Annotated in this window: 36 protein-coding genes and 1 pseudogene; 13 read left to right on the top strand and 24 right to left on the bottom strand. The window is 68.6% G+C overall.

From position 1 onward, the window contains the following. Window positions 1–6 precede the first annotated feature (6 nt). From NGR01S_RS17225 to NGR01S_RS17245, 5 genes are all read right to left on the bottom strand, one after another. Window positions 7–3,564, bottom strand: coding sequence for a translation initiation factor IF-2 N-terminal domain-containing protein (locus tag NGR01S_RS17225; protein WP_063038025.1), 3,558 nt, complete (start codon window positions 3,562–3,564; stop codon window positions 7–9). Between the two features lie 405 nt (window positions 3,565–3,969). Then, window positions 3,970–4,386, bottom strand: coding sequence for a nucleoside-diphosphate kinase (gene ndk / locus NGR01S_RS17230; RefSeq protein ID WP_063038027.1), 417 nt, complete (start codon window positions 4,384–4,386; stop codon window positions 3,970–3,972). Window positions 4,387–4,504: 118 nt separating this feature from the next. Then, window positions 4,505–4,924, bottom strand: coding sequence for a DUF4233 domain-containing protein (locus NGR01S_RS17235; protein ID WP_063038029.1), 420 nt, complete (start codon window positions 4,922–4,924; stop codon window positions 4,505–4,507). A gap of 37 nt (window positions 4,925–4,961) precedes the next feature. Then, entirely contained in the window at window positions 4,962–6,422 is a 1,461-nt protein-coding gene (gene folC / locus NGR01S_RS17240; RefSeq protein WP_084481258.1) for a bifunctional tetrahydrofolate synthase/dihydrofolate synthase, read from the bottom strand. Beyond that, window positions 6,419–9,097: a valine--tRNA ligase gene (locus tag NGR01S_RS17245; RefSeq protein ID WP_063038031.1), complete on the bottom strand. Its 2,679-nt coding sequence runs from the start codon at window positions 9,095–9,097 to the stop codon at window positions 6,419–6,421. Before NGR01S_RS17245 ends, folC begins: the two co-directional genes overlap by 4 nt. 720 nt (window positions 9,098–9,817) lie before the next feature. On the opposite strand from NGR01S_RS17245, the gene NGR01S_RS17250 reads away from it, so the two are divergent. Then, window positions 9,818–10,504, top strand: coding sequence for an ATP-binding protein (locus NGR01S_RS17250; protein WP_245664643.1), 687 nt, complete (start codon window positions 9,818–9,820; stop codon window positions 10,502–10,504). Window positions 10,505–10,513: 9 nt separating this feature from the next. Here NGR01S_RS17250 and NGR01S_RS17255 read toward each other — a convergent pair whose 3' ends face one another. Both NGR01S_RS17255 and NGR01S_RS17260 read right to left on the bottom strand, forming a co-directional pair. Further along, window positions 10,514–11,437: a diacylglycerol kinase family protein gene (locus NGR01S_RS17255; RefSeq protein WP_063038033.1), complete on the bottom strand. Its 924-nt coding sequence runs from the start codon at window positions 11,435–11,437 to the stop codon at window positions 10,514–10,516. Then, window positions 11,434–13,011 (bottom strand): FAD-binding oxidoreductase, encoded by a 1,578-nt coding sequence (locus NGR01S_RS17260; RefSeq protein ID WP_063038066.1) that lies wholly within the window; start codon window positions 13,009–13,011, stop codon window positions 11,434–11,436. Before NGR01S_RS17260 ends, NGR01S_RS17255 begins: the two co-directional genes overlap by 4 nt. Window positions 13,012–13,086: 75 nt before the next feature. On the opposite strand from NGR01S_RS17260, the gene NGR01S_RS17265 reads away from it, so the two are divergent. After that, window positions 13,087–13,704, top strand: a complete 618-nt coding sequence (locus tag NGR01S_RS17265; RefSeq protein WP_063038035.1) for a TetR/AcrR family transcriptional regulator — start codon at window positions 13,087–13,089, stop codon at window positions 13,702–13,704. Between the two features lie 100 nt (window positions 13,705–13,804). After that, window positions 13,805–15,355, top strand: a complete 1,551-nt coding sequence (locus NGR01S_RS17270) for a glycerol-3-phosphate dehydrogenase/oxidase (RefSeq protein WP_063038037.1) — start codon at window positions 13,805–13,807, stop codon at window positions 15,353–15,355. A 2-nt stretch (window positions 15,356–15,357) separates the two neighbouring features. On the opposite strand, the gene NGR01S_RS17275 is transcribed toward NGR01S_RS17270, so the two are convergent. Continuing rightward, complete coding sequence (locus NGR01S_RS17275; RefSeq protein WP_063038039.1) at window positions 15,358–15,879, bottom strand: GNAT family N-acetyltransferase; 522 nt, start codon at window positions 15,877–15,879, stop codon at window positions 15,358–15,360. 310 nt (window positions 15,880–16,189) lie between these two features. Here NGR01S_RS17275 and NGR01S_RS17280 point away from each other — a divergent pair, with 310 nt between their 5' ends. The 3 genes from NGR01S_RS17280 to fdhD all read left to right on the top strand — a co-directional run bounded on the left by NGR01S_RS17280 (window position 16,190) and on the right by fdhD (window position 20,828). Continuing rightward, the gene (locus NGR01S_RS17280) at window positions 16,190–17,302 is read left to right on the top strand and encodes an FHA domain-containing protein (RefSeq protein WP_063038040.1); all 1,113 of its coding nucleotides are present in this window, start codon (window positions 16,190–16,192) and stop codon (window positions 17,300–17,302) included. 401 nt (window positions 17,303–17,703) lie between these two features. After that, window positions 17,704–20,004: an FdhF/YdeP family oxidoreductase gene (locus tag NGR01S_RS17285; protein WP_063038070.1), complete on the top strand. Its 2,301-nt coding sequence runs from the start codon at window positions 17,704–17,706 to the stop codon at window positions 20,002–20,004. Beyond that, a complete protein-coding gene (gene fdhD / locus NGR01S_RS17290; protein WP_063038041.1) occupies window positions 20,001–20,828 on the top strand; it encodes a formate dehydrogenase accessory sulfurtransferase FdhD in 828 nt (275 codons plus the stop codon). Before NGR01S_RS17285 ends, fdhD begins: the two co-directional genes overlap by 4 nt. A gap of 126 nt (window positions 20,829–20,954) precedes the next feature. Here fdhD and NGR01S_RS17295 read toward each other — a convergent pair whose 3' ends face one another. Further along, entirely contained in the window at window positions 20,955–22,127 is a 1,173-nt protein-coding gene (locus NGR01S_RS17295) for an FAD-dependent monooxygenase (RefSeq protein ID WP_063038072.1), read from the bottom strand. Window positions 22,128–22,234: 107 nt separating this feature from the next. Here NGR01S_RS17295 and NGR01S_RS17300 point away from each other — a divergent pair, with 107 nt between their 5' ends. Beyond that, the gene (locus NGR01S_RS17300; RefSeq protein WP_063038042.1) at window positions 22,235–22,963 is read left to right on the top strand and encodes a TetR/AcrR family transcriptional regulator; all 729 of its coding nucleotides are present in this window, start codon (window positions 22,235–22,237) and stop codon (window positions 22,961–22,963) included. 33 nt (window positions 22,964–22,996) lie between these two features. Here NGR01S_RS17300 and NGR01S_RS17305 read toward each other — a convergent pair whose 3' ends face one another. Together NGR01S_RS17305 and mihF are read right to left on the bottom strand one after the other, a co-directional pair. Then, on the bottom strand, window positions 22,997–23,434 hold the full coding sequence (locus tag NGR01S_RS17305) for a DUF6841 family protein (RefSeq protein ID WP_063038074.1): 438 nt from the start codon (window positions 23,432–23,434) through the stop codon (window positions 22,997–22,999). Between the two features lie 179 nt (window positions 23,435–23,613). Continuing rightward, window positions 23,614–23,928, bottom strand: coding sequence for an integration host factor, actinobacterial type (mihF, locus tag NGR01S_RS17310; protein ID WP_030523251.1), 315 nt, complete (start codon window positions 23,926–23,928; stop codon window positions 23,614–23,616). A gap of 453 nt (window positions 23,929–24,381) precedes the next feature. Here mihF and NGR01S_RS17315 point away from each other — a divergent pair, with 453 nt between their 5' ends. Beyond that, entirely contained in the window at window positions 24,382–24,759 is a 378-nt protein-coding gene (locus tag NGR01S_RS17315) for a nuclear transport factor 2 family protein (RefSeq protein WP_063038076.1), read from the top strand. 186 nt (window positions 24,760–24,945) lie between these two features. Further along, window positions 24,946–25,515, top strand: a complete 570-nt coding sequence (locus NGR01S_RS17320; protein ID WP_063038043.1) for a carboxymuconolactone decarboxylase family protein — start codon at window positions 24,946–24,948, stop codon at window positions 25,513–25,515. A 15-nt stretch (window positions 25,516–25,530) separates the two neighbouring features. Here the strand turns inward: NGR01S_RS17320 and NGR01S_RS17325 are convergent, their stop codons facing one another. The 6 genes from NGR01S_RS17325 to NGR01S_RS17350 all read right to left on the bottom strand — a co-directional run bounded on the left by NGR01S_RS17325 (window position 25,531) and on the right by NGR01S_RS17350 (window position 32,720). Continuing rightward, entirely contained in the window at window positions 25,531–25,995 is a 465-nt protein-coding gene (locus tag NGR01S_RS17325) for a hypothetical protein (protein ID WP_157107303.1), read from the bottom strand. A 99-nt stretch (window positions 25,996–26,094) separates the two neighbouring features. Then, window positions 26,095–27,375, bottom strand: a complete 1,281-nt coding sequence (gene clpX / locus NGR01S_RS17330) for an ATP-dependent Clp protease ATP-binding subunit ClpX (RefSeq protein WP_063038078.1) — start codon at window positions 27,373–27,375, stop codon at window positions 26,095–26,097. A gap of 360 nt (window positions 27,376–27,735) precedes the next feature. Beyond that, the gene (locus NGR01S_RS17335) at window positions 27,736–28,401 is read right to left on the bottom strand and encodes an ATP-dependent Clp protease proteolytic subunit (protein WP_063038045.1); all 666 of its coding nucleotides are present in this window, start codon (window positions 28,399–28,401) and stop codon (window positions 27,736–27,738) included. Between the two features lie 88 nt (window positions 28,402–28,489). Next, window positions 28,490–29,080, bottom strand: a complete 591-nt coding sequence (locus NGR01S_RS17340; protein ID WP_063038080.1) for an ATP-dependent Clp protease proteolytic subunit — start codon at window positions 29,078–29,080, stop codon at window positions 28,490–28,492. A gap of 973 nt (window positions 29,081–30,053) precedes the next feature. Next, the gene (tig, locus tag NGR01S_RS17345) at window positions 30,054–31,427 is read right to left on the bottom strand and encodes a trigger factor (protein WP_063038082.1); all 1,374 of its coding nucleotides are present in this window, start codon (window positions 31,425–31,427) and stop codon (window positions 30,054–30,056) included. Between the two features lie 717 nt (window positions 31,428–32,144). Next, the gene (locus NGR01S_RS17350) at window positions 32,145–32,720 is read right to left on the bottom strand and encodes an FKBP-type peptidyl-prolyl cis-trans isomerase (protein WP_063038084.1); all 576 of its coding nucleotides are present in this window, start codon (window positions 32,718–32,720) and stop codon (window positions 32,145–32,147) included. 422 nt (window positions 32,721–33,142) lie between these two features. Between NGR01S_RS17350 and NGR01S_RS17355 the strand changes: the two genes are divergently transcribed. Both NGR01S_RS17355 and NGR01S_RS32845 read left to right on the top strand, forming a co-directional pair. Continuing rightward, window positions 33,143–35,614 (top strand): phosphoketolase family protein, encoded by a 2,472-nt coding sequence (locus NGR01S_RS17355; RefSeq protein WP_084481260.1) that lies wholly within the window; start codon window positions 33,143–33,145, stop codon window positions 35,612–35,614. 653 nt (window positions 35,615–36,267) lie between these two features. Then, a complete protein-coding gene (locus NGR01S_RS32845) occupies window positions 36,268–36,582 on the top strand; it encodes a hypothetical protein (protein ID WP_063038046.1) in 315 nt (104 codons plus the stop codon). Window positions 36,583–36,598: 16 nt separating this feature from the next. On the opposite strand, the gene NGR01S_RS17365 is transcribed toward NGR01S_RS32845, so the two are convergent. The 4 genes from NGR01S_RS17365 to NGR01S_RS30990 all read right to left on the bottom strand — a co-directional run bounded on the left by NGR01S_RS17365 (window position 36,599) and on the right by NGR01S_RS30990 (window position 41,146). Continuing rightward, entirely contained in the window at window positions 36,599–39,142 is a 2,544-nt protein-coding gene (locus NGR01S_RS17365; protein ID WP_063038049.1) for an ATP-binding protein, read from the bottom strand. Window positions 39,143–39,221: 79 nt separating this feature from the next. Then, window positions 39,222–39,794, bottom strand: a complete 573-nt coding sequence (locus NGR01S_RS17370; protein ID WP_245664644.1) for a dihydrofolate reductase family protein — start codon at window positions 39,792–39,794, stop codon at window positions 39,222–39,224. A 211-nt stretch (window positions 39,795–40,005) separates the two neighbouring features. After that, window positions 40,006–40,761: a MerR family transcriptional regulator gene (locus tag NGR01S_RS17375; RefSeq protein WP_063038051.1), complete on the bottom strand. Its 756-nt coding sequence runs from the start codon at window positions 40,759–40,761 to the stop codon at window positions 40,006–40,008. An 88-nt stretch (window positions 40,762–40,849) separates the two neighbouring features. Then, window positions 40,850–41,146: a WhiB family transcriptional regulator gene (locus tag NGR01S_RS30990; protein WP_039823295.1), complete on the bottom strand. Its 297-nt coding sequence runs from the start codon at window positions 41,144–41,146 to the stop codon at window positions 40,850–40,852. Window positions 41,147–41,293: 147 nt separating this feature from the next. On the opposite strand from NGR01S_RS30990, the gene NGR01S_RS31565 reads away from it, so the two are divergent. Continuing rightward, a complete protein-coding gene (locus NGR01S_RS31565) occupies window positions 41,294–41,677 on the top strand; it encodes a DUF1707 SHOCT-like domain-containing protein (protein WP_063038053.1) in 384 nt (127 codons plus the stop codon). Window positions 41,678–41,681: 4 nt separating this feature from the next. On the opposite strand, the gene NGR01S_RS17390 is transcribed toward NGR01S_RS31565, so the two are convergent. Together NGR01S_RS17390 and NGR01S_RS17395 are read right to left on the bottom strand one after the other, a co-directional pair. Further along, complete coding sequence (locus NGR01S_RS17390) at window positions 41,682–44,327, bottom strand: serine/threonine-protein kinase (protein ID WP_063038055.1); 2,646 nt, start codon at window positions 44,325–44,327, stop codon at window positions 41,682–41,684. Window positions 44,328–44,468: 141 nt separating this feature from the next. After that, window positions 44,469–45,992 (bottom strand): amino acid permease, encoded by a 1,524-nt coding sequence (locus tag NGR01S_RS17395; RefSeq protein WP_084481269.1) that lies wholly within the window; start codon window positions 45,990–45,992, stop codon window positions 44,469–44,471. A 201-nt stretch (window positions 45,993–46,193) separates the two neighbouring features. Between NGR01S_RS17395 and NGR01S_RS17400 the strand changes: the two genes are divergently transcribed. Further along, window positions 46,194–47,333 carry an SPFH domain-containing protein gene (locus NGR01S_RS17400; RefSeq protein ID WP_063038057.1) on the top strand — a complete coding sequence of 380 codons (1,140 nt, stop codon included), beginning with the start codon at window positions 46,194–46,196 and terminating at the stop codon, window positions 47,331–47,333. A 193-nt stretch (window positions 47,334–47,526) separates the two neighbouring features. Here the strand turns inward: NGR01S_RS17400 and NGR01S_RS17405 are convergent. Continuing rightward, window positions 47,527–48,753, bottom strand: a pseudogene (locus tag NGR01S_RS17405) (NAD-glutamate dehydrogenase); the annotation flags it as partial.

Here is a 48,753-nt window from a genome sequence, read left to right on the forward strand (position 1 = left end):
GATGATTCAGTGCTGTTCGTCGACCGGTGGCCCGGACGGACGACCCGCGGCCCGGCGGCGCGTCCGGCGCACCGGGACCTCGACCTCCGGCGGATCGGCCGTGAAATCGGTCACCGGCGCGTCGGGCTGCTCGGTGGCCGACAGGACGAAGACCGCGCCCGCGCTGTCGGCGGCCGGTGCGGCGGTCGACCGGGCGACCCGGCGCCGACGGCTGCGGGTTTCGGTCCCACCGTCTCCGGTGTGATCTGCCGCGGCGGCCGGCCCGGGAGCCGCCACCGTCTCCGTCGCCGGAGCGGCGGCCGGCTCCGCCGGATGAGCGGTACCGTTCGCCGAAGCGGCCGTACCGTTGCGGCCCGCGCCGGGGGTGGACGACGCGGCGGGAACCTCCGCGGTGTCGGCGCCGACCGGGATTTCCTCCGGATCCGGGGCGGCAGCTTCGCTGTCCTCGACCGCGCCCGGTTCGGTAGCGACCGCTTCCACCGGAGTGGCTTCGGACGCGACCGGCTCGGTGGCCGTTGCTCCGACGGCAGCCGGTTCGGAGACATCAGGCTCGGCGGCCCCGGAGTCGGTGGGCGTACCGCTACTGTTCGCTTCCGCGGCCGGAGTCTCCGTCGGGGTACCGGCGGCACCGGCCGACCGGCGGACCCGGGTACGACGGCGCCGCGGTTCGGCCGCACCGGCCTTACCGGCCCCGACCGCTGCCGGTGCCGTAGCGGAACCGCCCGGTTCGCTCATGGCGGCGGGCTCCGCGGCCTGTTCTGCCCCGGGAGCGGGCTCGGCCTGCTCTGTCTCCGGATGGTGGGTGGCCATGGCCAGTGCCACGGGGTGCGCCCGCTTGGCCGCGGCGTCCTCTTCCGACACCTCGGGGATGGACGGCTGCGGCGCCGTGGGCGCCGCGGCGCCCTTGTCCCGGTTGCGACGGCGTCGCGATCCGGACTCCCGGCCCCGGCCGGCGCCGCTCTCGTCGGAGCCCGACGGATCCACCGGGTAGCTGTGCACCAGGATCCCGCGACCGTGGCAGTGCTCGCAGGTGGTGGAGAACGCCTCCACCAATCCGGTACCGAGCTTCTTACGGGTCATCTGGACCAGGCCCAGCGAGGTCACCTCGGAGACCTGATGCCGGGTCCGGTCCCGGCCCAGCGCCTCGGTGAGCCGGCGCAGCACCAGGTCACGGTTGGACTCGAGGACCATATCGATGAAGTCGACCACGATCATGCCGCCGATATCGCGCAGCCGCATCTGCCGCACGATCTCCTCGGCCGCCTCGAGATTGTTCCGGGTGACCGTCTCCTCGAGGTTGCCGCCACCGGAGCCGGTGAACTTGCCGGTGTTGACGTCGACCACCGTCATCGCCTCGGTGCGGTCGATCACCAGGGTGCCGCCCGAGGGCAGCCACACCTTGCGGTCGAGAGCCTTGGCCAGCTGCTCGTCGATGCGATACGTCTCGAAGACGTCCACGCCGTTGTTCTCGTGCCGGGAAACCCGTGGGAGCAGATCGGGTGCGACGGTGCCGATGTAGTTCTCGACGGTGTTCCAGGAGCGTTCGCCCTCGATCACCAGTCGCGAGAAGTCCTCGTTGAACAGATCGCGCACAACCTTGACGAGGAGATCCGGCTCCTCGTAGAGGGTCTTCGGCGCACCCGACTCGTTCTCGGCGGCCGCGGTGATCTTGCGCCAGGCCTTTTGCAGACGTTCCACATCACGGGTGAGTTCGGCCTCGCTGACCCCCTCCGAGGCAGTCCGGATGATGACGCCCGCGTCGGCCGGGACGATCTCGCGCAGGATCTCCTTGAGCCGTTTGCGCTCGGTATCGGGCAGTTTACGGCTGATACCGGTGGAGGTACCACCGGGCACATACACCAGGAAGCGACCGGCCAGGCTGATCTGGGTGGTCAGCCGGGCGCCCTTGTGACCGACCGGGTCCTTGCTGACCTGGACCAGCACCTGGTCGCCGGGTTTGAGCGCCTGCTCGATCTTGCGTTCCTTACCGCCGAGCCCGGCGGCCTCCCAGTTGACCTCGCCCGCGTAGAGCACGCCGTTGCGGCCCCGGCCGATATCGACGAACGCGGCCTCCATACTGGGCAGCACGTTCTGCACCTTGCCCAGGTAGACATTGCCCACCATGGACGCCGATCCGGTGCTGGTGACGAAATGCTCGACCAGGATATTGTCCTCGAGCACGGCTACCTGGGTGGCGGATGGATGGCCGGGGAACTCCTTTTCCCGCACAACCATCACCCGGTCCACGGCCTCGCGCCGGGCCAGGAACTCCGATTCGGTGAGGATCGGCGGACGGCGGCGACCGGCCTCGCGGCCGTCGCGCCGACGCTGCCGTTTGGCCTCGAGTCGGGTGGAGCCGGTGATGCCCTGCACTTCGTCGACGGTGGCGCGGGTCCGGGTCTTGTTACGCGGCTCCCGCTCGTGCACGACCGTATTGGGCGGATCGTCGTCGGCCGGTTCGCTGTCGCCGGATTCGCCGGCGACCTTGCGCCGCCGGCGGCGCCGGCGACGGCGGCTGGACCCGCTCTCCGAGTCCTCGCCCGCATCGCCGGACTCGTCGATCCCGGACTCGTCGGTCTCGCCGGCTTCGTCGGTCTTGTCGTCGGTGTCGGTAGCCTGTTCGGCGTCGGCGTCCGCATCCCCCTCGGAGTCGGTGTCCTCGGAATCGGTGGCCTGCTCGCCCCGGCCGCGCCCACGCCCACGCCGGCCGCGACGACGCCGCCGCGGCTGATCGTCGGAGTCGCCCTGCTCGGATTGGTCCTCGGATTCGGCTCCGCTCTCGGCATCCGAATCGGACTCGGCGCCGGAATCGGGCTCGGGTTCCGGTTCGGGCTTGCGGCGGCGACGCAGCTGTTCGGTCGCCGCGGCGTCCGGGGAGAGGAACAGCGGGGCCGCGACGACCGCGGATTCGAACACGATCGGCTCGGTCGAGGCGGGCTCGTCGGGCACCGGGCTCGCGAACAGATTCACCGCCGCCGTGAAGGCGGGTGGCGGAGTCGCCGGTGCGGCCGGGGCGCCACTCGCGGCGGCGGTATCCGCGGTTCGGGAGATCTCGGCCGACGCCGCCACCACGGTCGCGTCGACGGACGAGCCGGCCTCGGCGACGGGCGCGGCGTCCGCCGGTTCGGCTTCGACCGCTGGTTCCGGGGCCTGCTCGGCACCGGCCGACACCGGTTCCGCGCCGATGCCAGGGATTTGCCCGGACCCGGCGCCCGGCTGCGTGGCGGCCGGTTGCGGCTCCTGGGCGGCAGTGTCGTCGGTTGCCGGCGGCGCCGCGGCGTCCCCCGCGCCGACCGGGCCCGCCGAGGCACCGGCGGGCTCGAACAGCGCGGGCTCGGCCGGAGCGAGTGCGGGCGGAGCGGTCAGTGATTCGCGCACCGACTCCGCGACGGCCCGATCCACGCTCGATTGCGGGCTACGGGCCTCGGTCCCGAGTTCGCTGAGTTTGGCCAGGATGCGTTTACTGGTCACGCCCAGTCGTTTGGCCAGGGCATGTACTCGGATTCGCTCCGGCAAGTGATCGTCGTCCTGTGATGTTGTGTCCAGCGGCTCTTGATCGGCCACGAAGTCTCCTCGGGCCCCCGGGCGCGTTCCTCTACGAGTGACGCGGCCGTCGCGGGGACGCTTTCCGTCCGCCTCGCGCGGTTGGCGCGAGGTCCATGGTCTCGCCCCGCGTGCCCGGTTATCTCCACTATCGAACGTCGGTCGGGCTAACTGGCCACGCGGCGCCTGGCATATGGCTGAACTCCGCGGTCCGAGCGCTCGTCCAGCGCGCCGGGCAGACGCAGCCCACAAATCCGGCTGTACGTCCGCGGCAGCGATGGCGGCATCGTTCCGCAGTGTGTCATCCGGTCGTGCCCGCTGTGGAGCGCAACCGAGTACCAGTATCCCATACCGTGCGCCAGGTGTTCGCCGTGGCGCCGGGCGGGGCACTCGCACGGGGCCGGTCGGCCCGGCACCGGACCGTGATCAGAGGGGGAATTCGGGGAACCAGAGCGCGATTTCGCGCTTGGCCGACTCGGGCGAGTCCGATCCGTGGACCAGGTTGTACTGGGTCTCGAGGCCCAGGTCACCGCGGATACTGCCGGGCGCGGCCTTCTCTACCGGATCGGTGCCGCCGGCCAGCTGCCGGAAGGCGGCGATGGCACGCGGGCCCTCCAGGACGGCAGCGACGACCGGACCCGAGGTGATGAACTCGATCAGCGAACGGTAGAACGGCTTCTCCGCGTGCTCGGCGTAGTGAGCGGCGGCCACTTCCTCGGTGACCTGCTTGAGCTCCAGGGCCGCGATGGTGAGACCCTTGCGCTCGATCCGGCTCAGTACTTCACCGACGTAGCCGCGGGCCACACCGTCCGGTTTGATCAGAATCAATGTCTGCTCTGTCACGCGGTCAGCCTAATGGGCGCCGCCGGGCGGGGCCCAACCAGTCCTCCCCAGGGCCTACGCGCGAGTAGCGACGGCCTCGACCAGGCCGGCGGCGGCCGGCCCGGTCCGACGCCGTCGGTCAGGAACCGCCGGAGGTGCGCTGGCTCGGCAGCGTCCCCGCGTCCATTCGCCGTTTCACATCCGAGCGCAGCAGCAGGATGAAAGCCCAGACCGCGAGGAATATCACGCCGATGACCGCGATCGACAGATGGAATACCCCGCCGATCAGCACCAGCACCTGCAGCCCCAGATTGAACGGGACCGCCCAGGAACGGCGCTGTAGACCCGCGCCCGCGATCATCACCAGGGCCAGTACCACCAGATAGGTACCCGACACCCAGGTGACACCACCGGCGATATCGGCGACCACCGGCAGCGCCAGCAGCACCGTGATCGCCTCGAGTACGAGGGCACCCGCCATGACTCCCCGCAGGCCCTTCCAGGGATCGGGCGGAGCCGGGGTCGTCGCCTCGGGCTTCGGCGCTTCGGGCTCACTCATGCTGTTCCTCGTTGTCGGCGATGGCCGGTCCCCCGCATTACGCCGGGGCCTTCCCGAACAGGGCACGTGCGGCACCGGCGGTCACCACCGAGCCGGTGACCACTACCCCCGCGCCGGAGACCATCTCACCCGAGGCCCCGACCTCCTCCGCCAGCGCGACAGCGGTTTCCAGCGCGTCCGGCAGCGAATCCGCGGTGACCACACGTTCGTCACCGAACCGCTGGACCGCCAGATCGGCGAGCTGATCGACCGGCAATGCCCGGGGGGACCCGTTGGTGGTCACCACGATCTCGTCGAAGACCGGTTCCAGCGCGGTGAGGATACCGGCGACGTCCTTGTCGGCCAGCACCGCGACCACTCCGACGAGTTTGCGGAAATCGAACTCGGCGGTCAGCGTCGCGGCGAGCGCGGTCGCACCGGCCGGATTGTGCGCGGCATCGATGAACAGAGTGGGCGCGTTGCGCATCCGTTCCAGGCGGCCGGGGCTGGTGACCTCAGCGAAACCGGCGCGGACCGCCTCGATGTCCAGCTGCCGCTGCGCGCCCGCACCGAAGAACGCCTCCACCGCGGCCAGCGCGAGCGCCGCGTTGTGGGCTTGGTGCTCGCCGTGCAGGGGCAGGAAGATCTCGTCGTAGACCCCGCCGAGCCCCTGTAGTTCGAGCTGCTGCCCGCCCACGGCGATCCGCCGGCTCAGCACTTGGAACTCCGAACCGGCCCGCGCCACCGCCGCGTCGGTTTCCACGGCCCGGCGCAGCAGTACCTCCAGCGCCTCGGGGTCCTGTTCGGCGATGATCGCGACCGTATCGGTGGGGACCAGCGACTCGGGGGCGCGTTTGATGATCCCGGCCTTCTCCCCGGCGATGGAGGTCAGATCCGGGCCCAGGTACTCGGTGTGGTCGAGACCGATGGGGGTGATGACCGCGACCTGCGCGTCGATCACATTGGTGGCGTCCCAGCTGCCGCCCATACCGGTCTCCACGACCGCGACGTCCACCGGCGCCTCGGCGAACGCCGCGTAGGCCATGGCGGTGAGCACCTCGAATTTGCTCATCGCCGGGCCACCCGCGGTCGCCGACTGGGCGTCGATCATCTCGATATAGGGCTGCATCTCGCGGTACAGCTCGACATAGCGGGCCGGGGAGATCGGCCGGTTGTCGATACTGATCCGCTCGGTGGCCAGCTGCAGATGCGGGCTGGTGAGCCGGCCGGTCCGGCGGTGCAGGGCGGTGAGCAGGGAGTCGATCATCCGGGTCACCGACGTCTTACCGTTGGTGCCCGCGACATGGATCGCCGGGAACCCGCGCTGCGGTGAACCCAGCACATCCATCAGTGCGGCGATCCGGGTGAGCGAGGGTTCTATCTTGGTTTCCGGCCAGCGCTGGTCGAGTTCCGCCTCGACCAGGGCCATCTCCGCCAGATCCACCGGAGACGGTCCGGTGCCGAGCCGGGAGCCTCCGTCGCGGGGCTCCGGCTCGGGATCGTCGCCGGGGGCGTTCATTTGCCGCTCAGCTCGGCCAGGCGGGCCCCGATCCGCTCCACTTCGCCCGCGGCGACCTCGCGGCGGGCCCGGATCTTGTCCACTACCGCATCCGGGGCCTTGGCCAGGAACGCCTCGTTACCGAGTTTGGCCTCGGTCCCCGCCAGTTCCTTCTGCGCGACCGCCAGATCCTTCTCCAGGCGACGCCGCTCGGCCGCGAGGTCCACGGTGCCCGAGGTATCGACCTCGACGGTGACCGTGGTACCGCTGAGCCGCACCTCCACCGCGGCGGTCACCGCGAAATCCGCGCCGGGCTCGGTGAGCCGGCCCAGCGTGCTCACCTCGGGATGGAGATGCGCCAGCCCTGCCGCATCCAGACCCAGCACCCGTGCCGCGACCTTCTGTTTGTCGTTGAGCCCTTGATCACTACGGAACCGGCGGATCTCGGTGACCAGCCGCTGCACATCGGCGATACGCTGCGCGGCGCCGGTATCGGTGGGCGTCCCGGTGCGCTCCGGCCAGGCCGCCACGACCACCGACTCCGCGCCGGTCAGCGCCTGCCACAGCGATTCGGTGACGAACGGGATCACCGGGTGCAGCAGCCGCAGCACCGTATCCAGCACCGACCCGAGTACCACCCGGGTGGATTCGGCCCGCTCCTCGCTCTCGGCGAACTGGACCTTGGACAGTTCCAGATACCAGTCGCAGAGTTCGTCCCACGCGAAGTGGTAGAGCGCCTCGCAGGCCTTACCGAACTCGTAGGCGTCGAATGCGGCATCGACCTCGGCGAGCACCTCGTCGAGCCGGTCCACGATCCAGCGGTCGGCGTCGGTCAACGTCTCCCGCGCCGGCAGCGGCCCCGGGCGGGCGCCGTTCATGAGCGCGAACTTGGTCGCGTTGAACAGCTTGGTGACGAAACTGCGCGAGGCCAGGGCATGCGGTTCGCCGACCGAGAGATCGCCACCGGGCTGGGCGCCGCGCGCCAGCGTGAAACGCAGCGCGTCCGCGCCGTAGTTGTCGATCCAGTCCAGCGGATCGATCCCGTTACCCCGGGACTTCGACATCTTCCGGCCGAACTGGTCGCGGATCAGACCGTGCAGGAACACATCCTTGAAGGGCACCTGGTAGGCCCCGCCCTTACCGGTGGACAGTGCGGCGTCGTCGGCGACGAAGGTACCGAACATCATCATCCGGGCCACCCAGAAGAACAGGATGTCGTATCCGGTGACCAGCACACTGGTCGGATAGAACTTCGCCAGCTCCGGGGTCGCGGCCGGCCAGCCCATAGTGGAGAACGGCCACAGGCCGGAGGAGAACCAGGTGTCCAGGACGTCGGGATCCTGCACCCACCCCTCGGGGGCCTGCTCGTCGGGGCCGACGCACAGGACTTCGCCCTCGGGCCCGTACCAGATGGGGATGCGATGGCCCCACCACAGCTGGCGCGAGATACACCAGTCGTGCATATCGTCGACCCAGTCGAACCAGCGCGGTTCCTGGCTTGCCGGGTGGATCACGGTATCGCCGTTACGGACCGCGTCACCCGCCGCCTTGGCCAGCGATTCGACCTTCACCCACCACTGCATGGACAGCCGCGGTTCGATCGCTTCGCCGCTGCGCTCGGAATGGCCGACACTGTGCAGGTAGGGGCGCTTCTCGGCAACGATCCGGCCCTCGGAGGCCAATCGCTCACGGATCTTCACCCGGGCCTCGAACCGGTCCATCCCATCGAATTCGGTACCCGTATCGGCGATCCGGCCGCGTTCGTCCATGATCGTGGGCATCGGCAAGTTGTGCCGCAGTCCCATCTCGAAGTCGTTCGGATCGTGGGCGGGGGTGATCTTCACCGCGCCGGAACCGAATTCGGGATCCACGTAGTCGTCGGCGATGATCGGGATCCGCCGTCCGGTGATCGGATGCTCGAGGGTGGTGCCGATCAGCTCCCGGTACCGGGGATCCTCCGGGTGCACCGCGACCGCGGTATCGCCGAGCATGGTCTCCACCCGGGTGGTGGCGACCACGACATGTGGTTCGGCATCGTCGAGCGAGCCGTACCGCAGCGACACCAGTTCGCCCTCGACGTCCTCGTATTTGACCTCGATATCGGAGATGGCGGTACGCAGTTCCGGCGACCAGTTCACCAGCCGCTCGGCGCGATAGATCAGACCCGCGTCGTAGAGGCGTTTGAAAATCGTCTGGACCGCGCGCGACAGGCCCTCGTCCATGGTGAACCGGTCCCGCGACCAGTCCACACTGTCGCCGAGCGCCCGCATCTGCCACTGGATCGCGCCACCGGATTCACGCTTCCAGTCCCAGACCTTCTGCACGAACAGTTCGCGGCCGAAATCCTCTTTGGTCTTCCCGTCCACGGCAAGCTGCTTCTCCACCACCGTCTGGGTGGCGATCCCGGCGTGATCCATCCCGGGCAGCCACAGCACCTCGTAACCCTGCATCCGCTTACGGCGTGCCAGAGTGTCCATGAGCGTGTGGTCGAGCGCGTGCCCCATGTGCAGCGTGCCCGTCACATTGGGCGGCGGCAGCACGATCGAGTACGCGGGCGCGGAACTGTGCGGGTCGGCCCGGAAGTAACCGGCGGCTACCCAGCGCTCGTACAGGTCGGCCTCTACCTCGCCGGGATTCCAGCTCTTGGGGAGGGCATCGGCGCGATTACGCGTGTTGTCAGGGGCTGCGCTGGTCACGCCGCGATTCTAGTGTCTAGGGCGTCGCCGCCGGTGCCGCGGGGTCGGAGCCCGATCGCTCGGGACCGACACGGAGTGGGCGCCGATGCCCACCCCGGTCGGCCCGGGCGGGCCGACCGTACGGCCGATCTTCGATGACGGCCCACTACGGACGGCCGGCCACGCACGGTCGGCCGCTGCGCTCGCTCGCTTCGCCGGTCCGGAGCCGGGCCGGGCTATCGACGACGAATGCCTGCTATCCGGAAGGAGCGCGAGTGCGCGGAGACTTACCCCGACCTGCCGGGACGGGCACACGTATGGCCGGTCGCGGACCTTCGATCGCTGCGCACGAGGGTTGGGCCGACCGGGGACGAACGATCTGCCGGCTGGTCGGTGTCGCGAATACGAACTCGGGAGTCCCGCTACGTGAGACGTATGGAAGAGCGCGACCGCAAGTAAAGGGACGATGGGGGTGCGCCGGACCTCGGGAAAGGTGACGAGACAAACCGAGGCGGAGCCTTCGGTGGATGAGGGACACCGAAGACTCCGCCTACAGCAGTAAGACTACCGCCGATCCTGGACTGTGCTGCCAATCCATAAACAATTCTCAGCTTGAGCACCGGAATTCTCAGACGGGCGCCCGGCTCGCCGCGGTGGGCCCGCCCGGCCGAAACCTGTGACCTTGAACGGACAAAGGCGACATTCTTGCCGAAACCGGTTCGACTGAGGACTCTGGACGGGGTGAACCCCCCGCTCGACTCGTTACCGTTGAACCCCGCGGAATCCATCTTCCCCGAACCGGATTCGGAGATCGTCCGGCCCCGGGCCGTCGACGACCTACGGGGCCGGCCGACGCGGGAGTTGCGGTACCCGGCGAGCGCGGCCGTGCTGTTCGCCGGAATTCCCGGCGCGGGAAAGAGCACCGCGCTGCGCCGGCTGTTCGGCTCCGACCCCGACGCCGAGCAGGCATTACCCGGTTCCGATCGGTCGGTGGTGCTCGATTCCATCCACGCCCGCAATGCGTGGCGGCGGCGACTGGCCTGGCTGCCCTACCCACTGTGGCGGCCGGTGGTGCACGTAGTGCATTTCGGCCGCATCTGGGTCGCACTGCGCGATCACACCGGCCCGGTGGTGATCCACGATTGCGGCACCATCGGTTTCACGCGCCGGCTGCTGACGCGCTGGGCCGTCCGGCACGGCCGCGAACTGCACATGGTGCTACTGGATGTGCCGGCGACGGTCGCCCGGGCCGGGCAGTACGCGCGCGGCCGACGGGTCGGGTGGCTGTCGTTCCACTGGCACGTATGGCGCTGGAGACGGATGCTCGGGCGGCTGGAAGCCGGAGCCGGACCCCGGCCCGCACCCGCCTCGGTCGTGGTGCTCGACCGGGTCGGCGTGGACCGGCTGCGGGTCCGGTTCGCCGCCTGACCACCGCGGTCAGGGGGTCAGCACGGTGAGCGCCCGGGGTTCGACGCGCACGGTGAGCGGCAGCCGGCCCGCGGGTTCGCCGTCGGCCGTGACCGGGGCGCCGGGAGCCTCCAGGCTCAGGAATTCGGCCCGGTACTGGCTCACCGCGGGATGTTCGATCCGACGACCCGCCGAGAGCGCGGGCAGGATCCGCAGCATCTCCGGATGGGAGACCTTGCCGACCACGGTCACATCGAGCAGACCGTCGTCACACAGGGCGTCGGGGCAGATGAGCATGCCGCCTCCGTAGGTGGTGGTGTTACCCACCGCGACCAGCAACGCCTCGGTGGTGATCGGTGCTGCGGCCGGGCCGCCCAGTTCGATCCGGTACGGCACCGCGATCCCGTGCGCGATCTCCGCGACCGCGGCGAAGGTGTAGCGGGATCGGCCGCGCGGGTAGCGCATCCGGTTGGCGCGCAGAGTGACCCGGGCGTCGAAGCCGGTGCACGCGACGGTGGCGAACCACATCGGATCGTGCCCGGCGGGTTCCAGGCGGCCCAGGTCGATGGTGCGCACCTGCCCGCACCGGACGAGCTCCGCGGCGCGGGCGGGCTCGTCGGCGATACCGAGTTCGCGCGCCAGGTCGTTGCCCGTGCCCGCCGGGACCAGGGCCAGTGGCACACCCGAACGGGCCAGCGGATCCAGAATGGTGTTCACCAGACCGTCGCCACCGACGCACACGACGGCGTCGGGCGCATCGCCGGTCACCACATCGCGCACCTGTTCACGGGTCCGCGCGGCGGAGGGCGCGTGGATCTCCACGACCGCCACACCGTCCGCCTTCAGCCGCTCGACGACGGTGCGGGCGGCCTGATGGGCCCGGCCCTGTCCGGAGGCGGGGTTGGTCACCACGGCGACCGTACGCACCTCCGGCGGCTCCCCTGCCCGTGTCATGGCAGCAGTTTGCCAGGGTTGAGGATGCCGGCCGGGTCGATTTCGCGTTTCACCGCGCGCAGCACCCGCACGCCCAGATCGCCGATCTCCTCGAGCAGCCAGGCACGGTGGTCCGCGCCCACCGCGTGGTGATGGGTGATGGTGGCGCCTGCCGCGATGATGGCGTCCCCGGCAGCCGCCTTCGCGGCCCGCCACTGCGCGATCGGATCGTCGAGCGATTTGGCCACAACCGTGAAATACAGCGACGCGCCCGTCGGATAGGTATGCGAGATATGGCACATCACCAGGGCCGGCGCACCGTGGGCGGTCAGCGAATCGGTGAGCGCACTCGTCACCTTCGACTTCAGTTCGGCCAGCGCACTCCAGGTAGTCGCGGTCTCCAGGGTTTCGCACAGCACCCCGATATCCAGGAGCGCATCACGCAGGTAAGGGGCCGCGAAACGGCCGTGTTGCCACTCCCGGGCCGGTTCCGGCCCGAGTTCGGTACCACCCGCGGCGCGCAGGATCGCGGCGGCTTCGGCGCCACGGGCCGCGGTATGGGCGGCGGTGCCCTCGAATGTGGTCACCGCGAGACAACCGGAAACCGATGCCCCGGCGACATTTCCGGCCCGGGCCAGGTTCAGCCCGGTTTCGGCTTCGTCGGACAACCGCAGCACCGTCGGCGCCGCGCCCGCCTGCACGACCGCGCGCAATGCGGCGGCTCCGGTCGCGAAATCCGGGAACGACCAGGCCATATGGTTAGTGATCTCCGGAACCGTATGGACTCCGACCGTGACCTCGGTAAGGACGCCGAGAGCGCCCTCCGAACCGACGAACAGCTCACGTAGATCGGGTCCGGCGGCCGAGGCGGGCGCCCGGCCCAGCAGCACACTTCCCGTGGGCGTCGCCACCCGGACCCGCTGGACCATATCGTCGAACCGGCCGTATCCCGCGGACGCCTGACCCGACGACCGGGTCGCGGCGAATCCGCCGATACTGGCGAATTCGAAACTCTGCGGGAAATGTCCGAGCGAGAGCCCGTGCTCGGCGAGCAACTGTTCGGCACGCGGGCCGGTGACCCCGGCGCCGAAGGTGGCCGTCCCGGAGACCGGGTCGCAGTCCAGCAGCGTATCCAGCCGGCGCAGGTCGAGTGCGATCACCGTGTCGAAGGATCCGCGGACCGGGTCGAGCCCGCCGACCACACTCGTGCCGCCCCCGAAGGGCACCACGGCGATGCCCTGCTCCGAGCAGTAGGCGAGGATTGCCGCCACTTCGTCGTGACCGGCCGGGAAGACCACCGCGTCCGGTGCGTCCTGCGGGGCCGGGTCGCGTCGTCGCAGCAGGTCGGGGGTGCTCTTGCCGCCGGCGTGCCGCAGCCGGGTGACCGGTTCGGTGGAGATATGGTCCGCGCCGACGAGGTCTGCCAGACCGGCCCGCCGGTCCGGTGACAGGACCGACGGCCGGAGCGGCACATCGCCCTCATCACGACGCGTCGCCGGCTCCCCGGAGACTCCGAACACCTGCGTCAGCAGGCCGCGGATCTGCTCGGGCAGCGGTGTGTGCCCGGCGGGGACACCCCAGGCGTCCCACACCATATCCGGTCGCCGCGCGCTCGACGCCGAGTTCACCGGACGTTCGCCTTCCTCACCTGTCATGCGTTACAGTTTGACATGGAGTGTCAAGAAGTAATCCGAATTGGAGGCGAGGTCGAGTCCGTGTCATCCGGCGCAGCGGCGGTCGAGCAGGCGATCCTGGACGCGGCCCGGGAATGCGTCGCCGAGTTCGGTGTCCGGCGCACCACGCTCACCGAGGTCGCCCGCCGGGCGGGCGTGAGTCGGCCGACGGTCTACCGCCGGTGGTCGGACAGCCGCGATCTGGTCGCCGAACTACTCGTACGCGAACTGCGCGAGATCATCGCCGCGGCCGTGCCCACCGCCGGCCCGGCCCGGGACCGGCTGGTCACCGGCGTGGTGACCGGCGCGGCGGAGGTCCGGTCGAACCCACTGTTCGGCAAGATCTTCCGCACCGATACCGACCTGATGCTCACCTACGTCTTCGGCCGCCTGGGCCGCAACCAGCGGCAACTGCTGGACCTGTTCGGCACCGGCATTCGGGACGGCCAGGCGGACGGGTCGGTCCGGGCCGGTGACTCCGGCCGGTTGGCGGCCATGGTCCTGCTGATCACCCAGTCCGCGGTGCAGTCGGCGGCCACGGTCGCCCATCTGCTCGACGGATCCGCGCTCGACACCGAACTCCGGCACGCCCTCGATACCTATCTCGCCCCGTGATCCCACCTGCCAGGAAGGAGTAGCGCCCGGCGCATCCGGAAGACGTGATCTCCCCCCGCCTTCCGTTCCGCCGCTCCGGCGGACGCCGTGCCGAGAACAGATGGCCGAGAACCCTTCCCCCACCGCGGGGCCCGCGTTGAACGGGCGCCGCCGGCGCCGTGAGCTCACGACCCTCGGCGACCACCCGGATATCGACCTGCTGGTGATCGGGGGTGGCGTCACCGGCGCCGGCGTCGCGCTCGACGCCGCCGCCCGCGGACTGCGCACCGTCCTGGTGGAACGCCACGATCTCGCCCACGGCACCAGCCGGTGGAGTTCGAAACTGGTGCACGGCGGACTGCGCTACCTGGCGAGCGGGAAGATCGGCATCGCGCACGAGAGCGCGGTGGAGCGGGGCATCCTGCTGGGCCGCACCGCACCCCACCTGGTCCGGCCGCTCCCCCAGCTGGTCCCGCTGCTGCCCGGGATCGGGTTGTCCACCCGGAGCCTGATCCGGGCGGGTTTCCTGGCCGGCGACGCGCTGCGAATGGGCGCGGGCACGCCGGCGGCACTGCTACCGCGGTCGCGGCGGGTGACCCGCGCCGAGGCACTGCGACTGGCCCCGACAGTGCGGCAGCACGGACTGCGCGGCGGCCTGCAGGCCTGGGACGGGCAACTGGTGGACGACGCGCGACTCGTGGTCGCGCTGGCCCGCACCGCGGCCGCGCACGGCGCGACTGTGCTGACCCGGGTCGCCGCCGAACATGTCGACGGCACCGGGGCCGTCCTGCGCGACACGCTGACCGGCGAAAGCTTGGAGGTCCGGGCCGCGGCCGTGGTCAACGCGGCCGGTGTGTGGGCGGACCAGGTCGATCCGAGTATCGAATTGCGACCCAGCCGCGGCACCCATCTGGTGTTCGACGCCGCCGCCTTCGGCGGACTCACCGCGGCGCTGACCGTGCCGGTGCCCGGCGCCGTCGGCCGGTTCATCTTCGCCCTGCCTGCCCCGCACGGCCGGGTCTACCTGGGATTGACCGATGAGGACGCACCCGGGCCCGTACCCGACGAACCGCGACCCACCGGCGCCGAGATCGACTTCCTGCTCGACACGGTCAACACGGTGCTGCGTATCCCGCTGACCCATGTCGATATCCGCGGCAGTTACGCCGGCCTGCGACCACTGCTGCGTACGGCCGGTGACAATACGGCCGATATCTCCCGGGAGCACGCGGTTCTCACCGCGCCGAGCGGACTGGTCACGGTGGTCGGCGGCAAACTCACCACCTACCGCAAGATGGCGCAGGATGCCGTCGACGCCGCTGTGGCCCGAGCGCGCCTGAGGGCCGGCCCGTGCCGGACGAAGGAGCTGCCGCTGGCCGGCGCGGTCACCGGGGTGGCACGGGACCGGTTGGCCGCACCCCAGCTGCTGATCGAACGCTACGGCGCCGACGCCCCGATCATCGTCGCGCTGACCGCTGCCGACCCGGATCTGGCAGTCCCGGTCGCACCGGGTGCGGATGTGCTCGCGGCGGAGTTCCGGTGGTCGCTGGAACAGGAGGGAGCCCTCGACGCCGGTGATCTCCTGGACCGCCGCACCCGGATCGGGCTGGTCCCGGCCGACCGGGCCGCCGCCCTGGCCGCCGCCGAGGCCGCCGTGGCCGCCGCGGCGTGAACTCAGGCATACTCCCAGGTCTCGACCGCGGCCCACATACACGACCGAGGCCAGCGGTCGAGACCGTGCGCGATCTCGGCGGCCCGCACAGCGTGCAGTTGCGGAGTCTCCGCGGCCGGATCGAGATAGCGGAAACCCAGCCTTCGGTAATACGGCCCGTTCCACGGCACCTCGGTGAAGGTGGTGAGTGTGATCGCGGGTAACCGATGGCCGGCGGCCCAGCGCACCGCGCGGTCGATCAGACACCGGCCGATTCCCGCCCCACGGTATTCGGGCAGTACCGACACCTGGTCGATATGGGCGTTCCCGTCGACGATGCTCGCGATGAGGTAGCCCACCGGGCCCCGGTCCGCGGCCTCCCAGATCCAGGCGCGTTCGTCCAGGACGAATTCACCCAGTACCTCGGCCGGCAGCGGTTCGTCACCGGCGATCGCGTCCATTCCCAGCGCCGCGAAGGGCTGCCCCGCCCGCACCTCGATCTCCTGCAGCGCCGGGATATCCGCGACGCTCGCCGCGCGGATCACGCCGCACCCACCCGCAGGACATCCGGCGAGCCGAAGGAGCAGGGGCGAGCCGGGGCCGCTCGCCCCGGCCCCGCGATGTAGCGAGGCGGGGGAAGCACCGGTAGCGCCGGGGGCGCGATCGACGGCTCGACCGCGACCACCGTTACGCGTTCGTCCGGGGCGCTGAGCGGCATAACGATCCCTACTCTCTGTTCCGTGCGGCGAGGTGGTCTTCCCGCTCACCCCGGCGATCCGCCGTCACCATCTCATAAGCCGGGTAACGGGTTCGCATCTATGCTGGATCCGATGGTGCGCCAGGAAGGAGCCGCGGGTGCGCGTTGATACGTCCACTATCGGTATCGCACCGGGCGAGGGCCTGGTCGCGCGGTTCGGTGACGTCGTGATCTATCTGGTGGGCGCCAATGCGTCCACCGAGCGGATACTCGGCGCGGTCGAAGCCGTGGCGGACGCCGAGCATCCCGGGGCGGCCATCGCCCAGCGGCTCGCCGCGGTCGTCTTCGGTACCGGTTCGGAGCCACCCCCGTTCGGGCTCGTCGCGCCCACCGCCGACGGCACCCTGGTCCTGCTGCGCGGGCCGGTATCGGCCATGATCTCCGGCGCCGAGGGCTCGCGGCGGCTCGTCGGCGCCCGCGCCTTCACCTGGGTGGACGAGATTGTCCGCGACCCGGTGCGCACACTGACCGTGGGCCCCGGGGCCGACGGCCGGATCACGCCGTATCCGCGCACCGATCTACGCGCCGGAATCGTGCCCGGCGGGGGTTTCGTCATCAAGGCCGCGGTACGCCGCAGCACCAAGAACCAGAACCGCGCCGCCACCCCGGCGAAGAAAACGGCGGGCTCCTACGAACCCGTCGCGACGGCACCGGCCGGGCTCGCCGCGAGCGAGCCGGAACCCGAATCGCCTTCCGGTCCCCGCACCGGTCTCGCCGAAGCCCCCGCCGCGGAACCACTGCCCGGGACCCGCGCGTGGTCGGCCGCGCCGGCGTCCATGCGCGTGGATCCCGAACCGATCCGCCTGCGCAAGGAACCGGCCCGGCCCCATCCGCGCACCCGCGCCGCACTCGGCCCCGAACAATCCCCTCCGGCCCCGGCGACCCTGGTGGCCGAGGACGGTACCGCCTACCCGCTGGACCGCGCCTACGTCATCGGCCGCGGCCCGTCGGTCGACGAATCGGTACGCCGCAAAACCGCCGCCCCGCTCGTTCTGCAGCGCGATCGCCACATCTCCCGGGTCCACGCCTATCTCTCGGTCGACTCGGGCAAGGTCTTCCTCCGCGACGCAGGCACCGCCGCCGGAACCTTCGTCTCCACTCCCGGTGAACCGCGCTGGACCCGGATCAGCCAGTCCCCGACCGAACTCCCACCCGGCGGCCGGATCCGCATCAGCGAACAGGTCCTCACCTACCACGGCGGCGCCACCTGATCCCGACGCCCGCCGCCCCTCCAGGCCCGGACACGCAAGCCGAACATCCGAAGTACGGCGGAATCGCGCAGACCGTACGTGCACCCCGGGTGGGCTCCCAGCGCTGTCGATCCTCCGTGGTCGCCGGTCCGCGTACGGCCGACCGCACGCCCGCAACCACGCCCGATCCGGGGGCCCCGACAGCAGCACTGCGGTCGCTCACCGGCCGATCGCCCGTCCCCCCGGTCCCCGGCCGAGCGGGTGACCCGCGACACTGCGATACCCGCCCCTTGGCGAACCGCCGACCACCCACCCGGAAACCCCACCGGGCCGACCTGGGGAGGCCCACAGCACTGTAAGTGCTCAACTGCCGGCTCCCTCTGGATGGCCAACCGCACATCGCACACCTCACAATGGTCGGTATGCACCGCGAAGCCCCCACCGACGATATCGACGAGTCCGAGCTGACCGTCACGCCACCGAAGGAGCAGGCGGCCGGCGTCCGGGCGGTGGCCGTGGCGCTGCAGCGGGCGGTATCCGATATGGGTGTCGTACGCACCGCGCGGACCCTGGCCCGGGTCAATCAGGTGCACGGATTCGACTGTCCGGGCTGCGCCTGGCCGGAGCCGAGTGGTCACCGGCGGCCCGCCGAGTTCTGTGAGAACGGTGCGAAGGCCGTCGCCGAGGAGGCGACGCTGGAAACGGTCGGCCCGGAATTCTTCGCCCGGTATTCGATCGACGAACTCGCGCAACGGTCCGGCTACTGGCTGGGGCGGCAGGGCCGGCTCACCCATCCGATGGTGCTGCGACCCGGTGATACCCACTACTCCCCCATCTCCTGGGCGGAGGCCTACCGGCTCATCGCCGAGCAGCTCCGCGGGCTGGACTCACCGGACGAGGCCGTGTTCTACACCTCCGGTCGTACCGCCAACGAGACGGCGTTCCTGTACCAGCTGCTGGTGCGCAGTTTCGGGACCAACAATCTGCCGGACTGCAGCAATATGTGTCACGAGTCCTCGGGCACCGCGCTGACCGGTTCCATCGGTATCGGCAAGGGTTCGGTGACCATCGACGATTTCGCGGCCGCCGACCTGATCCTGGTAGCCGGCCAGAATCCGGGCACCAACCATCCGCGGATGCTCAGTGCCCTCGCCGACGCGAAGAAGGCCGGCGCGCGCGTCATCGCGATCAACCCGCTGCCGGAGACCGGCCTGATCGGTTTCCGCGACCCGCAGACCGTACGGGGTCTGACCACCGGCGTGGATATCGCCGACGATCTCCTGCAGATCCGCCTGGGCGGCGATATGGCGCTGTTCCAGGGTCTGGCGAAACTGCTGTTCGAGGCCGAGGACCGGGCTCCCGGCACCGTGCTGGACCGGGCCTTCGTCGACGCGCACACCGCGGGTTTCGCCGACTACGAGCGGCATATCCGCGCTGTCGACCTGGATACCGTACTCACCGCGACCGGGCTCTCCCGCGACGACCTCGAACGCACCGCCGCGCTCCTGGCCGGTTCGACGAGCACGATCGTGTGCTGGGCGATGGGACTCACCCAGCACACGCACGCGGTGGCCACGATCGAGGAGGCGACCAATCTGCTACTGGCCCGCGGCATGATCGGTAGGCCGGGGGCCGGTCTGTGCCCGGTGCGCGGGCATTCCAATGTGCAGGGCGACCGCACCATGGGTATCTGGGAGCAGGCTCCCGAATCCTTCCTGGCCGCCCTGGACCGGGAATTCGGCATCACCAGCCCGCGGGCGCACGGTTACGACACCGTCGCCGCCATCCGGGCCCTTCGCGACGGTCATGCCCGCGTCTTCTTCGGTATGGGCGGCAACTTCGTCTCCGCCACCCCCGATACCGCGGTCACCGAAGCGGCGCTGCGCCGCTGCGCGCTGACCGTACAGGTATCCACCAAACTGAACCGCAGCCATATCGTGCACGGGAAGACCGCGGTGATCCTGCCGACCCTGGGCCGCACCGACCTGGATACCCAGCACGGGGTGCGGCAGCAGGTCTCGGTGGAGGATTCGATGTCGATGGTGCATCTGTCCACCGGCAGACTGAAACCGGTCGGGCCGGAACTGCGTAGCGAGGTCGCCATCGTCTGCGAACTCGCCCGAGAACTGCTCGGTCCGGACCACCCGGTGCCCTGGGACCGGTTCCGCGGTGACTACGACCTCATCCGCGACGCCATTGCCCGGGTGGTGCCCGGGTGCGCCGATTACAACACCCGAGTCCGGCAGCGCAACGGTTTCGTCCTGCCGCATCCCCCGCGCGATTCCCGCGAATTCCGGACCGCCACCGGGAAGGCCAATTTCGCGGTGAACGAACTGCGCTGGGTGCCGGTTCCGCCGGGGCGGCTGATCCTGCAGACCCTGCGCAGCCACGACCAGTACAACACCACCATCTACGGTCTCGACGACCGCTATCGCGGGGTCCATCACGGGCGCCGGGTGGTGCTGGTGAACGCCGCGGATATCGCCGACCTGGGTTTGCGCGACGGCGATCTCGTCGATCTGGTCTCGGAGTGGAGCGACGGCGTCGATCGGCGGGTCGAGGGTTTCCGGCTGGTCGCCTACTCCACCCCACGCGGCAATGCCGCCGCCTACTATCCCGAGACGAACCCGCTGGTACCGCTCGATCATGTGGCCGCCCGCTCCAACACACCGGTGTCGAAGGCCGTCACCGTCCGGCTCGAACCCCATACCCACCGGCGATGAGCAGAGTCACCGCCCGCCGCCGCATGCGGCGTATCACCCCGTCCGGGGAGATCGTCCGTCCCGACACGTTGGCCGTGGAAGAACCCCTGGAGATCCGGGTGCGCGGCGAATCGATCACGGTCACCATGCGTACGCCCGGCCACGATATCGACCTGGTGCACGGCTTCCTGTTCGGTGAGGCCCTGATCGCCACGGCCGCCGATATCCACAGCGCCCGCTACTGCGCCGGTACCGACGACGAGGGACGCAACACCTACAACGTGCTGGATGTGGTCCCGCACACCCCGATCGTGCTCCCGGACCGGCCGTTCCTCACCACCGGCGCCTGCGGGCTCTGCGGGCGCACCGCGCTCGACGAGGTCCGGATGCGCAGCCGGTATCCGCTACCGGCGCCGCGACCGCTGCTGGACGCCGGAGTGCTGGCGGCCCTGCCGGATCGGCTGCGCGCCCACCAGTCGGTTTTCGATGCCACCGGTGGGCTGCACGGGGCGGGCCTGTTCACCGCCGACGGTACGGCCCTGGCCGTGCGCGAGGACATCGGCCGCCACAATGCCGTGGACAAGGTGATCGGCTGGGCGCTGCGCGAAAACCGTATCCCGGCATCGGACCTCGTGCTCGTGGTGAGTGGGCGCGCGTCGTTCGAACTGGCTCAGAAAGCTGTCCTGGCCGGTATCCCGGTCCTCGCCGCCGTCTCGGCGCCCAGTTCGCTCGCGGTCGATTTGGCCGACGAGTCCGGTCTCAGCCTGGCGGGATTCGTACGCGGCGACACCATGAACATCTACACCCATCCGGAGCGGATCCGCGGTGTCGGCGCCACCGGATGACCCGGGCCGGGGGCCTCGGCACCGTCCCGGCCGGTAGGGACCGACTTCAGCGCAAGCTAGTCGTCCCGGCATCGGAAGACGTTCACGGCCCTCGCTGTCGAGCGCGCGGACCGCCGGCCGTTCTCGCTACCGCGCGCCCACACCGGCGTAGTCGGCAAGCTCGATATCGTCCTTGGCGTCGCCGGCGAACTTGTCCATCAGGCCGAACCAGCGTGACCCCAGGAACCAGTTCCGGAACCGCAGGCCCGCGGCCGTTTTCGGCGCCAGGAACGGACCCGGGCTACTGCTGCCGCCGAGTTTCGCGTATCGGCGCATGATCCGGTCGTACCGGGCGAAGGCCACGGTGTGTTCACCCGCGGCGGCGGCCAGCTCACCGGCCAGCACATAGGCTCCCACCACTGCCAGACCGGTTCCGAAGCCGGCCAGGGTGTTGCCGTAGGCGCTGTCGCCGACCAGGGCCACCCGGCCCGATACATAGCTGGGCATCCGTACCCGGGCCAGCGCGTCGAGATAGAAATCGTCATGGCCGGGCAGTTCGGCGAGCATGTCGGCGACCGGTGCGTTCATCCCGGCGAAGTGTTCGACGAGGATGCGCCTTTTCTCCGCGTCATCGGCGAATACCTTTGCGGCGGAGGCGAACATATACATCTGCTGCGCTTTCGGCCCACCGCGGACCGCGAGCAGGCCCGGGGCGCTGTACGCGTGGGACACCCGGCGCCGCGGTCCTTCGCCGGGTTCGGCGGCGAGTGGTTCCCCGGCGATGGCGTAGTAGTAACCGCGGTGCCCGACGAATCTCTCCTCCGGCCCGAACGCCAGCCGGCGGACCCGCGAATGAATACCATCCGCGCCGAACACCAGGTCGAAGTGACGCGCCGGACCGCGCTCGAACTCGACCTCGACACCGCTGCCGGTCTCGCGCAGCGCGCTGATCGAGTCACCGAATACGTAAGCGCAGCGCTGGGCGGTCGCGGCATAGAGGATCCGGGCCAGGTCACCCCGCAGTATCTCGACGTCGCCACCGCTGAAGTCACCGGACATCCGTGCCCGCTCCCGGCCGTCGGCGTCGACGAAGACCATATCGGTGGCGCCGGTACTGTGCCGGCGGATCTCGTCGTGGATGCCCATCCGCTCGAGCACCGTGCGCTGCACCGACCCCTTGAAGTCGACGGCCTGCCCACCCGGGCGCAGGGCCGGGGCCCGTTCGACCACGGTCACGTCGAACCCGTAGCGGTCGAGCCAGTAGGCGAGCGCGGGGCCGGCGATGCTCGCCCCGGAGACGAGAACGGTGCGGTTCTGCATGACGAACTCCATCCATAATCTGCGCCCACCAGAAACTGTTTCCAATGGACGCTATTAAGCGTATGGTAGACACAGTTCCACGTCAATCCACGTCCGGAAGGAACCCGATGGCGACGCCGACCGCGCTCGAGCTGCTCTGGGGAACCGACCGGCGCCCGACCCGCGGTCCCAAGCCGACACTCACCCGGGCCGCGATCGTCACCGCGGCGGTCGAGCTGGCCGACGCGGAAGGCCTGGCCGCCCTCTCCATGCAGCGACTGGCCGATCGCCTCGGCTACACGAAAATGTCGCTGTACCGCCATCTGCCGGGCAAAGCGGAACTCACCGCGTTGATGGTGGAGGAGGCCCTGACCGGCCTGCCGGCCCTGGACACCTCGGGCACTCCGCGGTGGCGAACCGGTCTACGGTCCTGGGCACTGCTGACCTTCGAGCGGTATCGCCGCCACCCCTGGGTGATGGAACTACTCGCCGGAGCGCGGCCGATGGGCCCCAACGAACTGGGCTGGACCGAGGCCGCCCTGGAGGCGATGGCGGATATCGCGCTGACCGGCCCGGAGCGACTGGACACGCTCGTCGTACTGAACGGGCACGTACGCAGCCTGGCCCAGCAGGTCGTGGGCCCCGGCGCCACCGAGGAGGAATTCACCGGCGCGATGGCCGCGGCCCTGGAACTGGCGGGCGACCGATTCCCGTGCCTGATCGCGGCCGTCTCGGAACCCCCACCCGCCGAACCGGCGGAATCACAACGCGACGCCGCCCTCGAATTCGGCACGGAGCGCATTCTCGACGGGATAGCAACCCTGCTCGCCGAACGTGACCCGTCCGGCGACCGGTAGCGCCACACCTCGCACCCGGCAGGAGCGCGCCACTCACATACCCGGCAACCGGACTCCCCTGTCCGTCGCGACCCGGGCCAATTTCTCGGCCTCGTCGATGGCGACCGCCACATACGTGCGCAACCCGTCGTCGTCACGCCGCAGCAGGTACTCGTAATCACTGTCGGTGAGCAATGCGTCGTCGCTGTCGTAGAAATGCCAGCGCACCCGCGCCCGCAGGAGTGAACCGGTCAACTCCGCGTAATCGACCACGGTGTGGGCGACGCGCGCCAGCCCCAGCGTCTGATAGATGGGATGAGCCTGCGCCAGCCCCTGGGCCATCTCTTCCCGAGAATGCAGCGCACCGACGAAATCGTCACTGACAATGGTGCCCGGAATCCCCCACAGGGCGGCCGTACGCTCGGCGTCGTAGGCGCTCAGCGTCGATTGATATTCGTCGAGGAACGATTCGAGTTCTTCGCGGGTGGCCATATCGCCACGGTATCCGTATTTTTCCGATATTCCCCCGACCGAGGCCGCGAACCGCCCGAGAATCGGCGCACCGGATATGGCGGCAGGCGAGGACACCCGCCGGGCCACGCCGGTCGTGTCACCGACCGGCTCGGCCACGGCCGGAGTTCGGAGCGTCCGATATCGAACGCTCCACCTCCTCAGTTGGCCAACGCCTCCAGCAGCGCCGCCCGCTGACGGGCACCCAGGCCGCCGATCCGGCGATCTTCCGGGATATCCGCCTGGTCCATCAGCTTGGCGGCCTTCACCGGGCCGACACCGGGCAGCGCCTTGATCACGGCGACCACCTTCGTCTTCTTGACCAGTTCATCACTATCGGCCTTGCGCAGCAGGTCGGCGACAGAGACTTTGCCGTCTTTCACCTGACCGATCAGTTCGGAGCGCGCCTTGCGCACCGCCGCCGCTTTGGCCAGAGCCTCCGTGCGTTGTTCCGCGGTCATCGTTGGCAGTGCCATATCTCCTCCGCTTTCACTCATCGCTCGAACATCTGGTTTGACCGGGTCGATTCAACATCACAATACCGACACCGACCGATCGACACACCGTCCGGACCTGCAGTCATAGCAATGTTTTCTGATTCGATCACCCGGTAGGGGCCCGGAAACCGGAGGACCGGTCCATGGGATCCACCCCGAAGAAACACCTGGAACACGTAACACTTGAACCCGCTGCGGCGAAATTCACAGCAGACGCACACCTGCACGGCGGCGGTTCAACGGCGAACCGAGGGGTCAGCGGAGATACCCGCCCGCCCTGCACGGTCACCACGTCTACCAGGCATTTTTCCGTCACATCGCAGTGGCGGACATATATGCGAATATCCTTTTGCCACGCGATCCGGCGACCGCACGCACTCGGCACTGCTACGCTGCCAAACCTAGAACACGTTTCATTTTCTAGGAGTGGTGATGGCACGGCAGATCCGCGACGTGGTCGAGCAGTACGTGAAACTGGTCGGCTCGGGACCGACCTCGGATATCGTCGATCTCTATGCTCCCGACGCGGTGATCGAGGACCCGATCGGCACCGAACCCAAACAGGGGCATCAGGCCATCCGCGAGTTCTACGACGTGCTCGCGAACCTGGAGCGGGAGACCGCCCTCGCGCCGGACACCGTCCGGATCACCGGAAACCACGCAGCCTTCGTATTCACTCTGGTGACCAGAGCGGGCGGGCAGCGCATGACGCTCAGCCCCATCGACACCATGGACTTCGACGACGAAGGGCGGATCATCCGGATGCGCGCCTACTGGGGCGCCGACGATATGTCCGTCGAACCCGAATGAGCCGCGCGGTGGCGACCCCACCGCACCGAGCCGCCTACCACCGGCCTGGCCTCCCGCGCGTACCCGGCATACCCTGAGCACAGGGCACGGGTGCGCTCGGTCACAGTAGGCGCTCCGCGGCGTTACGCCACGGGCCGCTGTCTCGTCCGAGTTGCAGGGAAACGAACCCACCTCAGAGGAGACCCGATGAGCACGACACGCATTCCGACCGTGGCCCCCGAAAACGCCGGGTTACTCACCAGGGCGCTGTACTGGTTCACCAAACGTCAGTTCGGCGAAGTCCCCGAACCTTTAGCCGTAGGCGCCCACCACACCGGACTACTGGTGGCCGGTGGCGTACACGAGATGCTCGCCCAGAAGGCGTCGAAGAAACTACCGGCCAATATCCGTGAAATCGCGGTCTACCGCACGGCCTGGACGATCGGCTGCTCCTGGTGCATCGATTTCGGAACCATGCTGCAGCGCCTGGACGGCCTCGATATCGAGCGGCTCCAGCACATCGCGGACTACGAAACGTCTCCGCACTACACCGACGACGAACGCGCGGCCATCGCCTACGCCGATGCCATGACCGCCACCCCGATGACCGTCACCGACGAGCAGGTCGCGGACCTGGAGAAACGCTTCGGCCGGGCGGAGGTCGTCGAACTGACCTATCAGATCGCCCTGGAGAACTCGCGAGCCCGCAACAATCACGCCCTCGGCATCACCGCGCAGGGGTTCGGCACCGATTCCTGCCGCGTGCCGTGGGCGTGAACCCGGCGCCGCGGGTCAGCTGACCCAGCAGGCGTAGCCGATGTGCTCGCCCCGGCCGACGAAGACCCGGACGTACGGTGCCGGGTCGCTCCCACCGGTCGGCTGGACCGCCTGCAGGGTGTGATCCCCCTCGTAGGCCGGCACCCAGTGCACCAGGGCCAGCCCCCCGCCGTCCGGTCCGACCGTGGCGAACGGGACACCGTTGTCGAGGAAGGTCACCTCGGTCACCGCCTCGGTGAGCCAGGCCCGCACGGTGTAGCTGCATCCGGTGCCGTAGTTGGTCCGGATACCGGCGTTCAGATCCGGGGTCACACTGACCTGGCGCACCGTTGCGCCGGCCGGCGGCGCCGCGAGCAACAACGAGACCAGTACCGTCGCTGCCGCCGACAGTGACAAGCCCACGCGGCTCCACCGCGTGGGCTCGGCGGCGTCACCACACCGCCCGGACCGGATATCCCGCGCAAGCAGCTGCGTCGCCATGACCTGCTCCTCCATCGCACGAATGCCGAGGGGTCACCGAGAGTACCGCGGGCCGGCTCCGCACCGGCCCCGTCGCGTATCGCAGCGGGTGCGCGTGCCTCAGGCCGACTTGTCGCGGCGCTCCGGACGCTCCCGCTTGCGCGGCACGATGGTGGGCAGCACATTGTCGTTCACCGTATCCGCGTCGACGACGACCTTGGCCACATCATCCCGGCTCGGGATATCGAACATGACCTGCTGCAGTACTTCCTCCATGATGGCGCGCAGCCCGCGGGCACCGGTCCCGCGCAGGATGGCCTGATCCGCCACGGCCTCGAGCGCGTCCCGGGTGAACTCCAGGTCCACGCCGTCCATCTCGAACAGCCGGATGTACTGCTTGACCAGCGCGTTCTTGGGTTCGGACAGGATCTTGACCAGAGAATCCTTGTCCAGGTTCGTCACCGACGCCACCACCGGCAACCGGCCGATGAACTCGGGGATCAGACCGAACTTGATCAGATCCTCCGGCATCACCTCGGCGAAATGATCGGTGGTGTCGATCTCCGCCTTGGACCGCACCTCGGCGCCGAAACCGATCCCACGGTGCCCGGTGCGGTCGGAGATGATCTTCTCCAGCCCGGCGAACGCCCCCGCCACGATGAACAGCACATTGGTGGTGTCGATCTGTATGAACTCCTGATGCGGATGTTTGCGCCCACCCTGCGGCGGCACACTCGCCTGAGTTCCCTCCAGGATTTTCAGCAGCGCCTGCTGCACGCCCTCACCGGAGACATCGCGCGTGATCGACGGGTTCTCGCTCTTGCGCGCGATCTTGTCGACCTCGTCGATATAGATGATCCCGGTCTCGGCGCGCTTCACGTCGTAATCGGCGGCCTGGATGAGTTTGAGGAGAATGTTCTCGACGTCCTCACCGACATAACCGGCTTCGGTGAGCGCGGTGGCATCGGCGATCGCGAACGGCACATTCAGCATTTTCGCCAGGGTCTGTGCCAGATAGGTCTTACCGCAACCGGTGGGGCCGAGCATCAGAATATTGGACTTCGCCAACTCGACGGTTTCCCCGCGCGCGTCACGGCCCTTGTCGCCGGCCTGAATACGCTTGTAGTGGTTGTACACAGCGACCGCCAGCGTGCGCTTGGCCGTATCCTGCCCGATCACGTAGTTCTCCAGGAAATCCCGGATCTCCGCGGGTTTGGGCAACTCATCGAGTTTGACCTCGCTGGACTCGGCCAGCTCCTCCTCGATGATCTCGTTGCACAGATCGATGCACTCGTCGCAGATGTACACCCCTGGTCCCGCAATGAGCTTCTTGACCTGCTTCTGGCTCTTTCCGCAGAACGAGCATTTGAGCAGATCGCCGCCGTCGCCGATGCGCGCCATCTCGTGGGTCCCTACTTCCTTGTTCGCGTGCAACCATCCGTCCAGCTTCCAGCCGACCGCCGCCTGCGGTGTAGCGAATCCGGCTCGATCACCCGGATCGAAGGGCGGTGCTGTCAACCGGGAACAAAGGTCCCTGGGTTTGACCGTACCCGGTGTGTGCGATGGAGGTCGACAACTCGGGCAGGTTTCTCGTCGCGGTTGTGCGGGGATTCACGCGGATACCGCGTCACGACACATTTTCCGGATTACGAACCATCCGGGGTGTGTCGCGACGCCGCAGCGGGAATCCACCTGGGCCGGGCCCCGCCGCCCGGCCGGTCCGGCGGACCGCTCACACGGCACGCCGGACCCGGAAGCGCCTCACTTCTGGGCGCTGAGCTTGCGGTAGTCGAACACCGTATCGATGATCCCGTATTCCTTGGCCTCCTCGGCCGTCAGGATCTTGTCCCGGTCGGTGTCCTTACGGATTACATCGGCGTCCTTACCCGTGTGCCGGGCCAGGGTGGTCTCCATCAACCGGCGCATCCGCTCGATCTCGGCCGCCTGGATCTCCAGATCCGACACCTGCCCCTGGATACCGCCCTCGACCGACGGCTGATGGATCAGCACGCGGGCATTCGGCAGGCAGGCCCGCTTACCCGGGGTCCCCGCCGCCAGCAGCACCGCCGCCGCCGACGCCGCCTGACCGAGGCAGACGGTCGCGACATCGGCGCGCACGTACTGCATGGTGTCGTAGATGGCCATCAGCGAGGTGAACGAACCACCCGGCGAATTGATGTACATCGTGATGTCGCGATCGGGATCCAGCGATTCGAGCACCAGCAGCTGCGCCATGATGTCGTTCGCCGACGCATCGTCGACCTGCACGCCGAGGAAGATGATGCGCTCCTCGAACAGCTTGTTGTACGGGTTGGATTCCTTGACGCCGAAACTCGAATGCTCGATGAACGACGGCAGGATGTAGCGCGACTGCGGGCCCGCCGGGGCGATGCCGCCGAGGCCACGAGGATCGTTCGGATTGGCCATATTCGTCTCCAAGTCTGTGAGTGAGCTGTCCGCCGGACGGATTCGCGAACACCGGCCGGGCACCCGGCCCGGATTCGCCGCCGGCGCCCTAGTGGCTGCCCGTGCCGCCCGCCTGGCGCGCATTGGTGATCACACGATCGATGAAGCCGTACTCCAGCGCCTGTTCGGGCGTGAACCAGCGATCGCGGTCGGCGTCGGCATTGATCTGCTCCACCGGCTTACCGGTGTGCATCGCCTGCAACTCGTTGAGCTCACGCTTGGTGTATGCGAACTGCTCGGCCATGATCGCGATATCCGCGGCCGAACCACCGATACCGGCCGACGGCTGATGCATCATGATCCGGGTGTGCGGCAGCGCGAAACGCTTACCCGGCGCACCCGCGGTCAGCAGGAACTGGCCCATGGACGCGGCCAGGCCCATCGCGGTGGTCGCGATATCGCATTCGGCGTACTGCATGGTGTCGTAGATCGCCATGCCCGCGTTCACCGACCCGCCCGGCGAGTTGATGTAGAGCGAAATATCTTTGGTCGGGTCCTCCGCGGACAACAGCAGGATCTGCGCACAGATCTTGTTCGCGATGTCGTCGTCGACCTGGGTGCCGAGAAAGATGATGCGCTCACGCAGCAGGCGCTCGTACACCGAATCGCTGAGATTGAGCCCAGCGGTCGGAGCTGTCATGACCTCGGCTTTATTGATTGTCACGGATACCTGCCTTCTCTCGCCGGCTCGTTGCTGTCACAAACATTAACGAAGCAGGGCGGCACCGAACTCCCGGTACCACCCCGATTCGCTCAGAGCGCAATATAGATTGCGGCGCCTCCGGCGCCGCGGGGTTGCGGCCCCCTCGGTCTCGCTGTTCAGGGCCCGAGACTCGCGCCTTCGGCGCATGCAATGTGCGGTCGGCCGTCCGTGGGTGCGGCCGTTGAGCACCTTCGGCCAAGGCGCGGGACGGCCCGCAACCCTTTGTGGGCCTCGCTGAACTCGGCACCAGGAGGATGCGGCCGTTCGTAGACGGAAACCGTTCCAGAACCTGCGGACGCGGGCAAGCAGAGCTCGCGCTCCAGGGTTCGCCATGCGACACCACACATCGAGCCGAGTACCACGTAACACCGTGGACGGACCTGACCAGCCGTAGATCGGGAGCTCGGTATGCGACGCGACCGCATGAGTCTCGTTTTACGAGACACCTCGAAGGGTTGAGGCCCGTCTCGCCCCTTGGCCGAAGGTGCTCAAAGATCGCACCCTGCGGACGGCCCACCGCACATCGCATGAGCCGAAGGCTCGAGTCCCGAGGCCGAAGCGGCGAGACCAAGGGGGCCGCAACCCCGCGCGCCGAAGGCGCGCCAAGAAACACAGCGCCTTCACGAGCGAGCCCACTTGTTCTCGCCTTCCCGAGCAAGCCCGGCCTCGATTCCCCGTGACTCGACTCGCTCTTCCCGGCCCCCGAGCGCCGCAACTCGGCACCGGGTGCACCCGCGTCGTTCGAAGTCCCGGCACAGCGCGTACCTGAGGCATCCCCGTCCTCGGGGAAAGCAGAAGCCCCGAGGACTCGGATGTGCGCGCACGGGGGACAGCGGTTGTCGATCTTCTGCCTCCGGATTCCCAACACCGCCTAAGTCTCAGGGCTTCCTACCCGCAATTCCCGCGTGGGTCACTCCGCGTCGGAGGTGGCCTCTTCGGTGGTCTCCTCGTCGGATTCCTTGGCGGTACCGAACATTTCGTCGGTGTCGACCTTGTTGCCCTCGGAATCGGTGACCGTCACCTTGCCGACGAGCTCGGCCAGGGCCTTGCCGCGGCGGACGTCGGCGAAGACGGCGCCCAGCTGGCCGGCCTGCTGCACCTGCTGGATGAACTGCTCGGGCGCCATGCCGTAACGCTGGGCCTGGAACAGGATCCGCTCGGTGAGCTCTTCCTGGCCGACCTGGGTGCCCTCGGACTCGGCGACCGCGTCCAGCAGCAGCTGGGTCTTCACCGATTTCTCGGCGGCCTCCAAGGTGTCGGCGTCGAACTCCTCGCGACTCGAGCCCTGGGCCTCGAGCGCCTCGGCGAACTTGGCCTCGTCGTGGTCGAAGCCGTGGATCGCGTCGTGCTCGACGGCGTCGACCTCGGCCTTCACCACGGCCTCGGGGAGCGGCACCTCTACGCTCTCGAGCAGCTGCTCGAGCACCTTGTCGCGGATATCGCCGGCCTGCTGCACCTTCTTGACCCGCTCGACGCGGGACCGCAGATCGTCCTTCAGCTCGTCGATGGTGTCGAATTCGCTGGCCAGCTGGGCGAATTCGTCATCCGCCTCGGGCAGCTCACGTTCCTTGACCGAACCGAGAGTCACCGTGATGGTGGCTTCCTGCCCGGCGTGCTCGCCGGCGACCAGGGTCGAGGTGAACTCCTTGGACTCACCGGCCGACATCCCGGTCAGGGTCTCGTCCAGGCCCTCGATGAGCTGGCCCGACCCGACCTCGTGCGACAGCCCGGTGGTCGCGGCCTCCGGCACCTCTTCGCCATCGACGGTGGCGGACAGATCGATGGAGACGAAATCGCCGTCCTGCACCGGGCGTTCGACACCGGTGAGAGTGCCGAAACGCTGGCGCAGCGACTGCAGCTGCTCGTCGATATCGGCATCGGTGATCTCGATGGCATCCACCGTGACCGCGATGGTGCTGTAGTCCTCGGGCAGGGTGATCTCCGGCCGGACATCCACCTCGGCGGTGAAGGCCAGTTCCTGGCCGTCTTCGATCTTGGTGATCTCGATCTCCGGCTGCCCGATGACTTTGACCTCGGAGGTGGTGACGGCCTCGCTGTAGCGGCCGGGCAGGGCGTCGTTGACGACCTGCTCCAGCACCGCACCCCGGCCCAGACGCGCCTCGAGCAGCTTGGCCGGCGCCTTACCCGGACGGAAGCCGGGAATGCGCACCTGCTTGGCCAGGGCCTTGTAGGCGCGATCGAAGTCCGGCTTCAGCTCCTCGAAGGGCACCTCGACATTGATCCGGACCCGGGTCGGGCTCAGCTGCTCGACGGTGCTCTTCACGGACATGCTCCTTGTTCTCGTCGGTTCGTGTTCGCCGGCCCGCACGATATCCGTGCTGGTGGCCGGGTGATGGCGCGTGGTCTGGCGACGGCGCGCGGGTACGCACCCTCGGCGTACCGACCGAAGCGGCGAGCACCTGCGGTTTCACGCGCCCGGGATACGCATCCCGACCAGGGTAGTTGACCGGGTCACACGCGCTGCAGCCCGGTGCTGTGTTTATGGCGGCGCCTCCGGCGCCGCGGGTCGGGGCCCTGTGACCCCGGTTCTTCACTCCGCCACTCAGTCGCTACGCTCCTTCGCTCTGTCGCTCCAGAACCGGGGGGCGGGCCCCGACCACGGAGGTAGACCACCCGGAACAGACAGAAGGTGCCAGGCTGTCGTGCGCCTCGACCAGCGTGGGTAGGTTCACTTCACTGTAAGTGCTCAAAGGTCGACACCCTCTGGACGGCCAACCGCACACGCTCGGTCGCTACGCTCCTTCGCTCCGTCGGCCCAGAACCGGGGGCGGGCCCCGACCACCGAGGTCGACCCTCCGGCGGAGACAGAAGGTGCATGCTGTCGTGCGCCCGGGTCGGCCCGGGAAGGCTCACGAACTGTGCAAGTGCTCAATGGTCACCAACCCCCTGGACGACCAACCGCACACGCACCGAAGCCGGGGCGGGGCTCCCAGCGATGATGCGACATCCAGGGAGCCCTCGAATGCCGTACCCCGGCGCCTCACGCCTGGGGGACGGATACGGCGTCGGTGACGAAGACCAGCGTCTCGTTCGGCTTCACTCCGTTACCGCCCGCGCCGTAGCCCAGGTCGGGCGGAATGATCAGCAACCGGCGGGCACCCTGCTGGACGCCTTCGAGTCCCTGCTCCCAGCCGGGGATGACCATACCGTCGCCGAGGGTGAGCTCGAAGGGTTCGCCGCGGTCGAAGGAGGAGTCCAGCTTCTGCTTGTCCGACCAGGTGACCAGGGCGTAGTTCATGGTCAGTTGCCCGCCGGGGGCGGCGCCGGGACCCGAGCCGGGGACGAGGTCCTTGGTCACGAGCTGTTTCGGCGGGTCGCAGTCATCGGGGAGGGTGATCTGCGGGACCTCGCCGAACCCACCCTGCACGTCGATATCGTCGGCCGTGCATTCGCGGCCCTTCGACGCGGCGGGGGCGGTCTGCCCCGGGGCGGCGGACGAATCGGCCGCCGTGGAGGTGGCCGCGGTGCCGCCGGAGTCGTCGGAGCCGCATCCACCGAGGCCGAGGGCGGCCGCGGCGACGGCGGTGACAGCGAGGATCCTGCCGATTGTCTGCATGTGCCGCACCCTACCGGCGGCCTCGAACCGACGGCCCGGCGATATCGCGGCCCTTCCCCTCGATCGCCGGCGCGGGCCCCCGATCGCCGGCACGAGGCGGACCCGAGTGCGGGTGGTGGTCATCGATGCGCGGAGCCCGGGTTCGGTACCCATCACACCGACACAGCGGTCGCTTCGCTACCGGTCGCGTCGGGACGGGCCTGTCGCCCGGAACGCCGCGGGCTCCACGAGCAACCGAGTTCCCGGGGCAGACACCGGTTTCCATCCCGCGGGGTGGGTAAGGCGTGGACGAGAGCGAAGATTTCCGCCGGCCGCCATCGGCGAACCGAGGGCAGTGTGGCACACCTCCAGCTATCGTGGTGGCAGTCCGCACTCGGGGTGCGGTAGCCCGGCGCGACCACGACCTCCAGGAGGTTAGGCGTATGACGCAGTTGGCGAGTGCAGGCGGGGACACCAGTGCCGACAATGTGGGCGGTCACGGTGGCGAATCCGTCGCGCCCCGGCCCTATGTGCTGTCGGCGGCCCCGGGCCCGATGGACGCCGAGGAGCTGGAATGCTTCGACGCGTGGTGGCGGGCGGCCAACTACCTGTCGGTGGGGCAGATCTATCTGATGGCGAATCCGCTGGTGCGCGAACCGTTGGTCCCGGAGCACATCAAACCCCGGCTACTCGGCCATTTCGGCACCGTGCCGGGCCTGAACCTGGTCTGGGTCCACGCCAATCGCGCCATTCTGGCACGTGATCTGAACGCCGTGTTCGTCGCCGGGCCGGGACACGGTGGGCCGGGTCCGAACGCCTGCGCCTGGCTCGAGGGCACCTATTCCGAGTTGTACAGCCATGTGCCTCGCGACGGCGAGGGCATGCGCGCGCTGTTCGCCCAGTTCTCTTTTCCCGGTGGCGTTCCCAGCCATTGCGCGCCGGAGACACCGGGCTCCTTCCACGAAGGCGGCGAACTGGGTTATTCGTTGTTGCACGCTTTCGGTGCCGCGCTGGACAATCCGGATCTCACGGTGTTCTGCGTAGTGGGTGACGGCGAAGCCGAGACCGGTCCGCTCGCGGGCAGTTGGCACTGCAACAAGTTTCTGAACCCGGCGCGCGACGGCGCGGTCCTGCCGATTCTCGCCCTCAACGAGTACAAGATCGCGAATCCGACTCTGCTGGCCCGCATTCCCGAGGACGAGTTGGTCTCGCTGCTGCGGGGTTACGGTTACGAGCCGCTGATCGTCGCGGGCGCCGAGCCGGCCCGGGTACATCAGGACATGGCCGCCGCCGTGGACACCTGCCTGGAGCGGATCGCGCAGATCCAGCGCGCGGCCCGCGACGGCAGCGACACCACTCGACCGCGCTGGCCGATGATCGTGCTGCGCACCCCGAAGGGCTGGACCGGACCACCGATCGTGGACGGCGATCCGGTGGAGGGCACGTTCCGCGCGCATCAGGTCCCGCTGCCGGGCGCCCGCGAGGATGCTTCGCATCGGGCAGTGCTCGAGGAATGGTTACGTTCCTACCGGCCGGAGGAACTGTTCGACGAGACCGGTGCCCCGGTCTCGGAACTGCGCCGGCTGGTACCGGCCGGTGGCCGGCGGATGAGTGCGAATCCGGTGGCCAACGGGGGCGCGCTGGTGCGGGATCTGCGGTTGCCCGACTGGCGCGACCATGCGGTCGACGTTGCCGAACCGGGCCGCACCGTACACGAGGCGACCCGGGTGCTCGGCGGTTGGTTGCGGGAGGTCACCGTGGCCAATCCCGACAACTTCCTGACCTTCGCCCCGGATGAGCTGGCCAGTAACCGGCTACAGGACATTCTCTCGGTCACCGGCCGCAACTGGCAGGCCGAGATCGGCGTCCACGACGAGAAATTGGATCGCTCCGGGCGGGTGATCGAAGTGTTGTCCGAGCATATGTGCCAGGGCCTGCTGGAGGGATACCTGCTCACCGGCCGGCACGGAGTATTCACCTGCTACGAGGCGTTCGTCCACATCGTGGATGCCATGTTCAACCAGCACGCGAAATGGCTGGACGCGAGCGCGGCGGTGCCGTGGCGGCAACCACTGCCGAGTCTGAACTACCTGCTGTCGTCGCATGTGTGGCGGCAGGACCACAACGGTTTCACTCATCAGGACCCCGGTTTCCTCGACGTGGTGCTGAACAAGAAACCCGAGATCGTGCGGGTGTATCTGCCGCCGGACGCCAATACCCTGCTCTCGGTGTACGACCACTGCCTACGTTCCCGGCACCACGTGAACGTGGTGGTGGCCGGTAAACAACCGCAACCGGATTGGCTCGGGCCCACCGAGGCCGCACTGCACTGTGCCCGGGGTATCGGTATCTGGGAATGGGCGGGCCATCGCGACGAACCGGCCACCACCCCCGATGTGGTCCTCGCCTGCGCCGGTGACGTACCGACCCTGGAAACTCTGGCCGCCGCGGCGATCCTGCGCGAGGAACTGCCCTGGCTGCGGGTGCGGGTGGTGAATGTGGTCGATCTGATGCGGCTGCTACCGGCCGACGAACATCCGCACGGGCTACCGGACAGCGAATTCGACACGCTGTTCACCCGGGACTCCCCGGTGATCTTCGCCTTCCACGGTTATCCGTGGCTGATCCACCGGCTCACCTATCGCCGCACCAATCACTCGGGCCTGCACGTGCGGGGGTACAAGGAACGCGGCACCACCACGACCCCGTTCGATATGGTCATGCTCAACGACCTCGACCGATTCCACCTGGTGATGGATGTGATCGACCGGGTGCCCGCGTTGCGGCAGCAGGCGGCGGGGCTGCGCCAGCAGATGGTGGACGCACGGTTGCGGGCCCGCGCCTGGACCCGTGAGCACGGCGAGGACATTCCCGAGGTGGCGGAATGGCGCTGGCCCGGCCGGCCGGCCGCCTGACAGAGCGCCGGGTCACCGTCGGACCACCGCCGGCCGGTGGCGGTGGTCTATCCGGCCGGCGCGCTCGTCCCGGCGCACCAGAGCCGACCTCGACGGAACTCCGGCGCCGTGTAGGTCCGGAACGCGGCCGGGCGATACAGCGGCGGAGCGGCGTAGCGGCGGCGGGGGCGAACCGACCTGCCCTCCGAAAATATTCCATGACCAGCTGATATCTATTCATCCTGCCGGCTGTCCGGTCCAGTCCCGTGTCAACAGTTGTAGACCGGAGCATCTACGATCCGCCACGGGCTCGAGCACCCCCGCGGGAAGAACCCACACCGGCCGCGATCGCGGGCCGGGTCGGCGACTGTCGCCGACGCCTCGGGAAACGACCTGGATATCGGGGCCGCGGGCCCGATCGTGATCGGCGCGCCGGTGTCGCGCATACCTGCGGCGCCGTGCGCGGTACCGCCCCCGGGGTCCGAGCAGGCCGGGCGCGGCGGCAGCCCGCGCCCCCGAAAAGCAGTCCACCAGTTCCCATCTCTGGGAAATGCATAGACGCTTATTCGAACACTCGTGTACCGTACCGTTAAACAGCGGCACATAGAACTACGGTCCCACACACATCGACTCACCGTAGAAGTTCTATCCGCCGGAACAGAACGGAGCACGTCATGACCATCGCCCGCACCTTCGGATTCGCGAAGAGAATCGCCGCCGCCACCGTGCTGGCCGGAGCGCTCGCCGCGATTCCCGCCACCATCGCCCCCCAACTCGCCCTCGCCGACGTCCCCGGCCACAGCAGCCGCGACGATTCCCACCCGGGCCGGGGCAGCTACGGCGACACCCACGACCTCCCCAGCGATCCCAGCAACCGCAGCGAGCCGGTGCACGCGATCCCGGCCCAGCGCAGCTTCACCTACGACAACGACCAGGGCGGCTACCTCGATATCTGCGCCTACAAGCCGTACTACTACGCCTGCCGCTGATCCCGGTGCCGCGCGCTCACTCCCGGCCGCGCAGGCGCGGCGTACGCCGCCGGCTCCGGGAACGACCGGCGGCGGTAACCCGTTCGGCATCCACCTCATCGGCGAGGTGGGCCGGAATATGATCCGGTATCTGGCGCCGGGAACCGATCACGAGTTTCTGCCTGACGCTGGCGACCTGTGCGTCCACCGTACGCACCGAACTACCACGCCGCTCGGCGATGGCACTGTTCGGCCAGCCCGCGGCCGCCAGCACCGCGACCTCACGTTCGGCCGGCGATAAGCTCACCCAGCGCGAATCGGCCCATTCCCCACGATCGACCGGTGTGTCCCCCGCGACCGGACGCACCGGCCAACGGCGACGCAGGTACTCCTGTACCGCGTCGCTGCCGGGGCGGAACTGCCCGCCCCGTTGCTCGGCAACGGCGAAATCCGCCGGTCCGATGACCGCCGTGGCGACCTCGGTCGCCCGGCGCACGCCGAGCACCACCATCGGCACCCGCTCGATACAGACCCCCATCGAGCGGTGGCAGGCCCGGAAAACCCCGACCAGCCAGGCCAGTTCGGTGGCACGGATGCGGATGGCCGCCGCGGCACCCAGCGCGGCGGGATCCCCCGCGAGCACCTGGGTCAGCACGAGCATGCACACCGCCACCGACCACGAGGTCATCCAGGTGTTGCGGCCCGCGGCCATCCCGGACACCGCGGTATGGGCAGGCTCCAGGGCGACCGCGGGTTCGGCCGAGCGCGCGAGCGCCAGCGTCCGCGCCACACCCGCCCACCTCGTGGCCAGCGACGATCCCGAGGCCATCGAGCGTTCCAGGTGCCGATGGGTGATCCGGTCGGCCCGCTCCGGATCGCTCAGCATGGCGGCCGCGAGCGCCGCGAAGATCTGACCGCGCTCCACCCCCACCCGGTCGCCCTGCGCGGTGAACTTGTGACCGGCCCGTTCCAGCACCGTCACCGCATGCGGGTCCAGCCGGAACAGCATGAGTTCCAGACCCCGGATCCATTCGACCGAAGCCGGCAGACCGCTGTCCATTACCGGTGTATCCCGCCAGGCGGAATCGCCTGCACCGGCGGCGGCCGGACTGGCGACACACGTGTCCAGCAGCGCCGCGGCGCGATCGGCCTCGCCCTGCCACAGGTAGTACCAGCCGAGCAGCGCGGTGGCCCTGATGTGGTGTTCGGTGACCCCTTCGCCGCGGGTGACGTCGAGCGCTTGGGCGGTGAGCCTGGTGAGCGCCCGGCTACCGCCCTTGACGAACGGCACCCATACCGACAGCAGCACCGATGCCGTCTCCAGGCCGACCAGTGCCTCGGCGGGATCGGTGAGACCGGTTTCGATACCGATCAGGATGTCGTCCCAGGAGGTCCGGGCCCAGTCGAGCCACGACCGGTCCCCCGGTCCGTACCAGAGCGACCGCGCCTCGACCACGCGATCGCGGTGGTAACGGCGATGCCGGGCGGCCATCCGGGCCGCTTCGGCCGGTTCGCGGCGCAAGCGCTCGCCGGCGAACAAGCGCACGCTCTCCACCAGGTACCAGCGCACACTCGTCTCGGTGCGGAAGGTCGAGACCAGGGAGCGTTCGGCCAGCCGTTCCAGCAGCGGAGCCACCCGCTCGGCGGGCAGTACCCCATCCGCGCAGACCGCTACGACAGCGGGCAGTTCGACCCCGTTGCGCTGCGGCACGACCCCGTCGGTTTCATAACCCGCCGCGAAAACCGACATGCGCCGTAACAGCACCTGCTCCTCGGCCGCACACAGGTCGAACGACCAGGCGATCACGTCGTATACCCCGCGGTGTCGCCGTTCGGTACCCGCCCGCGTGCTCTGCGACCAGCGCATACGCTGATCAGCGGCATCACCGCTGAGCTCGGCCAGCACCATGGCCGGTGGCTGATGACGCAGCCGGGCGGCGGCGAGCCGGAGGAACAGCGGATTGTGCTCGACGCGGCGGCAGATCCGGCGTGCCAGCGCGAGCTGGGCCGGATCATCGGGAACGGGGCTTCCGGTGAGCTCGGCGCGCTGCCGGAACAGTTGCAGCGATTCGCAGGCCGATAGCGGTGGCACGGTGAGGATGTACTCGTCGGCCCAGCCGATGGGCTCGCGACTGGTGGCCAGCAGGGTGAGGCCTGGGGTGACGGCGAGCAGGTCGATCACCGCGCGAGCGGCCGCCGCGAGGACGTGTTCGCAATTGTCCAGCACCAGAATCGCGGGCTCGGCGATCGCGCCCGCGGGCGGACCCACCGCGACATCCAGCGCGTCCGGATCGCCGCTATCGGTCCGGACCACCGCGCGCAGCACGTTCTCGGCGCAGTCCCGTTCGAGTTCGGCCAGGCGCGCCCAATACACTGGCCGGTCCGGTTCGGCGCCGTGGATCCGGCGCATGGCTTCGGCGGCCAGTCTGGTTTTGCCGATACCGCCGGGCCCCACCAGGGTGATCAGTCGTGCCGAGCCGGAACGCAGCAGGTCGTCCAGGCGTGCGAGTTCCCGCATTCGGCCGAAGAACTCGGTGGCAGGTGGGGCCGGTGCCGCACCGTCCGGGTAGATCACCGCCATAGAAACGTAAATTAGTGCACGTCACGTCGGCCCGTCCGATGAACCCGTGCATTTCGCACAAACCCCGCCCCGGGGGCGCTCAGCACATCACGCAGGCCTGCTGACGGTAGTGCATCTGGACCACCGCGCTGTCGAAGGTCAGCACATCCATCAGTCGCAGCCCGCTGGTGTCCACCGGCGACCGGAACAGGGGGACCCCGCCGCCCAGGAGCAGGGGGTGCACGAAGAGCCGGAACTCGTCGATCAGATCGTGCGCCATGAAGGACCGTGCGGTTTCCGCGCCACCGAAGAGCACCATGTCCTGGCCCGCGGCCCGGCGATGCCGTATCTCCTCGATCGCGTCCGGGCCGGTCACCCGGGTGTTCCACGAGGGATTGCGCAGGGTGCGGGAGACGACGAGTTTCGGCGCGGCACGCCAGAATCGCGCGAAATCGACGTAGAACGGCGAGACCGGGGCCAGATCGGCCGTGGGCCAGAAGGCCGCCAGGATCTCGTAGGTTCTCCGCCCGTACAACAGCAGATCGGCGCTGCGGAGCTCATCGAGGTATTCGGTACAGAGTTCCTCGTCCACGACCGGCCAGTGGACCGCCTCGTCGAGTCCCTCCGCGAACCCGTCGAGTGATATCTGCATCCACAGTGTCACGCTTCCCATTCCATGCCTCATCTACCGCGTCAGGTGCCAAGAAGGAGATTCTTGCACCCACCGAGGGCCGCACGCATCCGTAGAAGAGCGGAAAGTTACCTAAGTAGTCGTGCGCCGGGAATCCTACCCGGCCGACGGAAGAGCCACCGTCGAATGTACCGTCGTCCAGCGCAACGCTCCGGCGCACCCTTCCCAGGCAGGGGAAGCCTTCGTGCGCGGTTCAGCTCTCCGCGGGAAGATCGGCGAGTTCGCTGTCGCTGTCGATGTAGTGCGCCACGAGCTTGTTCACCAGCTCCGCCGCCGCCTTACCGGGCAGGGTGCGGGCGAGCTGTAACTGTCCGGTCAGTTCCGCCAGGTCGGCAGCTTCCTGCCCGGATTCCCGGTACTTCTGCCAGGCCGTGCGATGGAACAGGTCGACGAAGCGGCGGGCCATCCGATCGCAATCGGCTCGGATCCGTTCGAGCTCGCCGAGGACCTCGGCATCGGGAACGCCGGCGGCCACCAACTGTTCGGCGATTCGGATGAGCTGCCGGTCGGCGGGCCGATAGGTGGCGGCGTCCACCGGCTCGTAGAGCCCGACCGCGACGATCCTGGCCAGCCCGTTCGGCACGGAACCGTAGCGTTCCTGCAGTTCGGTGGCGGGAATGGCATCGGCGGGCGCGGCCGACTCACCCGCGGACGGTTCGCCGGATTCCATACCGCCGAGCAGCGGCCCGACACCCAGGATGTCCCCTAGATCGTCCCCGCGATCCCAGGCCTTGAGCAGCTCCTTGATCCCGTTCAGTTTGATGCCGCGATCGAGCAACCTGCTGATCGTGCGCACCCGATTGAGGTGATCTGGACTGTAATAACCCGTCCGCCCCTTGACCTGCGGTGGAGGCAGAACTCCCCGTTCGTGGTAAACCCGCAGGCTGCGCACGGTCGTGCCGGCAGCCCGCGCCAGTTCATCGATCGTGTACTCCACACCAGCAGCCATATAACAAGGAAACCACAAAGGCGCGACGGCGACCTGCGCCGGACACGACCGAAAGATCCGATCAAGCCCGAGTTGGGGGTGGGGTTCGCTAGTTCGTCGAGCGTGAAGTAACGGCCCGTTGGGTATGTGTGCGGCGCTCGTCCTCCGACATACCGCCCCAGACACCGTACGGCTCGCCCACCGCCAGCGCGTAGCTGCGGCACCGGTCGAGGACCGGACAGGTATCGCAGATCTGTTTGGCGCGGCGCACCCGCGCGGCGCGCGCCCGGCCTCGCTCCCCCTCTGGATGGAAGAACACGGTGGATTCCAGGCCGCGGCAGGACCCGTTCAATTGCCAGTCCCATGCCTCGGCAGCCGGGCGCCGAGACTGGATCACGGTGGACATACACAACTCCTCTGCCCGCAATGCTGTGAGGCCAGCGTAATTACTCCCCAGATCTGGGAATTGGCGCCGTGTGACCATCCAGAGGCTTCCCGGCAGTGGCGACCGCAGGGTCGAGCCGGACCGCGGAAACCGTCCTATGCTGCGGGTATGAGTGAGCTACCGGGCGCGCGCATCACCGTCGAACAACGCGATCGCGCCCTGCGGGAACTCGCCGAGCATCTCGGTTCGGGCCTGCTCACGCTCACCGAATACGAAGAACGTACCGCCGCCGTCACCGCCGCGCGTACCACCCCGGAACTCGCGGCCCTGTTCACCGATCTCCCGGCACCTCCGGCAGCGCCCGGCTCGACCGAAACCACCGATCCCGCATTCGGTTTCGCGGTGCTGGCCGGCGGCGCCGCCGTTTTCGCGCTCGTTCTCGCACTGGTGTACGGCGGCTGGTTGTGGCTGCTGCTGCTGGTGATCGTCCTGGTCTCGGCACCGCTGTTGCCCGCGGTGGTCCGGCGGCGCCGGGTCACCGGGCACCCCTGACCCCTCACCAGCGAGTATGCGGTCGCACGCTATTGGCCAGGTCAACCAGCCGATACCGGTGCAGACGACCGGGCGCGGTCCGGGCCAGGGCGCGCAGCCGTGACTCCAGCCCGCCGCGCAACCCCGCGACGGTGAGCGGATAGCCGAGCAGTCTGGCGTCGGCGGAGGCGGGCCGCATCCGGGATTTCAACCACTCCAGCGCCGCGCCTACCACCACGACCTGCATCTGCAGTGCCCGCGGCTCATCGACGAGCTCCAGCCGTGACGCCGCCTCGCGCAGATCGATCTCGGTGATCTCCCGATGCGGCCGCGATACCAGCAGCAGACTGCCCGTCATCCGGGCGGTGCCGTGATGGCGGGAGGTATCGGGCACCTCGTCGAGGACCTGCACGGCCTGCAACAGTTCACCATCGGCGGCCAATCGGCGAGCCAAACCGAACGCGGCGCTGACCACCGCGTGATTGGTCTGCCAGACCAGGCGGTAGAACTCCGACGCGGCACTGTGCCACCGGTCGGAATCGCCGGGATCGCTCAGCGTCTGCAGGGCGAGTTCGGCGGTGGCGGCCAGGGCCAGTGGCGGCGCCAGCTCACCGGGCAGCATGGTATGCACCTGGTCGAAATGGAGATAGGCGAGCTCGTACTGTCCATCCAGCAGATCGATGACGCCGCTGAACCATTCGACCCGCCAGTCGGTCACCGCGCGCGGGCGCAACTCTTCGAGCAGCGCGAGTGCGGGAGCGAGTTCACCCAGGTCGAGATGAGCGCGAACGGCGGCGAGCGCCCCCTCCACCTCGAAGGTCTCCGGCGCGTCGATGGTGCCGGCCGCGATACGTTCGGAGGTCTGGCGCAACGAGTCCAGGGTCTGGCGGGCGTCACCGTGCAGGAGCGGGCTCAACAGCTGGACACTGGGATCGTCGGCGTCGATCAGCGGGATCGGCAGGGTGGCCACCACCGCCGCGGCGTCGAGACCGAGGCTGCGATGTCCGCCGTCGACCATCCCGTCGGTCTGGCTGATCAAAGTGTCGATACCGAAATCGCCACGCAGCGAACCGAACTCCACCGACGCCTGCGGGTGTTCGCGCCCGGAATCGGCGGCCAGCACCATCCGCAACACCCCGGCCAACTGGCAGTACATGGCGTAGGTGGAGGGGAAACGCCGACTCGGATCCGCATGCGTCGCGCGCACCAGCAGCCGATACAAACACGGATAGCGCCGCAACAGTGGGTATTCCTCCGGTGTCGGCATCTCGGTGCGGTAGTTGCCGTGGGAATCCTTGCGCAGGTCCAGGATCAGGGCGGCCAGGGTGCGGCCTGCCGCGTACACGTCGGTGGCCACCGTGGGGCCGGTCTCGATGATCTCCGGTGCCTGATAACCGGGGGTGCCGTAGATACTGCCGTAGGACTCCATCGCCGCGACGGCGCCGAGGTCGATGAGTTTGACCTCGTCGTCGGTGACCATGATGTTGTCCGGTTTGAGGTCGTTATAGGCCAGCCCGAACGAGTGCAGATAGTCGAGAGCGGGCAGGACCTCCATCATGTACGCGATCGTCTCGGCCACCGGAAGACGTTCCGGCCCCGCCATATCCAGCATTTTCTTCAACGAGCGCCCGCCGACGTACTCCATGACGATGTAACCGTCGGCCACCTCGCGGTGCGAGCGGTGCTTGACGAAGTTGTAGATCTTCACGACGCCGGGATGAGTTATCTCGGACAGGAATTGGCGTTCGGCCAGCGCCACCACGTGCGCCTCGAAGTCCTGGGGGTTCTGCAACCCCTTCAGGACCACCCACCGGTCGCTGACATTCGTATCGACCGCCAGATAGATCCAGCCCAGGCCGCCGTGCGCCAGACAGCCTTTGACCACGTACTGTTCCGCCACGACCTCGCCGGCGGAGAGTGCGGGCAGGAAGTTGTAGGCCGAACCACAGCGCGCGCAATCCCCGGCCACCGCGCCGGGACCGTCGGGGCCGGACCGCCCGTTGGGCGCCTGGCATTTCCAGCAGAACCGCTTGTGCTCGGGCACCACCGGATCCGCGAGCACCGCGGTGGCGGGATCGACCGGGTCGACCCGCGGCAGCGCCACCAGTCCGGCGCCGAGCCGGCGGACACTCGGACGGGAGCGGGCATTACGCCCGGAGGGCATATCGTCCTCGAAGCCGGCGAACGGGTCGGGATCGTCTGCATCCTCGTCGTCGTCGGCGAGCAGCAACTCGTCGAGGTCGTCGTCGTCCGGACCCGCGAGACTGTTGAGCCGGGCGATATCGTCGCCGGTCAACGCGGCAATGGCCCGGTCGAAGTCCGACAGCTCCGGCGTCGCGGGCGGACCGTCGGATCCCGGGGGCGCGGCGACGACCGGGGGCACCGAACCCACTGTCACCGGCACGAAGACACCGGTTCCGCTGGGGACCGAGGCGGCGTCGGTGGCACTGCGCGGTTCGGCGCCGCCGGATTCGGCGAGTAGTTCCTCGGCGGCTCGGGTCAGATCGGACTCCGCGGCCCGCTGGCCGCTTTCGCTGCTGTTGGTGCGCAGCGTCGACCAGGTGTGTGCGCCGCGGCGGGGCATTTCCGCGCCACGGATCCGCCGCTTGGACCAGGGCGGCGGGAGCGGACGCTCGGAGCTGGGCTGCGACGAGCTGGGCTGCTCTGGCATGCACGACCTCTCAAACCCGCGGAAGAACAGAGAGAGTCTATTGTGATCCCGGCCCGCGGGCGCGATAGGCCGATCATTCCCTACCTTGGGAATGTGGAATACCCCGGACCTGCTATCCGGGGTATTCCACGCGGTTCGGTGTTACCGCTGGTCCTCGGGTTCGTCGAGGATGCGAACGGTGCTTCCGGATTCTTCGGCCGGCGCCGGCGCGGCGGGCGCCGCGGCACGTGCGGCGGTGAGCTCGTCCACCCGCTTCCGTGCCAGGAACCAGCCGCCGACCAGTGCCGGAACTCCGACCACCAGCATGGCGATCACCGCGGCCCGCTGTTCGATCTCGTCGCTGAACAGCATCAGCAGCACTACACCGACCAGGAACAACAGGGTGGCGTAGCTGGTGTACGGGGTACCGGGGAGGCGGAACTTCGGCCGGGTCACCTTGCCGTCGCGAGCCCACTTCCACAGCTGGAGCTGGCACAGCACGATCGCGGTCCACGAGAAGATGGTGCCCAGCGCCGAAACGTTCAGCACGATCTCGAAGGCCTTATCCGGCACCACCGCGTTCAGCCCGACACCCGCCAGCGCGATCACACCGGTGGCGAGGATGCCCACGTACGGGACACCGTTCTTGGACATCCGGCTCGCGACGGTCGGCGCACTACCGTTCATCGACATCGAGCGCAGAATGCGGCCGGTCGAGTACAGCCCGGCGTTCAGGCTGGAGAACGCCGCGGTAAGCACCACGAGGTTCATGACCGAACCGGCACCGTCGATACCGATCTTGGAGAAGAAGGTGACGAACGGGCTCTCACCGGACTTGAACACGGTGTAGGGCAGCAGCAGGCCGAGCAGCACCAGCGAACCGACGTAGAACAGCGCGATCCGGGCGATCACCGAGTTGATGGCGCGCGGCATGATCTTCTCGGGGTTCTCCGCCTCACCGGCGGCGGTGCCGACGAGTTCCACCGCGGCGTAGGCGAAGACGACACCGGTGGTGACGACGATCAGCGGCAGGAAGCCGCTCGGGAACAGGCCGCCGTTGTCGGAGAGGACGCTGAAACCGGTCGGCTGGCCCTCGATATCGAAGCGACCGGCCAGGAAGATGGTGCCGATGATCAGGAAGGCCACGAGGGCGACGACCTTGATCAGGGCGGCCCAGAACTCCAGCTCACCGAACCACTTCACCGAGATCAGGTTGATCGCGACCACGATGGCCAGGGCGATCAGCGCGATGGTCCACTGCGGGATCACCTCGAACGCGCCCCAGAAGTGGACGTAGGTGGCGATCGCGGTGATATCCACGATGCCGGTCATGCACCAGTGGAAGAAGTACATCCAGCCGACCGCGAAGGCCAGCTTCTCGCCGTAGAACTCACGGGCGTAGGACACAAACGACCCGGAGGACGGGCGATGCAGGACCAGCTCGCCCAGGGCGCGGAGAATGAAGAATACGAAGATGCCGCAGACGGCGTACACCAGGAACAGACCGGGTCCGGCCTCGTGCAACCGGCTGCCGGCGCCGAGGAACAGGCCCGTTCCGATGGCGCCACCGATGGCGATCATCTGGAGCTGCCGGGGCCGCAGCGACTTGTGATAGCCCGCATCTTCGGCGTGCAGACCGTCCGCCGGCGCCGCCTGACCCGGAGGCTCTTGAACTGTTGTCATCATGTTGCCTTTCGAGTGGCGCAGATCATGTCTGCGAGCAATGTACCGCTAGTTAGCGGCACGATCAATAGGGGGCCGTCATGTGTAATCCAGTGGAAACCAGGGACTTTGGCAAAACCCGAGGTCGGCAGCACCGCAAGAGCCATTGATCGAGCCGCTGAACGTCGATACGCTGGACGCGTCAATTGCGTAGGGAGCACCTAGATGGCCTGGTTCGAACGCGAGTTCATCGCCGTCCCCGAGACCGGCAAGAAACAACTCGTCTACAAGTGGCCGGATGTGAACATCCGGCGATACTCCCGCGCCATCGTCAATGCCGACCAGACCGCACTGTTCGTGAAGTCCGGTCAGGTCCTGGGCGCGCTGGGACCGGGCCGGCACCGGATAGACGCGGACGAACTCCCGGTTCTCGGCGCACTGGTGGATACGCTGACCGGCGGCAACCTCTACCGGGCCGAGCTCTACTTCGTCTCCACCCGGGAATTCGCCGGTATCAAATTCGGCGGCCGTCTCGCCGATATCGCCGACCCGGTCAGTGAGCAGATCGTCACCCTTCGGGTTTTCGGTGAGTTCGCGCTCTCCGTCCGCGACGCCGGGCAGTTGATCACCTCACTGGCCGGCAGCACCGACCTGCACGATCCGGCCGGGATCGAATCCTGGAGCGCCGATCTGCTGCTCAAGGCCATGAAGATCGCGGTGACGCAGGGCGTTTCGCAGGGCGAGTGGCCGGTCCTCGGCCTGTCCGCACTTCTGCCCGTGATCGAGCGGGTGGTCGTACAGCAGACCAATACCGCGCTCTACGAGTACGGGTTGCGGATACCGCGGCTCGGCAATTTCGACATCACGCTGGCACCCGAGGATGCCGACCGGCTCAAGCGGCTCGCCAAGGATGTCACCTATATCCGGCTCGCCGGAGATTTCCGGCAGTACGCCGCCGGGGAGATGGCCCTGGGCGCGGGCCAGGGCCTGGCCGCCGGGCACGGTCACGACGGCGGGTTCATCGGCGCCGCGCTGGGTATCAACGCCCTGCAGCAGCCGGGGCCCACGGGGGCCGGGAATTTCCCGCCCCCACCCGGTTCGCCCTGGCAACAGCATCAGCAACCCCGGGAGGAGCCGAGCGCGACAGCGCTGCCGCCCATCGCGAAACCCGCCGAACTCGATCCGGCGGCCGCGGGCCCGGTCTGCGCGTCCTGCGCCACGGCCAACCCGCCGGGCGCCAAATTCTGTGTTGAATGCGGGAATCGCTTCGCCCCGGCCGAACCGGCCCGATGCGGCGAATGCGACGCCGAATTGCCGCCCACCGCCAGGTTCTGCGCCTCCTGCGGAACTCGCCGCCCGGACTGAAACCGGTACCCGCCGTGCCACCGGGGCGCATCACGGCCCGACGCCCCCGAGGTCGGCGGCCGAGCCGCGTAGGGCGCGAGTAGCGGCACGAGACAGGGCGATGATCCATCGGCCGATCGGTTCCGGCGGCACAGCGCAAACGACGGGTGGCCGTCCGGCGCGAACCGGACGGCCACCCGCGAATTCCGGGCTATCAGGCGACGATGCCGGACTCCGAACTACCCGCCAGACTCCGCACCTGCCGCGCCGCCACCGACAGGGTTGCCAGATCGTGCCGGCTCACTCCGAAGATCTCGGTGAGTGCGGCACGGGCCCGGGTCAGCCGTGACCGGTTGGTCTGCTCCCAGTAGTCCAGCTTCTCCGTCACCGGATCCTCCGGATCGGTGGCGGTGGCGATATCGAGGGTCAGCAGCCGCAGCGACTCGTACAGGTCGTCGCGCAGCGCCAGCCGCGCCAGGCTCGCCCACCGCTGATCGTGGTCGAGATCGCCGACCGCGCTGATCAGCCGGGTGATCTCCAGATGCGCGTTGAGCGCGAAATAGAGTTCGGCGATCTCCTGTGCGTCGCGTTCGGCGATATCGGCGATATCCAGCACGTCCAGCAGCGGGAAGAGATGGATCAGGCGGTAGACCTCAGCCGCCAGATCCTGCGGGGCGCCGTGTTCGGTCGCCTCGGTGGCGTGCGCGGCGACCCGTTCGGCCAGCGGTTTCGGCAGCCAGCCGGGCACCCGGTCCGCCAGCGCGTGCACCCCCTCGCGATAGCGGCTGATATCCGCTCCGATCGCGATCGGCTGCGGCCGATTGAGCAGCAGCCAGCGCGCGGCACGTTCCAGCGTGCGGTTGGTCTCCAGCTCGAGCTGATCGCGTACCGAGGTCGGCATCTGCTCGGAGCGGATGCGCTGCCACAGTCCCCGCAGTCCGAAGATCTCCACCGCGGCGGCGAACGCGCGCACCGCGTCGTCGGTGGTGGCGCCGATCTCCTCGGACAACCGGAAGGCGAACGTGGCACCGCCGAAATCGACCATCTCGTTGACCACCACGGTGGCCACGATCTCGCGGCGCAACGGATGCCTGGTGATCGCACCGGCGAAACGTTCCCGCAGCGGTGTCGGGAAGTAGCCCGGCAGCACCGCCGCGAAGGTGGGGCTGTCCGGCAGGTCCCCGGCGAGCAGGTCGGCCTTCAGCGCGAGCTTCACATGGGCGATCACCGTGGCCAGTTCCGGGGAGGTCAGCCCCGCACCACCGGCGATCCGGCGCTCCATCTCGGCATCACCGGGCAGGGCCTCCAGCCGGCGGTCCACCCCGCGCCGGGTCTCCAGCTCGGTGAGCAGCCGCCGGTGCACCGCACCGTGCCGCCCGGCACCCGATCGGGACAGGCCGATCCGGAAGTTCTGCGAGATATTGTCACGCAGCACCAGTTC

Origin of the sequence: Nocardia grenadensis NBRC 108939, from assembly GCF_001613445.1 — a bacterium.
Lineage (GTDB): Bacteria > Actinomycetota > Actinomycetes > Mycobacteriales > Mycobacteriaceae > Nocardia > Nocardia grenadensis.

What these genes read in the sequence shown, in the direction of transcription:
- NGR01S_RS17235 (WP_063038029.1), bottom strand. Translation starts at nt 4,924, where the DNA reads ATGAGTGAGCCCGAAGCGCCGAAGCCCGAGGCGACGACCCCGGCTCCG.
- folC (WP_084481258.1), bottom strand. Translation starts at nt 6,422, where the DNA reads ATGAACGCCCCCGGCGACGATCCCGAGCCGGAGCCCCGCGACGGAGGC.
- NGR01S_RS17255 (WP_063038033.1), bottom strand. Translation starts at nt 11,437, where the DNA reads ATGACACGGGCAGGGGAGCCGCCGGAGGTGCGTACGGTCGCCGTGGTG.
- NGR01S_RS17260 (WP_063038066.1), bottom strand. Translation starts at nt 13,011, where the DNA reads ATGGTGTGGGACGCCTGGGGTGTCCCCGCCGGGCACACACCGCTGCCC.
- NGR01S_RS17265 (WP_063038035.1), top strand. Translation starts at nt 13,087, where the DNA reads ATGGAGTGTCAAGAAGTAATCCGAATTGGAGGCGAGGTCGAGTCCGTG.
- NGR01S_RS17270 (WP_063038037.1), top strand. Translation starts at nt 13,805, where the DNA reads ATGGCCGAGAACCCTTCCCCCACCGCGGGGCCCGCGTTGAACGGGCGC.
- NGR01S_RS17285 (WP_063038070.1), top strand. Translation starts at nt 17,704, where the DNA reads ATGCACCGCGAAGCCCCCACCGACGATATCGACGAGTCCGAGCTGACC.
- fdhD (WP_063038041.1), top strand. Translation starts at nt 20,001, where the DNA reads ATGAGCAGAGTCACCGCCCGCCGCCGCATGCGGCGTATCACCCCGTCC.
- NGR01S_RS17295 (WP_063038072.1), bottom strand. Translation starts at nt 22,127, where the DNA reads ATGCAGAACCGCACCGTTCTCGTCTCCGGGGCGAGCATCGCCGGCCCC.
- NGR01S_RS17300 (WP_063038042.1), top strand. Translation starts at nt 22,235, where the DNA reads ATGGCGACGCCGACCGCGCTCGAGCTGCTCTGGGGAACCGACCGGCGC.
- NGR01S_RS17305 (WP_063038074.1), bottom strand. Translation starts at nt 23,434, where the DNA reads ATGGCCACCCGCGAAGAACTCGAATCGTTCCTCGACGAATATCAATCG.
- mihF (WP_030523251.1), bottom strand. Translation starts at nt 23,928, where the DNA reads ATGGCACTGCCAACGATGACCGCGGAACAACGCACGGAGGCTCTGGCC.
- NGR01S_RS17315 (WP_063038076.1), top strand. Translation starts at nt 24,382, where the DNA reads ATGGCACGGCAGATCCGCGACGTGGTCGAGCAGTACGTGAAACTGGTC.
- NGR01S_RS17320 (WP_063038043.1), top strand. Translation starts at nt 24,946, where the DNA reads ATGAGCACGACACGCATTCCGACCGTGGCCCCCGAAAACGCCGGGTTA.
- NGR01S_RS17325 (WP_157107303.1), bottom strand. Translation starts at nt 25,995, where the DNA reads ATGGCGACGCAGCTGCTTGCGCGGGATATCCGGTCCGGGCGGTGTGGT.
- clpX (WP_063038078.1), bottom strand. Translation starts at nt 27,375, where the DNA reads ATGGCGCGCATCGGCGACGGCGGCGATCTGCTCAAATGCTCGTTCTGC.
- NGR01S_RS17335 (WP_063038045.1), bottom strand. Translation starts at nt 28,401, where the DNA reads ATGGCCAATCCGAACGATCCTCGTGGCCTCGGCGGCATCGCCCCGGCG.
- NGR01S_RS17340 (WP_063038080.1), bottom strand. Translation starts at nt 29,080, where the DNA reads ATGACAGCTCCGACCGCTGGGCTCAATCTCAGCGATTCGGTGTACGAG.
- NGR01S_RS17350 (WP_063038084.1), bottom strand. Translation starts at nt 32,720, where the DNA reads ATGCAGACAATCGGCAGGATCCTCGCTGTCACCGCCGTCGCCGCGGCC.
- NGR01S_RS17355 (WP_084481260.1), top strand. Translation starts at nt 33,143, where the DNA reads ATGACGCAGTTGGCGAGTGCAGGCGGGGACACCAGTGCCGACAATGTG.
- NGR01S_RS32845 (WP_063038046.1), top strand. Translation starts at nt 36,268, where the DNA reads ATGACCATCGCCCGCACCTTCGGATTCGCGAAGAGAATCGCCGCCGCC.
- NGR01S_RS17365 (WP_063038049.1), bottom strand. Translation starts at nt 39,142, where the DNA reads ATGGCGGTGATCTACCCGGACGGTGCGGCACCGGCCCCACCTGCCACC.
- NGR01S_RS17370 (WP_245664644.1), bottom strand. Translation starts at nt 39,794, where the DNA reads ATGGGAAGCGTGACACTGTGGATGCAGATATCACTCGACGGGTTCGCG.
- NGR01S_RS17375 (WP_063038051.1), bottom strand. Translation starts at nt 40,761, where the DNA reads ATGGCTGCTGGTGTGGAGTACACGATCGATGAACTGGCGCGGGCTGCC.
- NGR01S_RS30990 (WP_039823295.1), bottom strand. Translation starts at nt 41,146, where the DNA reads ATGTCCACCGTGATCCAGTCTCGGCGCCCGGCTGCCGAGGCATGGGAC.
- NGR01S_RS31565 (WP_063038053.1), top strand. Translation starts at nt 41,294, where the DNA reads ATGAGTGAGCTACCGGGCGCGCGCATCACCGTCGAACAACGCGATCGC.
- NGR01S_RS17390 (WP_063038055.1), bottom strand. Translation starts at nt 44,327, where the DNA reads ATGCCAGAGCAGCCCAGCTCGTCGCAGCCCAGCTCCGAGCGTCCGCTC.
- NGR01S_RS17395 (WP_084481269.1), bottom strand. Translation starts at nt 45,992, where the DNA reads ATGATGACAACAGTTCAAGAGCCTCCGGGTCAGGCGGCGCCGGCGGAC.
- NGR01S_RS17400 (WP_063038057.1), top strand. Translation starts at nt 46,194, where the DNA reads ATGGCCTGGTTCGAACGCGAGTTCATCGCCGTCCCCGAGACCGGCAAG.